We start from the raw sequence: 57,671 nt of genomic DNA, 5'->3' as shown, positions 1-57,671 counted from the left end.
GCCCTCCAACGAACTGCGCATGGCCGGGACCTCGGCGATGAGCAGATCGTCGAATCGGCCGATAATGTTCGCCCGCATGCTCACGCCCAGGACCCGCCGGGCCAGGGACTGCCCGAGCATTTTGGTGAACTGGTAGACATGACTGCTGCCGGCCAGTTCCAGGATGTCCACGGAGTCATCGTCCGAAGCGTTGGAAACGATAGGCGTTTTTTCGCACAGCTCCCGCAGGGTATAAACGATATTGGTATTGATTTTGTCCTCTCCGCTGTTCACCACGATCAACGCGGCCTTGTCGGCTTGAATCTTGCGATACGTCTCAATATCGTCCAGCTCGCCGAGCACGGCTCTGTAGCCCTGCTCATACAATCCCAGGGCGACCTGTTGGTCTTCGACAACAAGATAGCACTTGCGATTGTATTGCTTGAGCTTGCTATCCAGGCTCAATGAAATGGGATCAACGCCCACGACGATGACGTGGTTCTCCGTATCCTCGGGAAGAGTCCGGATCACCCTGGATTTTGACTGGGCCTCCAGCCAGGGAGCATAAAAAAACTGAATAAAGGTGAAAGGCAGCATGACCAGCAGAAAGACAACTCCGGAGAGGAGGACGATCAAGGAAAAAATAAAACCTAAGTCGGTATGAAACGTGATGTCGCCGAAACCCAATGTGGACATGACGACAAATGTCCAGTAGACTCCTGTAATCCATGAAAAATACCGATCCTCATGGTACATCATGATCACATGAAACAGGATACTGTAGGTTGACACCAGCAACACGAGAACCAGCAAAAACTTGAATAAAACGCGCAGGTCTCGTTTAGCGGATTTTTTTTGCAACAAGGCAACTATTTGGGCGGGAAGGTACTTCATAATGTGGAGTTCAGGGGTCTACGAATCAATAATTCCGGACAGCTCAATCCAGGATGAAGAAGCGGATGACGTTAAGCCCGGTCCAAGTCTGAACCAGGGCCAGGAACAGGACGACGGCGTTGTTGAGCCCATGCAGAACAGGCAGCCTTTTATACTTTCCCTTGTGCCTGTCCAGCAGCAATCCACTGACGAGCCCGAATATCATCAGCGGCCCCATGGCCAGGCCGATCCAATAATGATGTTGGGTATAGCCGGTTCCTCCCCAGTAATGCGCCGTGACCCCAGCGCCGCCGATCAAGCCGATCAGGAGAGCCGTCAGCGTGATCAGGCCGAGGGATACATGGCGTTTCCAAAGAAATGCCGCCTTTTTGCCGGAAAAAGCGGCCATGAGCCGCGGCCATCCCAGGTAAAATACGTACACGGCGAGAATGGTCGCCGCGAACTGCCAAAGCGGATGAATGTAGTAGACCATGAGGCACCTCAATGGTTGTTTTCAATGAGTTTTTTTCGACACACACGGACAAGGGCGGAAGGAAAGCCGTGAAGACGAGGGCAATCCGGGGAGACCTGGGAAAATCTCAACTCACTCGGGCCTTGTCAAGGCGGTTGTTTGGCCTTATCCCCAATCCACTCCGCGCATGGGCTGTTTTTGCCTTCCGGAGCAAAATGACCTATATTTTCTTTTTTCATTTTCATTGCCATCAATCTTTGAAGAGGAAACCATGATCGGTATATCAAAACTCTATTGCGGAACCATTGAACCATCCGACGCACTGCGCTACGGACGGCATTCCGGCAAGCTGCCCTCGCATCTGCTCCAATTCTCCCAGGACAAAAAGCCCGTGGTGGTCTGGAACATGACCCGGCGATGCAACCTGAAATGCGTCCACTGTTACGCCCAGGCCGTGGATCCCGACGGCACGGACGAAATCTCCACGGCTCAAGCCAAGACCATGATCGACGATCTGGCCGCTTTCGGCTCCCCGGTGATGCTCTTTTCCGGCGGCGAACCCCTGGTTCGCAAGGATCTGGTGGAACTGGCCCACTACGCCGTGTCCAAGGACATGCGTGCCGTGATCTCCACCAACGGCACCCTGATCACCAAGCAAAAAGCCAAGGAACTCAAGGACGTCGGCCTGTCCTACGTGGGCATCTCCCTGGACGGCGGCGAGGAAGTCCATGACCGTTTCCGCGGCGTGACCGGATCGTACAAGAAAGCCCTGGAAGGCATCGCCAACTGTCAGGCCGAGGGACTGAAGGTCGGCCTGCGGTTCACCATTAATAAGCGCAACGTTCAGGAAGTGCCGGTTCTCTTCGACCTGATCCGGGATCTGGAAGTCCCGCGAATCTGTTTTTATCATCTGGTCTACTCCGGCCGGGGCTCGGATCTGATGAACGAGGATCTGGATCACGGCCAGACCCGTGAAGTGGTCCACCAGATCATCGACTCGACCAAGGCCCTATTCGACGCCGGGATGCCCAAGGAAGTCCTGACCGTGGACAACCACGCCGACGGGCCGCTGATCTATCTGCGCCTGCTCCAGGAAGACCCCAAGCGGGCCGAGGAGGTCCGGGAACTGCTCTCCTTCAACGAGGGCAACAATTCCGGCCGGGGCATCGGCTGCATCTCCTGGGACGGCCAAGTCCACGCCGACCAGTTCTGGCGCAACCACACCTTCGGCAACGTCCTGGAACGCCCGTTCTCGGAAATCTGGATGGACCCGAGCATCGAGCTGCTGGCCAAGCTGAAGGACAAGAAGGCCCACGTCACCGGACGGTGCGCCACCTGCCGCTTCCTGAGCGTCTGCGGAGGCAACTTCCGCGCCCGCTCCGAAGCATACCACGGCGACATCTGGGCCCCGGACCCTGCCTGCTATCTGACGGACGAGGAAATTGCCGGGCTGGCCATTGCGTGACGCAAGGCTTTGACGAGACGCTTTGCATCTTTCTTGATTCCAAAAGAAGACGGGATATTATGATCTTCCACAGAGGACGCCGCTTGCGGCGGACGGCCACATTGCGCGGTTTGGTGCGGGAAACGACCCTTTCCCGCGACGACCTGATCCAGCCCTATTTCGTCGTGGACACGGATGACCCGAATTTCGCCAAGCCCATCGGGGCCATGCCCGGACAGAGTCAGCTCGGCCTGGGCAAGCTGGTGGAACGGGTGGGCCGGGCCGTGGACATGGGACTTGCGGCCTGCATCCTGTTCGGCATCCCCAAGACCAAGGACCCCACTGGCTCTCAAGGCTGGGCGGAAAACGGAATCGTTCAGCGGGCCGTGACGGCCCTGAAGCGCTCCTACCCGGACCTGTGCGTGATCACGGACGTCTGTCTGTGCGAATACACTTCCCACGGCCATTGCGGCCTGGTTTCCGGCGATGAGGTGCTCAACGACCCGACCATGGAGCTGCTGGCCAAGGTTGCCCTGTCCCATGCCCGAGCCGGAGCGGACATGGTCGCGCCATCGGACATGATGGACGGCCGGGTGCTGGCCATCCGCGAAGCCCTGGACCACGGAGGCTTCACCCACCTGCCGATCATGAGCTACGCCGTGAAATACGCCTCAGGCTTCTACGGCCCGTTCCGGGAGGCAGCGGAAAGCCCACCCCAGTTCGGGGACCGTAAGACCTACCAAATGGACCCGGCCAACCGCCGGGAGGCCTTCCGGGAAGCCCTGGCCGACCTGGACGAGGGCGCGGACCTGCTGATGGTCAAACCGGCTCTCCCCTATCTGGACATCCTCCGCGACCTGCGCGAAACCACGGACGTGCCCCTGGCCGCCTATCAGGTCAGCGGCGAATACGCCATGATCAAGGCCGCGGCGGCAAACGGCTGGATCGACGAACAAACCGTGGTCCTGGAAACACTGACCTCCATCAAGCGGGCCGGAGCAGATCTGATCTTGACGTATTTCGCCGAAAATGTGTTGAACTGGCAAAGATGATAACAATCTCTCGGCTTAGGGTGTCGCTCAAAAGCGATATTTTTTTAGGAGTTGCTTATGATGATCGAAGAAGTCACGACAAAAGCATTATGCCTGAAGCCTATAGAAAAAATTCATCTTGTAGAGACCCTTCTGGACAGTCTCAATCCTCCAGACAAGAGTATTGAACAAAAGTGGATTGAAGAGTCAGAAAGGAGATATCTGGCCTATAAGCAGGGATTGCTTAAAGGCATATCCTTAGACCAAATCCGTGCAAAAATGGAACAATGAGCGTTCTTCTCATCCCACCAGCCGATCAAGAGCTCCAAGATGCTGCCATCTATTACAACGGCGAGGTTTCGGGACTTGGCGACCAATTTTACGCATCTTTTCTTGATGCCGTAGATAGTATTGCCGCTAATCCTGAAATGTGGCGAAAGATCGGACAAAATACAAGAAGATGCAATATCAAGCGTTTCCCTTATCTCGTATTATATGTTTTTGACAGTACGGACATATTGATAACGTGTATTGCCCATCAACATAGAAACCCAGAATACTACAGGATACGAATTTCCTGACTGTGCTCCAATCTTTTTAATTCATCTTTCATATCCTGAACACTATGCAGCACTCCCACTCCATGAATAAAAATCAAAGCATCCCTCATGGTGCCCGCTCGCCAGAGCATCCTTCCGAGCATCCTTCCGAGCATCCTTCCGATCATCCGCAAGGCCATCCCGTCGGCCATCCACAAGGCCTCTCGGGCATGCCCAAAACCCTGCCCGACGGCTCGCCGCCCTGTCGCCTGATCGCCTGGGAAGTGACCCGGTCCTGCAACCTGGCCTGCAAGCATTGCCGGGCCGAGGCGCATATGGAGCCGTATCCGGGCGAGTTTTCCACCGAGGATGCCAAGGCGTTGATCGACACCTTCCCGGAGGTCGGGGACCCGATCATTATTTTCACCGGCGGGGAGCCGTTGCTCCGGCCGGACATCTTCGAGCTGGTCCGCTATGCCGACGCCAAGGGCCTGCGCTGCGTGATGGCCCCCAACGGCACCCTGGTCACCGCGGACGTGGCCCGGAAGATGAAAGAGGCCGGAATCCAGCGGGCCAGCATTTCCCTGGACGGGCCGGACGCCGCCAGTCACGACGTCTTTCGGGGGGTGCAGGGAGCGTTTGACGGAGCCTTGCGGGCCATCGAGCACTTCAAGGACGTGGGCCTGCCCTTTCAGATCAACACCACCGTGACCCGGAACAACCTGGGCCAGTTCAAGGAGATCTTCCACCTGGCCGAAAAGCTGGGCGCGGCGGCGTGGCATATTTTCCTGCTGGTGCCCACGGGCCGGGGCGCGAACCTGGGCCGGGAGGTGATTTCCGGCGAGGAATACGAAGAGGTGCTCAACTGGTTCTATGATTTCCGCAAGACCACCAAAATGCAGCTCAAGGCCACCTGCGCGCCCCACTACCATCGCATCCTGCGCCAGCGAGCCAAAGAGGACGGCATTCCGGTGACCATGGACAACTTCGGCCTGGACGCGGTCAGCCGGGGCTGTCTGGGCGGCACGGGGTTCTGCTTCATCTCCCATACCGGCCAGGTTCAGCCCTGCGGCTATCTGGAGTTGGACTGCGGTCAGGTCCGGACCACACCATTTCCGGAAATCTGGAGGAAGTCGAAACAGTTCCTGGAGTTTCGCGACCAGAAGACCTACCATGGCAAGTGCGGGGTCTGCGAATTTCACAAGGTCTGCGCCGGATGCCGGGCCCGGGCCCAGACCATGAGCGGCCATTATCTGGCCGAGGAGCCGTTGTGTACGTATCAGCCGAAGAAGGCCGGGAAGTGATAGCCCGAGGAACAAAACAAGGAACAGACCATGGACGCGATTGACAAGAAAATCCTGGACCTGATCCAGACCGACTTCCCCCTGGACCAGCGGCCCTACGCCCTGATCGGCGAACAATTCGGCCTGACAGAGGCCGAGGCCCTGGCCCGGGTTCGCGCCCTCAAGGGCAAGGGCATCATCCGCCGCATCGGCGCCAATTTCCAATCCCGCAAGCTGGGCTGGACCAGCACCCTCTGCGCGGCCCAGGTTCCGGAAGACAAACTGGACCAGTTCACTTCCGAGGTGAACCGCCACCCCGGCGTGACCCACAACTACCTGCGCCAGCACATGTACAACATCTGGTTCACCCTCATCGCGCCCAGCGTGGACAAAGTCCGCGAAACCCTGGCCGAGATCACGGCCAGGACCGGCATCGAAATCCTGAATCTGCCCGCGGAAAAGACCTACAAGATCAAGGTGGACTTTCCCATGGCCGAAAACGACCAAGACTGAGGCCCGCTCCTCCCTCCCGGCTTTTGCCATTCGTCCAAGCTGTCCACGATGGCGACGACTCCCTCCAGCACATCCTCGGAGCGGCTTTCCCCGCCGAGCTCATCCGTTGCACCCGACTCGCCCCGGATTTCCAGCCCATCGGCGTCATTTTCTGCGACCCGAGTATTCAGCAAGCCGGAACAATACGCGATTTGAGCGTAGTTCGTCTTTAACATGTTCTTTCCTTTTTCGAACAAAGGCGAAAGGAACAACTTCTGATAACCGCAAAGACAAGAAAAATGTCGAACCAGTTGGCCTGCTCACATGCTCAGGCAAAATTTTTCGTGTTCTTCTTCGGCTCAAAAGGGAAAACAAAACCCGCCCCCCCGGAGAATGATCCAGGAAGACGGGCTGTTGCGATATGATTTTGGTGGAGGCGGGGGGAATCGAACCCCCGTCCGAGAACGGTCCGCCAGCGACGTCTACAGGCTTAGGACAGGTTTTAGTTCTCGCCTTGGGGATTGCCCCTGTCCGGGCGGCCCCGCGGCCAGTTCGTCTGTGTCTCGCTTTGACTCCCGACGAACAAAGGAATCAACGCCAGCCTGAAGTGTCGTCGCTTCTATCGGCTTACCAGGCGATGGGCCGGAGAAACGCTGGCTGTCTTAAGCAGCCAGGGCGTATTCGTGATCGTTGGCAGTTGAATGCCTGCTGCGTGTTTTACGAGGCCTCGCAGCACCTCGGCCTGCAGCCGTGGTTTCATCATCCCCGTCGAAACCAGGGCGCCCCCGAAGGGAAGTACTATTATAATGATCGCTATGGATTTAGCAAGGGGAAGGAAGCGAATTTGAAAAACACGCCGTAATGATCCGCCAGGCGCATCCTTGCGCAATCCGCGATTCAGGCCTAATTACACGCCATCCGGTTTTAACGAGTTGTTCAAACCAAAGACCGCTTTCTTCAGCCCAAAGCCCCTTTACGTTCCATCCAATGGCCAAAATATCGCTATTACCAAGGGATATCCTAACAGACCTGGGATCGCCCAAAGCCCTGGCCGGCATCAGCATCGGGCTGGTCATCAGCCTAATGGCGATCGTGATCCAAATTTCCTTGGCCGCGATGATCTTTTCCGGCCCACTGGAATCCCACGCCCAGCGCGGCATGGGGCTCACCCTGGCCGGAGGCGCGGTGCTGCTCGCGGTGACGGCCCTGTTCAGCGGTTTTCGTTCCAACGTCAACCTGCCCCAGGATGCTCCGGTGGCCATTTTTACCGGAGCGGCGGCGGGCATCGCCGCCACCTTGGGCATGGGCCACACGGAAGAGGCTTTCATCACCGTGGTGGCGGCCCTGATGCTTTCCACCCTGGCCACGGCCGCCTTTTTCTTCCTGGTCGCGAAAAAAAAACTGGCCGATTACATCCGTTTCACGCCCTATCCTGTGGTGGCCGGTTTTCTGGCCGGGACCGGATGGCTGCTGACCAAGGGCAGCCTGGAGGTGATGACCGGAATCTCCCTGTCGTGGGACGCCCTGCCATCTTTATTGTCCCGCGAGCTCCTTCCGTTCTGGGCGCCTGGAGTCGTTTACGCGGGGCTGCTGTTTTTTGGCCTGCGCCGCTGGTCCCATTTCCTGATCCTCCCCGGCTCCATGGTCGTCGCCTTGGTTCTGTACCATGCGGCCCTCCCGCTTCTCGGCCTGGACATGGCCCAAGCCCGAGAACTCAGATTGTTTTTTTCGTCCTTCTCCTCGGCCAACATCTGGCCTCCATTTACTCCACTGGACCTGCAACATGTCCAGTGGGCCGCCCTTGTACGAGAAATTCCCACCTTGGCCGTCATCCCGTTCATCGCCTTGCTCGGTCTACTGCTGAACACCGGAGGCATCGAACTGGCCGCCCGTCGTGACCTGGACCTAAACCGGGAGCTGCTGGTCAACAGCGGGGGCAACGCCCTGGCCGCCCTGACCGGATCCCACGCCGGGTACAGCGCGTTGAGCCTGTCCATGCTCGGTTTCAAAACCGGCGCGGACACGCGCATCGTCGGACTGACCGCCGCGCTGGTCCTGGCCGGGACGCTCCTCTTCGGCGGACAGGTTCTTTCCATTTTTCCCAAGGCCCTTTTGGGCGGTTTCCTGCTCCTGATCGGGTTGTTCTTTATATCCGACTGGATCGTGGATACCCGCAAACGCATGCCGCGACCGGACTATATCGTGGTGCTCACCGTCTTCGCTACCATCGGCGTTTTCGGCTACCTCCAAGGCGTCCTGCTGGGCCTTTTGGCCACGGTGGCCCTGTTCACGGCCAAAATCAGCCGTATCCCGGCCATTGAGGCCGTATCCAACATTTCCCGGACCCGCAGTCGCAAGTCCCGTCCGATTCCTCATCAGCATCTGCTGACCGTTCATGGACGCGGCGCGCGTCTTTTCAAGCTCAACGGCTTTCTCTTTTTCGGCTCCGTGAACTCATTGACCACGTCCGTCATGGAGGCGCTGCATGACGACTCCACACGCTACATTCTCGTCGATTTTCAGAATGTTTCCGGGTTCGATGTCTCCGCGGTCAACAACTTCGTCCGACTGGCTCAGCGAATGTCCTCGCGAAACGTCGCTTTTCTTCTGGCCGGGCCACCGGACCTGTTCACGGACCTGCTCAGGCAGATCGGCGGCGAAGACCAGGCCCGATCGTACAACGTGTTCCCCAGCGGCAACACGGCGCTGGAGTGGTGCGAAGACGACATCATCCGCTCCGCTCACGCCGCCCTAGCCGAACAGTCGGAACAGGCCCAACACGACCGGGACGAACTGTTCGACACCGTGGCGGACGAACTGTTGTCCGAATTGAACCGCCAGGAAACAATCGAGAGTTTGCTCAGCGCGATCGAACCCTATCTTGAATCTCAAACCTTCCCCCCGGGCCAGACGCTCCTCGGTCAGGGCGATCTTGGTCCAGGAATAATATTCGTGCGCCAAGGCGCGGTTCTGGAACGATTTACGGACACCTCGGGAGGCAGCAGCACGTTGCGGACCTTGGGACCGGGCTCTTTTTTCAGCGAACCCGCGGCCTACGGCACCTGGCGTTCCTCCCACGGCTACCAAGCCGAGTCCACCGTACAAATCGCTCTACTTACACCGAAGGCTTTTCTGGAGTTGGAGAATATCACCCCCGAAGCGGCCCGAAAAATCCATCGCCTTGTGGTCGCCGCTCTGATCGCCAACTTAGCCACAGACCTCCGGTCCACGGAATGGACTCCCTGACACACAAACCGCAACGCCCCCCGACGCCGACGTCATCGCGCTTTTTCATCCGCTCACTTCAAACCATGACCGCCAACATGCCCATGACGAAACATAAAACCGACCCCACCATGCCGCTTGAATTCCAGCAGATCACATTGCATGATCAGGAGCGCTACTTGGCTCTCCTGGGCTGCTGTCCGCAAAAAACGTCGGACCTCAGTTTCGCCAATATTTTCGGATGGGCCGAGGAGTACGGCCTGGAATGGTGTTTTGACGAAAATCTTGTCTGGCTGCGCCAACAAAACCCGGAGCCTCAACTCTGGGCCCCCGTGGGGCCCTGGAACGACGTGGACTGGGCCGCCCTCTGGCCCTGTCTGGCCAACGCCTCGTTTCATCGCGTTCCCGAGGAACTGACGGAAATATGGCGCAAAACATTCGGTGAACGGATGATTCCGAGCGAAGCCCGAGGGCAATGGGACTACGTCTATTCCGTCTCGGAACTGATTGAGCTCAAGGGCAATCGCTTTCACAAGAAAAAAAACCTGCTCCGCCAGTTTCAACGCAACTACCGAGCCGCCTACCACCCCCTGGACATGGACTGCGTGGAGCGGGTGCTGGAAATGCAGTCCAATTGGTGCACCTGGAAGGAATGCGTCGATTCCGACGCCTTGGAGGCCGAAAACACGGCCATCGAGCGCGTGCTCAAGGAGTGGGACCGTATCCCGGGACTGATGGGCGGGGCTTTGGAGGTAGAAGGCGAGATCGTCGCGTATACCGTGGCCGAAGCGTTAACATCCGACACCGTGGTCATTCACTTCGAGAAAGGCGATACAAGGTTCAAAGGCATCTACCAGGCCATCAACAACCTGTTCCTGGCCGACGCCGCAACCGGATTCGAAAACGTCAACCGTGAGCAGGACCTGGACGACGAAGGGCTTCGCAAAGCCAAGCTCTCCTACAATCCGATCCGCTTTTTGAAGAAATACGGAGTTCGCTTCGTCGATGCGGAACAGTCGAGTACATGATCTATCAAGGGGGAAGCGCCATGCACGACGACACCGCTTTACTGCTCAGCCAAAGCCCTGTTTTTCAAGGGATTCCCGAAAGTCAGATTCAGGCTTTAGCCAGGATTGCCGAGCCCATAACCTATCGTCCCGGTGATCTGATCTTTTCGGAAGGCGATGACGCCGCGGGCTTTTTTCTCGTGGTTTCCGGGCAGGTGAAGATCTATAAAATGTCCTTCGAGGGCAAGGAGCAGGTGCTCCACTTCGTCGGGCCGGGTGAAATTTTTGCCGAGGTGCCGGTCTACTCCGGCGGAGCCTACCCGGCCAACGCGGATGCTTTGCGAGAAACCCGCACGCTTTTTTTTCCCAGGCGAGCCATTCGCCGCCTCCTGGCCAACGACCCGAATCTAGCCATGATCATGCTGGCCGATCTGTCCAGGCGGCTGCGACAGCTGACGAAGCTGGTGGAAAGTTTATCCCTTAAGGAAAGTCCCGCCAGACTGGCCGCCTACCTGCTGCACGCCGGCGAGGAACTGACGCATGCGGACCAGGTGGAGTTGGACGTGACCAAAGGCCAGTTGGCCACCCTGCTGGGCACCACTCCGGAAACCCTTTCCCGGACCCTGAAAAAAATGTCGGAAACCGGATTGATCGAGGTCCAGGGCCGGACCATCAAATTGTTGAATAAAACAGGTCTGGAGCAGATGGCCACAAGTTGATCGCGACCATCTTACGCCAGCCGACGGCCTGAAAGCGAACGCGGAGATCGTGGCCAGAGAAGACGGACGGGTCAGGGTGATCTGGGTGGTCATCGCGGTTGTTTCCTGGGTTGATTCTGGGTTTGACGCAGAAAAATATCCGAACCGCATTCCGGGTGCTCGCAGTACAAGACCACCCGTTGCCCGGGATGCGCCAAGCGCATCGCTTCTCCCCGCTCATTCTCCAGACCGTACTCTCCAGACCGCAGCACCGACCGACGCAAGCCCGGCAGGACCAGTTCCACGGGTCCGGTCGCTTCCCAACGATCCAGAACCTGCGTCGTCCAGCGCCCAGGTCCATCCCGCCGCAGCAAATGTCCGACCATGGTCATGTCGCCGCTACACTCCCAACGATTCGCCGTCACGGCCGGAGCGCCGGGCAGAAAAAAGCCCGAATCCATGGGCCGATGCAACGCGGTCCCGAGTTCACGCAGATAACGGTCCGGCCTAAAACTTCCTCGGCCCAAATCGTCCAAAGCCGAACGGTATACGTCGCAGGTCAGCGCGACATACGCGGCGGAACGCATCCGGCCCTCGATCTTCAAGGCGTCGACGCCGTTGCGCTGGAGCCAGGGCAGATATTTGACCAGGCACAGATCTCGAGGGCTAAAAAAAGCCGTAAAGTCCTCCCCTTCCCATACCTCCCACAAAACGTCTCCGGGCCGGAGCTGCTCCTCCACGGTCAGGGCCAGGGCCCGAGGCTTGTAGGCGAAGCGACAGGGTTGGGTGCAGCCGCCCTTGTTCGCCGAACGGGCGTTGAGGTGGGCGCTCAGGGAGCAACGCCCGGACAGGGCCAGACACATGGCTCCATGCACGAACATTTCCAGTTCCATGCCCGGTGCTCTGCCGGACACGGCCCGCCGGAGGCCGCGAATATCCTTCAATGTCAATTCCCTGGCCAGATTGACGCGCCTGGCTCCCAAGTCCCGCCAGAACTCCACCGCCTCGCTGTTGCCGGTATTGGCCTGGGTGCTGACGTGCAGAGGCATGTCCGGCAAAAACTTCCGAGCCAGGGCGAAAACCCCGGGGTCGGCCACGATCAATCCGTCGACCCGCGAGTCCTGGGTTAATTCGCCAAGCATTGCCAAGACGTTACGGACAGCATCCAGGTCGGTTTCCAGGGGAAAGGCATTCAGACAATAATAGACGCGAACGTCTGCGGAATGGGCCAGCGCCACCGCGTGACGCAAGGCGTCCCGATCAAAACCTCCGGTGCCGGCCCTGAGATTCAGAGCCGATCCACCCAGGTAAACGGCGTCCGCGCCGTAACGCAGCGCGACCTTCAGTTTGGCGAGGTTCCCAGCAGGGGCCAACAGTTCCGGACGGAACGGGGATGACGACATGAAGGCGAGGAGGAAGGGTTGTCAGGAAGCTGAAAGAACAAGGTACCGGAAAAAGTTTCCGCGCCCAAATGCAGGCTGGTGAAGACCGGACGATGGACAGGGACTGAACGACCGCTAAACGGGCAGACCGAGCTTGACTCGGTGTTCCTTCATGGTCGACAGCAAGGACGCGGGGACGAACAACTCGCCAAAACCCGAGCCCAGCCGAACGTTCGGCTTAACCGCGCCGTGGAAGTCGGAACCGCCGGTGACCAGGAAGTCCATGTCCCGAGCAATGTCGAGATAAAGTCGTGTCTGATCCGGCCGGTGCAGCGTATAGATGGCTTCAATACCATCCAGTCCAAATTCCTTGAGCTGCTTCAACACACCGCGCAAATCCGCCCCCTTCAGCCCGAGCAGGAACGGATGGGCCAGCACCACGGTCGCGCCCACGGACTTCAGGAGTTCGATAGCCCGGCGGGGTCCGAGTTTTTCCTTGGGAACGTAGGCTTTGCCCTCGGAGCCGAGGTAGTCCTTGAATGCGTCGCTCAGCTCTCGAACGTAGCCCTTGGCATGCATAACCTGGGCGATATGCGGACGACCCACGGCATCCCCGCCGGACATGGCCAGGACATCGTCGTAGGAAATATCCATGCCCAGGACCTTAAGCTTGGCCATGATCAGATGATTGCGCTCATGTCGGCGATCCCGCAAAAAGCGCAACGTCTCGCTCAGCTTGCTGGGGCCGATGGGTATCCAGTAACCCAGAATATGCATGTTGCCGTTCTGGGAAACCACGCTCAACTCGCACCCGGGAATGAACTCAACTCCCGCTACATCGGCCGCGGCGGCAGCCTCTTTCAGTCCGCCTGTGGTGTCGTGATCCGTCAGGGCAATGGCTTCCAGGTCGGCATCTTTAGCCGCCTGAATCAGTTCCGTGGGCGCCAGGGTGCCGTCCGAGGCCGTTGAGTGGGTATGCAAGTCGATTCCGGGCATGGATGCTTCCTTATCCTATTCCCGATGTCCCCACAAGGAAGATCCTTCCAGCCCGAAAAGTCGAAGCAACACGAAATCGACGTTCGAGCCTTCACCGGCACCAAGTCTCAAATGGAAGCCCTAAAGCGATCTGTCCACGATCAAGCCGGCCATTTCGTCAATGGACTCAGCCAGTCGGATAATCTCATCCGGGGGAAAACGTCGCAGGACTTCCTTGGTTTTCGGATCAAACACCTCAACCTGAAGCCGCTCGCTCTTGTCCGCAACCTTCAATCGAATATTTAGTCCGGTTCCCTTCAGGTGCTCTTCGGCCACATCCATGGCCTCCATCAAGGCGCTTCTTCCTTTCTGACGAGCATCGTCGCCCTTATGCCCATCGCGGTCCCTGTCGTGGCTGAGGGCACCGAGCTTGTCGCTTTCAGGCACGTTCAAAACATAAGCAACACCAAGGTCGCCCGACACATATGACCGAGTCTCAAAATTATTATCCACACGCATGGCTGTATCCTCACTACTTCCTCAAAGGTCGGGGAAAGGCTGCCCAATCAACAGGGACGCCAAAACACTATCTTCGCTTTATCCTTCTTATCGACCATTGCCCGAAAATCTTTAGCGGGGCTCCCGACAAGTCTCAAGAGCGACGTCAAGACCAAATGACTTCATCCCGGCGTGCAATATTTTCAGCCCATTGTCATGACAATGACACGGGAAGCTCACCGGGGAGTGATGACCGCAAAAAGCACAAGGCCACCCTAACAATCTAAAACAAAACAATAAAATTCAACACCCACATCTTCGCCAATATGCACTGGCAAGAAAATCACCTTGTTAGCACATATACGTCTCCAAAATAGCTCTTAGAGCGCCACAGCAAATAATAACAATTTGAAAAAAAACAACTAAACACTGTTGGCACCCTCCTTGCTTAAAGCTAGGCATCACGATGTCACCCTTTTAGGAGGTTCAGCTATGGCTCTGACAATCAACAACAATTTAATGGCACAGAACGCCGCCCGAAACCTGTCCGCCGCCTATGGCAGACTCGGGACGTCCACGGAGCGGCTTTCTTCGGGATTGCGCATCAACAGCGCCGCGGACGACGCCGCCGGGTTGGCTATCCGCGAACTGATGCGAGCGGAGATTTCCTCCATGCGACAAGGCATTCGCAACGCCAACGACGCTATTTCCATGATCCAGACCGCGGACGGCGCCCTGGCCGTCATCGACGAAAAGCTGATCAGGATGAAGGAACTGGCCACCCAGGCGGCCACAGGTACTTACAACTCCGATCAGCGCTTGATCATCGACTCGGAATACCAAGCCATGGCCTCGGAAATCACCCGAATCGCCAATGCCACGAAGTTCAATGGAATTTACCTGCTGAACGGCAATCTTTCCACAGGCTCTGGAAACCCAGCGGATTGGGGTGGAGATCATAACGGTGCCGGCCTTATCTCCAGTGGTCCTTTGAAAATTCACTTCGGGCCATCCAACAACAGCGCCGAGGACTACTACTACATTGCCATCGGTAACTCCACGGCATCCGCTCTCGGGGTCGGCAATGCGGCAAGCCGAGACTTTGCAAGCGCGTCTCACCTTGAAGCAAGAGCAGGCTTTTCCATCTCCACCCAAGAGGGAGCTCAGCTCGCCCTCGACGCCCTGGAAAACGCCATCCTTTCCAAGGACAATATTCGTGCCAGTCTCGGCTCCTTGCAGAATCGCCTGGCCAACACCATCACCAACCTGTCCATCCAGGCCGAAAACCTGCAGGCCGCGGAGTCGCGAATTTCCGACGCGGACGTGGCCCTGGAAATGACCGAGTTCGTCCGCAACCAGATCATCACCCAGGCGGCGGTGGCCATGCTGGCTCAGGCCAACTCCCTGCCTCGGATGGCCATGCAGCTCATCAGCGGCTAAACACGACCAACCGCTTGAGCCGCATCGGCGGTACGATTTGGAGTCCCATCGACATCGGCTGACCTCCTGAAAATCTTCAGCCCCCGAAACGCGGCGTTTCGGGGGCTGAACTGACGAATCAGGGGCCGAGGTCAACCTTGCTTAAGGAATACCATGGCTTGACGGGCGGCATTCTGCTCGGCCTTTTTGACGCTGCTGCCCGAGTCCCGAAACTCCTCGCCACTGGGCAATTTGAGCAGGACATGAAACGTCCGCTCGTGCTCTGGTCCTGAACTTCCCTCCAAAAAATATACCGGCCGGTCTCGGCAATGTTGTTGGGTCAGCTCTTGAAGTTTGGTCTTATGATCCTTTTCCACGGGCAGTTCCATCTGCCTGGGCCACAGTCCAGTGAACCGCTCCAGAACCCACGGTTTGGCCACCGCGTATCCCCCGTCCAGAAAAATCGCCCCAAGAAGCGCCTCGAAAGCGTCGCTGAGCAGCGATTGACGCTGCCGCCCCCCCTGATTCTCTTCGCCACGCCCCAGCAAAAGGACTTGGTCGATCTTCAGCTTCCTGCTCAGCCCTGCTAAAACACCTTCATTCACCAGCAGGGCACGAAACGTGGTCAACTGGCCCTCGTTGGCCTCTGGATAGCGAACATACAATTCCTCGGTTATGCACAACTCCAGAACCGCATCCCCCAGAAACTCCAGACGCTCGTTGCTCTGGCCTCTTCCGGGCGACTCGTTTGCATAAGAACTGTGCGTCAAGGCCTCGTTCAATAATTTGACATCACCAAAAGCATACTGAATGCGCGCCTGTACCTGCTCAATGTCGTCCATTTTCACCTCCCAGGATCGGGCTGGTTCAGATCATCCTGACACTTCCACCTTAATCCGTCCCGCCAGCTATCAAGGAAAAAAATGCCCGGTCAAGCATCAAGCCGCGACGTATCCTTTCAGCTCAAGCCCGTTCATTGAGCCTTTCAGAACCTTTCGTCGAGAAGAACGCGCCTTTTATCTAGGTTGAAGAAGACTTTCCCGAAAAATATTGCGATTGCTCATGGGCAGGCGTAGAGTACGCCTGCGTCGTCGGACGTCCACAAAACGTTTTTCGGCGTTACACGCTAGGCATCATCTTCCTACACGATTACGAACGTACGCAAGGAGGCATCCTATGGTCGGTATTTATGTGGGCTCGACGTCAGGCTACTCAGGCAAAAACCTGATAGCCATGGGGCTTGGTCTCAAATTTCAAAAAGACGGCCTGAACGTCGGCTACATCAAGCCCGTGGGCGCCGTACCCGTTGAAAAGGACGGCAAAATGGGTGATGAAGACGCGTTCTTTGTCCAGGACGTTCTGGGACTCAAGGAAGATCCCGAACTCGTCACCCCGGTGCTGGTCACCGAGGACTTCAAAACCAAGGCCTTCGGCGGCCTGACCCACGACCTGATGGGCGACATCAAGCGCAGCTACGATGCCGTCAGCAAAGGCAAGGACGTGACCATAGTCGCCGGCTCCGGGAGCATGTATTCCGGCAAATACTGCAACGTGGACGCGGTTGAGGTCGTGCGCACCCTGGGCATCAAGTCCATCGTCATCGACCGCTACGGCAAGGAATTGAACTACGACTATCTAGCTGTACTCAAGGACGCCCTGGGCGACCAACTGATCGGGGCGATTCTCAACGACATTCCCCCGGACTACATGGACGAGGTCAAGAACCGCCTGACGCCCTTTCTGGAGCGCAGCGGAGTGAAGGTTCTCGGGGTTCTTCCCCGCGATCCGCTGCTCGGCGCGGTCCAAGTGGGCGAGTTGGCCCAACGGCTCGGCGGACGGGTGGTCACGGCCAAGGACAAGACCGATCGTGTCGTGGAGAACTTCCTGATCGGCAGTATGCAGGTCGAAAACTTCATGACCCACTTCCGCAAGAACAAGAACACCGCCATCATCATGGGCGGCGACCGCTCCGACGTTCAGCTGGTGGCCCTGGAAGGCGAATGCCCCTGCCTGATCCTGACCGGAAACATCTACCCCAACGACATCATCCTGACCCGGGCCGAGGTCAAGGAAGTTCCGATCATCATCGTTCGCGACGACACCTTCACCATGTCCAAGAAGATGGACGCCATCCTCTCCCGCCTGAAACTGCGGGACATGGTCAAGATCCAGCAAGGCGCCCAGGTCGTCAGTAACAACGTGGACATTCCCTACATCAAGGAAAAACTCGGGCTGAAATAGTTCCCCCGACCCAAATCACGCAAAAAAAGGCGTCCCAGAAACGGGACGCCTTTTTTCTCGCGAAACGCCTCAACGCTACCGGATGTATCCGACATCCTCGGGAAGGTCGCTCCCCTGGGCGGCGGTGCTGGCCAGTCTGTCGCAGCACTCGTTTTCCGGGTTCCCCGAATGGCCGCGCACCCAGTGAAAGGTCACGTCGTGGGTCTGGAGCAGGGCGTCAATTCGCAGCCAAAGGTCCTGGTTCTTGACCGCCTTCTTGTCCGCGGTCCGCCAGCCGTTGCGTTTCCACTTGGTCAGCCATCCCTTTTCCACGGCGTCATGTATGTATTTGGAGTCGGTATACAACTCCACCTTGGACCGGTCACCCAGGAGGCTCAAGGCCTCGATCACGGCCAGCATCTCCATTCGGTTGTTGGTGGTCAACCCGTAGCCGCCTGACAACTCCCGGCGTCCCAGACCATCGAGCACCACGCCTCCCCATCCTCCCGGCCCGGGATTTCCCAAGCACGCACCGTCGGTATAGATTCTCGTCACATTGTCCCCGCTCATTTTCCCGGTCCTTCGTCGCGCACGACTCCACGGTAGGAACCGCCCCCCGGTGGACCCTCGTTCTTATCGTGATGATATTCGCCATATTCGTCTTCCGGGCTGCTCAAAGCGTTCCAAAGCAAGCTCAAGGCCTCGCCCAGCCCCCGTTGCCAATTGCCGCTCGCCCAGTACGGGGCAAAATGCTCCTCGCCCAAGTACCTGATAAAACCCTGTCCCAGTGCCCGTTCCACGATGGGCGGCAAAACCACATGAAAAACCTCGGATTCGGGATCAATACCAATGTGGATGGTCTTTGCGTCCACCTGCGGTCGCGTTAACCCGTCCTCGGACACAACCAGCCGCAAATCCAGCCCGAATGACGATTTCAGGGCCCGGGACAAGTCGCGGACGGATTGTTTCTGGGCATCGGTCAGCAACCCGCCACGATCCACGACCACTTGATGCGAATCCAGCATCTCTATGGTGCGCTGGTTGTGTTTCCAAAAGAGCCAAATCACGCCCATGAACACGAAGACCATGCCCAAAGCCCGCAAAAGCCCTTCCCAAGGGGCGGCATCTCGATTCACTCCGAACGGCATTCCACGACCTCTGCGGTTAAAATCTCAGGGGGCAAGAAAGAATCAAAACCATCGGTCCGTATTGCCTCACCCTCTTGCCAATTCGCCAATCCACAGCCCCAAAGGCTCTTCCACCAATGCGCGAACCTCCTTCAGCCGAGCCTCGGACTCTGCTTCGAAGCGTAAAACCAAGATGGGTTGAGTGTTGGAAGCGCGCAACAGCCCCCAGCCATCGGGAAAGACAATGCGGACGCCGTCCACGTCAACCACGTTAAAACGTTCTCGGAAAAAAGCCTGCGCCCGCTCCACGATTTGAAACTTGATTTCCTCGGGGCAGTCCATGCGGATTTCCGGAGTGGAAAAGATGGGCGGCCACTCATCGAGGTAGGTGCTCAGCGGTTTGGCCGGATTTTTGCCAATGATCTCCACCAGGCGCAGCGCGGCGTAGAGCGCGTCGTCGAACCCGTAATACCGGTCCGCGAAAAACATATGTCCACTCATTTCCCCGGCCAAAACCGCCCCGGTCTCCTGCATTCTGGCCTTGATCAGTGAGTGGCCGGTCTGGCCCATGATCGGCTTTCCGCCATGCTCGGCAATGTCCTGAAACATCAAATGCGAGCACTTCACCTCGCCGATCACCGTAGCGCCGGGCCGGTCCTGGAGCACTTGGCGGGAAAAGATGGCCAGAAGCCGATCCCCGTAGATCATCGTCCCCTTTTCGTCCAAAGCGCCGATACGGTCCGCGTCGCCGTCAAGCCCGATGCCCACTTGGGCCTTGACCTCCAGAACCTTGGCCCTGAGATCCGCGTTGTTCTCGTCTCGGGTCGGGTCCGGGTGATGGTTCGGGAAGTTCCCGTCCGGATCGCAGTAAAGCTCCACCACCTCGGCGCCAACCCGGCGCAGCAGTTCGGCGCAAATCGCCCCTCCAGCCCCGTTGCCTCCGTCCACGACGACCCGGACGGGAGCAGGGAGTCGGACCTGGGCTGAAAGTTCCTCCAGATACGCCGGAACCACATCGTGTTGGGAGGCGATCCCCTGCCCGATGTTGAATTCGCCGCTGGCCATGATCTCATAGACCTCCCGAACATCAGCGGAATGAATCGTCCCGGCACCGGACCAGACCTTGAAACCGTTAAATTCCGGTGGATTATGACTGGCTGTAATCATCACCCCAGCTTGGCGGTTGAACTTCTTTACCGCATAGTAGAACAGAGGGGTGGGAACCATGTTGATATACAGCACGTCCACGCCCGTGGAAAGGAGTCCCTTGATCATCGCGGCTTGATAACCTGGAGAGCTATGTCGGCAATCGTGCCCGACAACGGCCTGACGTTGGCCTCGTTTGAGAAAAAATGTCCCACACGCCTTACCCAGTACCTCAACCCACGCTTCGTCAAAATCACGATCCACAACTCCACGAATGTCATAGGCCCGGAATATTTCCCGCTTGATCAGCATCGTCATGCTCCTCGGAAAGGTTCATTGCAGTTAACGGTTCAGAGTAAGACGTCGGAGGAAGACCCTTTAAGCGGATTTCCACTTCAAGCCAAGTCCAGGTAGTCTGCGCATCGGGCCGAGTGATGTTCTGAACTCGACTTGTCTTGACCTCGAATCAGGGTTGCTTTAGGTTGACTTTCATGAACTGGGACTGGGACAAACTCCAAGATAAGCGGAAAAGGCACGGCCCCCCCGGGGCTCCAGATCTCGCGCAACTCAACGAGCAGTTGAACAAGCTGAAAAACATCAAGCTGCCTGGCGGCGGCAAGATCGTAGTTTTAGTACTTTTTCTGCTGTGGCTTGCTTCGGGGATCTACATCGTCAATCCCGACGAATTGGGTGTCGTCCAACGTTTCGGCGCCTATAACCGCATAACCGATCCAGGACCGCACTTCCGTATCCCCTTCCCTTTCGAGTCCGTTCAGACTCCCAAGGTAACGCAGGTTCGCCGTTTTGAAATCGGCTACCGGACCATTGAGCAAACAACGGTCGCGGGCGCTCAGCCCCAGTACCGGGTCGTCCCGGAAGAGTCACACATGCTCACCGGTGATGAAAACATTGTGGACGTTCAATTTATCGTTCAGTACCAGCTCAACGATCCGGTCAAATTCTTATTCAACATCCAGATGCCCGACGCCTCGGTGAAAAGCGCCGTCGAAGCGGCCATGCGCGAGGTCATTGGTTACAACATGCTGGATGCGGCCCTGACAGACGGCAGACCGGCTATTCAGGATGAAACCCGAGCATTGTTGCAAACCATCATGGACCGCTACGAGTCCGGCATTCAAATCCTTGCCGTCCAGTTGCAGGATGTTCAACCGCCGGAGCCGGTCATCGACTCCTTCCGCGACGTGGTCCGCGCCCGAGAGGACGCCGTGCGCATTCAAAATCAAGCCGAGGCCTACCGCAACGACATCGTCCCCCGGGCCCGCGGTGAAGCCGCGGTGATCATCAACCAGGCCGAAGCCCACAAGGATTCCGTAGTTCGACGCGCAGAGGGTGAAGCCCACCGCTTCCTGTCCATGCTCACGGAATACAACCAAGCCCCGGACGTGACCAGGACCAGGCTGTACCTGGAAACCATGGAGGAGGTTTTGAGCAATCCGGAACTGATGAAGACCTTCATCTCGGACAGCGCGTTGAGCCAAGTTTTGCCGTATCTTCCCCTCAGCCACATCACGCCCAAGGCGCAACGCCCCGAGGCTTCGGAAGCCGCGCCATCCTTACGGGGAGGTCGAGCACAATGAAAACTCCTAAGTTGACCCTCCCCGTGGTCCTGGTCGCCCTAGTCATCGGCTTTTTGGTGGTCACGCAGAGTGCCTATACCATTGACGAAAGGGAACGGGGCATCGTTCTCCAGCTCGGAAAACCCATTGGGGACGTCAAGAACCCCGGGTTGCATTTCAAGCTACCTTTCGTCCAGAACGTCCTATTCTTCGACGCCCGCATCCTGGACTACGATTCCCGTCCAGCGGAAATCCTGACCAGGGACAAAAAGAACATGATGGTGGACAATTACACCAAGTGGCGAATCATCGACCCCTTGCGTTTCTACACCACCCTGCGCACCTTGCCCATGGGCCAGGCCCGGCTGGACGACATCGTCTACGCCGAACTTCGTGCCCTGCTTGGCCAGCACACCATGACAGAAGTGATCACCACTAAGCGCTCCCAGATCATGGAAGAGCTGACCACGAAAAGCAACGAACTGGTCCGGGAATTCGGCATCGAGGTCGTCGACGTGCGGATCAAACGCACCGACCTGCCGGCGGAAACCCAGCGGGCCGTCTTCAACCGAATGATCGCCGAACGCGAACGAGAGGCCATGACCTACCGCGCCGAAGGCGAAGAGACCGCGGCCAACATTCGCTCCCTGGCCGACAGGGAACGGGTCATTCTCATCGCCCAGGCCAACCGTTCCTCCCAAGAACTTCGCGGTGAAGGAGATGCCCAGGCCATCAAGCTTTTCGGCGAGGCCCTGAATCAAGCACCCGATTTCTACGAGTACCTGCGCACCCTGGAAGCCTACAAAAAGACCATCGGCGAAAATACCCAGGTCATCCTGACCCCATCCAGCCCGTTTTTGCGCTTGTTGCAGGAGAATTGAAAGCTCGCCACGCACAAAGTACGGGAGCTTGACCCAAAAAAAAGCGGGATGTTGCATCCCGCTTTTTTTTGGGTATTCCGGCAACATATCAACCTACTCTGAACCACCCCGTTGTTATTTATGACAGAGTCGACGCTGGTCACCGTCCGGGCTTGAATGCCCCTCCCAACATCCTCTGCATGTGATTCTCGCAATACAGCCATGAAATGGATCAGCCCGATTTTCCCCACAGATAAAAAGAGGACATCCGCAAATCCCCTTCTCGTCTCGGCTCTGGATGCCGTGCGCGACGGACCGGGGACAAAGCTGAACAAGAGCCCCAAAACCCGGACCATTGCCATTGCCAGCGGCAAGGGCGGAGCCGGAAAGACATCGGTGGCGGTCTGTCTGGCCTGGAGTTTGGCGGAGAGTGGGCGAAACGTCTGTCTGGTGGACGTGGACTTGGGGCTATCCAATGTGGACGTGCTTCTGGGACTGACCCCCCGTTATTCCCTGGAGGACGTGATCATAGGCGAAATTCCCATGGAAAGAGCCCTCACCAGGGTCCGACCAGGGTTGGACGTGATTTCCGGAGGTTCCGGAGCCGCGGCCCTGGCCGATCTCGAACCAGCCCGCCGGGCCATGTTTCTGTCCAAAATCAAATCCCTCGACCACTATGATTTTTTACTCCTGGACAACGCACCGGGCATCCATCGTCAGGTTGTGGCCTTTTGCCTGGCCGCCAGGGAACAGATCATCGTGATCAACCCGGAACCAACGTCCGTGACCGATGGCTATGCCCTGCTCAAGGTGCTCCGGCAAAACGGCATGCGCCAGGCTCCCTACATTCTGGTGAACAGGGTTCATCAAGGCTTTGACCATGCCATGCTCACCCAGCGCTTCGCGGCGGTCTGCAAGAAGCATTTGCAGACCGTGGTTTTGCCATTGGGCGCTGTGCCGGACGACCCCCTGTTCCGGCAGGCGGCGGCCCAAGCCATGCCCCCGATGGCCTTGTCCCCTCGCTCAGTGGGACTGACGGCAGTGGCCCGAATCGCCTCTCTCTTGACCCGCCGCAAAGCAAGCGACGAGTTGTATTCCAACATCGAAGGTTTTTGGACCGTTTCGCTAAACACGCTGTTTCAGGGTCTGGACCTTCCGGGTCAGGTCCGACCGGAGGCGGTAGACGCAGAGCAGACTTCCATTCAGGATGTGCTGAGCCGCCTGGAGAAAGTACTGACGGAGCTGGAAAACCTTGGAAAAACGGCATCCGAGAAGACTTCTTTTTTGCCCGAAGTCGCGAACCGCCTGGCTTTGTCCGGTAATCGGCTACGGCGCGTGGCTGAATCATGGAAGCTCTGCGCAGAAGAAGGATCGCGGACCGGACATGGTGGAGAAGCAAAAGAAGCCAGTGCGCAGCGCCTGCAACGAATCATCGAGTCCGGCAAGGGCTGAATACGATTGGACAATCTCTGACTCCAACCCCGAACATGCCTGTGACGTTCTTTTTTTGAAAACAATTTCGACTACGACAGCCATGGCGTCGTACGGCCACGACCATCCCCCTGGCTCTTTACCTCCTGACTCAGCGACCACAGTCTTGAAATGGCGGCATGCCTTGCTCCCTGATTATACTCCAACATCATGAAAAAACTCTGCATCGTCATGGTCGGTCTTCCGGCCCGGGGCAAGTCCACTATTGCCTGCCGCCTTCGGGAGAGCCTGGAAGAGGAAAACATCAACGTGGCGATCTTCAACAACGGCGAGATTCGCCGGAGCATGCTCCCCGAAAACACGGCGTCCGCGTCTTTTTTCAGCCCAGAGAATCAGGAGGGGGTCCGGCTGCGGGAGTGGATTGCACGGCTGAATCTGGACACCGCCAGACAATTCCTTGAAGAACAAGGAGATATCGCTATTCTCGACGCCACGAATATCAGTCGGGAACGCCGCTCCAGAATCTGCCGGGCCATGGAACGAATCCCGGTGTTGTTCATTGAATGCGTCAACGACGACGAAGAATTGCTGGCCACCAGCATTGCCCACAAAACAAAAATCTCGGAATTCGGGCACATGACCATGTCCGAGGCGATCAGGAATTTTAGGGATCGTATCCAATTCTACGCTGGCCAGTACGAGCCCCTGGACCGGGAAAGCAACCACGTTGTACTCAACTCCCTACAAAACCGAGTCGTCCAGGAAAAAACTTCCGACAATATTCCTCACTATCCGCGGATTCGGGACATCCTGGTCTCGGACATGATCCAGAACCTCTACCTGATCCGGCACGGTGAAACCTATTACAACCAGGAACGGCGCATTGGCGGAGACTCCCCGCTCACTGAAAAAGGCCTGTGTCAAGCCGAGCTGCTGGGCGGACACTTCCAGACGACCCGGATTCCGTTCATTTTCACCAGCTCCAAGCGCCGGACCATTCAAATGGCTCAGCCGATTATCGGGGCCCAGGGAGAATGCAAACACGTCCCTTTGCCGGAGTTCGACGAAATCAAATCCGGAATCTGCGATTCATTGACATATGACGAAATCCGGGAACGCCATCCGGAAATTCATATCGCTCGCAGCATGGATAAATATCATTACATTTACCCCGACGGAGAAGGTTACATCACCCTACAAACCCGAATCCAACTCGGGATCAAGAAAGCACTGTACCTCAGCGGCAGCGCGGAACACATCGTGATTATCGGCCACCAAGCCGTGAACCGCATGATCCTCTCCTACTTCCTGTATCGTCGCCAAGAAGACGTCCCGTACATCTACATCCCCCAGGACAAGTACTTCCACATCGTCTCCACGCAAACCAAGAAGTTGTTCGAGCTGAAACGATTTTAGGTGCTTTTTGGGTTTCCGAAACCCCTAACTGAGTGTTGAAAAAGTCCTTATCCGACAGTCCGTTCAAAAAACCCAGGTGCAAGGAGCAAAATAAGTTCAAGGTCGAAGCGTATTTATTCATACGTGAGAGTTTGAACTTTTTGCAGTGATGCAGCAATTGGGATTTTTTCAACGGACTGCTGATTGCTTTAGTGTCAACTGACGATATAATACCACATCAGGGTAAATAGCGCTCCACCGGGGCCAGAGCGTCGGTGAGAACGGGAAGATCGCGGGGAATGGGATGCGGCCAGCGATGGTCGAGTTTGGCTGTCAGCTCGGGAGGGCCGTGCCCTGAATGAGCTTCGAGCAGCGGGGTGTTTCCGGCGACCAAGACGATGTTTTGAACCCGTTCGGGGTCCTCGGGGTCGGCCACCAGGAACGTCTCCACCTGGATGAACTCGGCGTCCATGGTCGCCAGCAGAGCCCGCAACATCCGCCCTTCCGGGCCGGATACGGCGGAGATCAAGTTGACAACGACCACCCCGCGGTCGGCCAGGTTGGCGGAAATACGTTCCATGGCCTCGCGGGTGGTCAGTTGAAACGGGACGGAATAATGGGAACTGAAAGCATCCAGGATAATCACGTCGTAGGGCGCGTGGGTCTGGTTCAGAAAGCGGCGGGCGTCCTGATGATGGATGACGACCGGTTGCCCCGGCGTCCCGTCCGGATCAAACCCGAAATAATTCCGGGCCAGTTCGGTGAAGACCGGGTCGATCTCCACCACGTCCAGTTCCAGGTCAGTCCGGGTCCGCATCAGATGTTTGGGAAACGAGTACCCGCCCCCGCCGACCATCAGTACCCGCCGATGATCAGGAGCGTACAGCTCGGCGAGCCGGAAGAAGCGCGTGTACGGTAGGGCCAGCTCCACGGGATCGTCCAGGTACATGGCGGACTGAAGCCAGCCCGGCCCGGTGGACATGATCCGCATTCGGCGACCCGAGCTCTCATCTTCAGCCTCGGCCACGATGATCCGGTTGTAAGCCGTGTCCAGATCAAAGTAGCCCTGGGCCGCCAAGGCCTGTCGATATTGGACATGCAGAAATCCGCCCACGATCAGCACAGCCAAAAAACCGCTTTTCACCACCAGGCCTGAACGCGGAGACAAGGCCATGGCCAGTAAAGACATAACCGCCCCCAGGACCAGCAAAATGGGCAGACTGCCAAAAAAAGACAAGAGAACGAATCCGGCCAGAAACGTTCCCACTATACTGCCGATGGTGGACAGGGCGTACATCCGCCCGACCACGGCCCCGGAATGCTCCAGGGAGGCCAGTTTCATCTTCACGGCATAGGGAGCGATCATCCCCAAAAGGATGCTGGACGGGCCGAACAGGCTCACGGTGGCCAGAAGCACCCCGAGGTGCAGCCCGGGAACATGGCCCTGGATCAATCGCAAAACCGGGGCCTGAAGCACCGCCGTCAATGCGATCATCACCCCGGCCCAGAAGACGATCCAAGCCAGACCGGACCTGGTCGCCCCCTGGTCCGCCAGACGACCGCCCCACCAATAGCCGATGCTCAACGCGGCCAAGACCACACCGATCAGCCCGGTCCAGACCACCAGGGAAGTACCCAGAAACGGGGCCATGATCCGCGAACCGGTCAGCTCCAGGATCATCACCACAGCCCCACAGAGAAAAACGGTCAGTTCCAGCATAACGTTTCGATTCCCAAAGCAAAGGCTATTTCCCGAAAGGGCACTTGGGAAAGGAACACGTCCGGCACTGCATGCACAGCGCACCGGCCCCCATCCGAGCCAGTTCGCCCCGGCTGACGCTCCGTGCGGCCAGGAGCCGGGGCAGGAACAGATCCAGGCTGGTGGTCTTGAAAAACAACGCGCAGGCGGGAATACCCAGGACCTGGGCCGAGCCGATGCGCCCGAAAAGGGTCATGGTGCCGGGCAGGATGGGCGCGCCGTAGAGCAGATCTTCGGCTCCCGCTTCCAGCAGGGCCTGGCGGGTCACGTCGTCCGGGTCCACGGACAATCCGGCCGTGGTGATCAGCAGGTCGGCGCCCAAATCCAGCAGTTCCCGAACCGCGTTGACGATGGCCTCTTTGCTGTCCGGGACGATCCGGCTGGCCAAAACCTCGCTCCCCAGGGCCTGCACCTTGGAACCGACAATGGGCACGAATTTGTCCTCCACCAGTCCCTGGAACACTTCCGTGCCCGTGACCAGTATGCCGACTTTGGCCTTGCGCAGCGGCGACACGGAAAACAGCGGCCCCGGCTCCAGGACGCTCATGGCCCGAAAAAATAAATGCCGGGACAGATACAGCGGAATGGCCCTGGTCCCGGCCACAGTCATGCCCTTCTTGACCAGCACAGCGTCGTGCCGGGAGGCGCACATCACCTCCGGAACCAAGTTGAAGGCTTCCAGGCGGTCCCGCTCCACGTTGAGCAGCCCGTCCCGAGCGGCCAGCAAGTCCACTTTGCCTTCCCGGGGCGGCAGACGCAGCGCCACCCCCTCCCCGGCCATGTCACGGGCAAAGGCCTCGGCAGCCTCGTTCTCGTGCACCCAGTCCGCTCCTTCGCCGGATTCCGCCTCGGACTCCTGGACATAGACCCGCATCCGACCCATCTGCTGCAACCGACAGATATCGCCCACGTTGATCTCCTGACCTTTGACGAACACCGCGTCCTTGGTCTTGCCGGGCTCGATCCTGGTCATGTCGTGCAGGACCTTGCGACCCACGGCCTGGTCCACGGACACGGCCCGGAGCGCGGGCGCGACCGGAGCGGCCATGTTCTCCACATAGGGGGCTTCTCCTTGGCAGGCCCGACAGATCCGCCCGTCCAACTGGGGATAGGCTTCCTTGCAAACCGGACAGACCACGATGCCGCCCCGACCTTTACGTTGCATCAGATGGGGAGCCACCTGCACCGTCTCCAGGCTGCACACCTCAGCCCCCGCGGCCTTGATCTCCGCGAAAAGGGCCGTGCTGTCCTGTTCTTTCTTGGGCAGATGCTTCAAGTACCAAGTCCGGATGGCCGGCCAGTCCGCGACCTTTTCAGTATCCAGGTAGATCCGGACGCCGCTACCGGAATATTTGTCGTACAAGGTCAGAGCGTACCGACCCAGGTTGATCACCCGCAGCCAGCCGTTGCCGATGGTGCAGGGAGTGAGCAGTTGCACGGCGTCCGGAAGGCAGTGCGTGGTTTCCGAGATGGCGTCGAAAATTGTACCTTCGGGAAGATGTCGTCGAGCCTCTTCGACCATGAAGCCCCCCAAAACCAGTCCCGGTGCGGCGGAACCGTGAAAATCGCGCACCTGCAGGACGAAATCGTCGAAAGTTCGGGAACCAATGGAGATGCTTTGGCCTTCGGCACGCTTTTCAGTGCTCATTGTAGCTCCTTGTCAACGCAATCGGTTGGAGTTGAAACGGGATCGGACAGAGGGGTCTCGAACGGTGGAGATGCGAATGGGCGGGATTTGGGCGGGTTCAACGAAACGGGGTAGACGCGATACGGAAGAACCGGCCACGGAAAATGCTCCTGGGCCAAGGCCAGGGCGCGACGTTCCACTTCATCATGCCATTTCAAAAAACCGTCGGCCAAATCTTCGCCAAAGTCGGTGAGCACGTACCCCTTGCCTTCCTTGCGCACCAGATCCTTTCCCAGGTACTCCTGGGCCTGACGAATCTTGCCCCAGGCCGCCCGGTAGGAGATCCCCAGGCTTTCAGCGGCCCGGCGCAACGAACCATACTCCCTGATCCTGGCCAAAAGCATGGCCCGTCCCAGGCCGATCAGCGCCCCCCGGTCGTTTTCCAGCCAGAGGTGCAGGCGTATGGATGGGGATATGTTCTTTTTCATGGACAATCTGATATGTTAAAACAAACATAATTACAAGCAGTGGCTTACCTGTGCCCCACAGCCGCCATGTCGCGATAGCTACCCTAATTTTTTCGCATGGTGAAGCTGACCGCGTAGCGTTTTGACTTGCCGAACAAAAGGGCTATCCGGCCGCTCTCGTTTCCATCAAGTTGTAGTCCCAGGTCTTTGGGACGAAAAATAGCCTGGGCCTTGATCAACTTTCGCAAGGACGTCTCCACGCTTCCTTCGCGACGATGGATGTACAACCGCAGGTCAGGACGGACATCGCCTTCTATGGTTCCAGTCTTTTCTCGAATCGAAAAATTGGCCCTAGGACCGAATACTCCTGAAACTTCAAATTTGAACAGTCGTTCCAGAACTCGCATCATGCCAGCCTGAGGATTCTCGTCCACATAAAGATTCCAAAGAAAACGCCCAATTCCGTAAGTATCGCTCCACCAGACGCCCTCACGGTTAAGGACGTGAATCCCGGACGGGACGAGGTGGTGCGCTCCCAGGCCGATATCCTCGGTCAGAATATCGAAGCTGACTTGGCGACAACCAAGATGTCGCTGTTTATCATGAACCAGCAGAGCCGAGTTCCTAGGTGTCAACAGCTTGAGGGCCATCCGGTCCCGAGGCTGCAAGGGCATGCCCCGGGTTCGCTCCACAGTGGCGATGATGTCCAAGGCGCAAGATGTTATCAGCCGCTGGTCGCGGACGATCAGAGGCGAATGCGATTCGTTGCGGTCATCATGAGAAGCGTTCATAGTACGAAAGGAACGGTCAGTCAGTTGTCAATAAAGAGATCGCTTGGCCGATTTCTCGTTTCCCGGGTTTGCTTTTTCCAACGATTGGCTTTAAGTTGGAATTTATTCTGTTTTTTTTTGCATATTCCATGCATCCGCCGACAAATAACAGTCTACACCAAATAAATAGCCTACCTCCGTCTGGTGAACAAGTCTTGGACGAGGCGTGAGCAAAATCAAGGTAGCACGTCATGCCCGCACGAATTCTCGTTGTTGAGGACGACCAACTCAACAGATTCGCGCTCAAAAAACTTCTGGAAAAAAAAGGATATACCGTTCATGAGGCCGAGGACGGACGTCAGGCTCTGGAATTGTTGGAGCGGGAAACCGTGGACTGCATCCTGATGGACATTCAGTTGCCCGTCATGAACGGAGTGGAAGCCACCGAGATCATCCGGGCTCACGACGGCTCCCGCTACAATCCCAAGATGCCCATTATCGCCCTGACCGCCTACGCCATGCACGGGGACAGGGAAAAATTCCTGGACTACGGCATGAACGACTATCTCTCCAAACCCACGACCATCCAGGATGTCGAGCAGGTTTTGCGCAAACACCTGCCAAGGTTGGATGGCGGCTGAACAACCGTTGTTCACGGGATTCGCGAAGACAATCACGATCCGTAACCCGGCATTTCATCTTCCCAAGCATTATGGGGCAAGGACGTATGAAAGTTTTGATCGTCGATGACGACTTGGCGAATCGCGTGGTGTTGCAGTCGTTCCTACGCGACAAGGCATCCCGGATCAACATGGCCGCCAACGGCGAGGAAGCCGTTCAGGCGTTCGTCATGGCTCTGGACGAACAGGCCCCTTACACCTTGATCCTCATGGACATCATAATGCCGGTCATGGACGGCCATGGGGCATTGGAGACCATCCGCGAGGCGGAAAAAGACCGTGGCGTTTCCCCTGGAAGCGAGGTCAAGGTGATCATGGTTTCCTGCCTTGAGGACCAGAAAAACGTCTGCCAAGCTTTTTTTCACGGCATGGCCACCTGCTATCTGACCAAGCCGTTGAGCAAGGAAGGCCTGGAAACGGCCCTGTCCGGAATTTCGCTCTGATGGTTCAGGGTGATTCTGGTCGCCTTGAAATCAAATCGTGGCACCGCTCCTTTCATGCACCGCCGGGGCCGCCTCGGCGGTTGGAGAAAAAGGAACTTCCCGGGATCTCCTTGGCGACTTTCTTAACCTCCGCGCATACGGCGGAGACCTCCAGGTGGTGACTGAAGGCGTTTTTTTCCAGCTCCACCACTCCCAGGCTGATGGTCATCAGCGGAAAGAATCGGAGCTTTCCCGCACGATCCGTCACCCGAATCACGCACTTTTCCAGATCTTCTTCCTTGTAAAACAAGCGGATACCTTCGTCAAAACCCTGGATCAGCCGATCCACCGCGTCCTGGGTACAGTCCTTCGGCGTGATAAACACGAAGTCGTCGCCTCCCACGTGGCCCACCATCCGCCCCTTGCCACAGGCCGTCTCCACGGCGGCGACGATCTGGCTCGCCGTGAAGCGCAGAACCTGATCCCCGGCGGCAAACCCGTATTTATCGTTGAACGCCTTGAAGTTGTCGATGTCCACGTACACCACGCTCAGGGACCGCTCGTCTTTCAAGGCCTCGGAGATGGCCCTGATGATGGAGTTGTTGCCGGGCAACTGCGTCAATGGGTTGGCATCCAGGGCCAGTTGACGCAGCCGCTCCAGTTCCAGCAGCACGTCGTGCAGCCGGATGTGGGTCTGCACCCGGACCAGGATCTCCGCCTCGTTGAATGGTTTGGGGATGTAGTCCACCGCTCCGGCGGCAAAGCCGCGCACGATGTCGTCAGAGGAATTCTTGGCCGTGATGAAAACGATGGGCGTGGCCGTGAAGCGGCTCTTGGCCTTGATCCTACGGCACAGAGCCAGCCCATCCATGCCGGGCATCATGATGTCCAGCAGAAAAATGTCCGGCGTCTCATCTTCGATGATCTCCAGGACTTCCTCTCCGTTTTCCGCCACCAGGACTTCGTAACCGGACTTGGCCAGAATATCGTGCAGCAATTGCAGATTGCTGGGAGAATCATCGGCTATCAAAACCGTCTTCATGGACTTCATTGCTCCTCGATTCGACTCAGCTTCGCGTAGGCGTCGCGCAAGGCGAATATAGCCATATCCTCGGCGTGACCTTGCAGGGAGCGAGGCCAGACAGCGGCCTCCGACAATCCCTTGGCTTCGAGCATTGTCGCCAATTCCTTGCCAAGAGCCGCAATACGCCGAACGTTTCTGGACTTCAAGGCCTTGCGAAGCTCCTTCCAGTGCGTTGCCGCGCCGGGGTCGTCCTGGACGCCTTGGATAAAAGCTCGGACAAGCCGTTCCTGGTCAACGCCTTCATCCGCATCCCCGGAAGTACCGCCAGAAACACCACCGGGAGCACCTTCGTGGACACCTGGCGTACGCACAGCGATAAAGGCCTCCACTCGGGCCTGGATCCCGATGATCAGCGGTTTGGCCAGGGTCCAATCCTCCTGCTCCAGGGCTGTTTCCAGGTCTTCGGCCGCCCCCCGGATATCCTCCAGACACAGATTGGCCGCGCTGCCCTTCAAGGTGTGCGCGCACATCCGAGCATTTTCCGCATCCAGATTCCGCTCCGCCACCAGAAGCTGCTCCAGGATGACCGGGGTATGCCTGAGAAAGAGCGCCATGGCCCGGTCAAGGATATCGGCATGTGCATTGCTTTGGTCGTTGCCCATGCCGAGCACTGGCTCAAGGACGGCCGAACGGGAAACCTTCGGCAGAAATTTCTCAAGAATCCGAATCAGGTCGCCCGTCTTCACCGGCTTGGAAAGATAATCGTCCATCCCCACGGCCAGACACTTCTCCCGGTCCTTTTCCATGGCGTGAGCGGTCATGGCCACGATGGGCGTGCGCCAGCCTCCGGATTCGCTTTCGCGAATACGCCTGGTAGCCTCGAATCCGTCCATGACCGGCATCTGGCAATCCATGAACACCAGATCGTACCTCTTGGTCCTGAAGGCCGCAACGGCCTCGCTTCCGTTGCCGACCACCTCCACGGATGCCCCGATCTCCCGGAGCAATCCCTTGGCGACCTCCTGGTTAACCGGATTGTCTTCCACCAATAGGACTTTGCCCGCCAGGGACCGTCTCCCCGCCTCCCGAGCCTCTTGAGCCGCTCGCGCCTCGGCGATGCGGTGTCGAGTGATCAGCCCGCCTGGGTCACGGCCTTTCCGGCTGGCCAGCAGGATCAGCGTATCGTACAGATGCGATTGTAGCACCGGCTTGATCAGGTACGCGGCAAAGCCCACCCGCTCCATCCGCTTGGCATCGCCCCGTTGCCCCATGGAGCTCAGAAGAACGAGTTTCGTGGATTCCAGCTCCGGATCGACCTTGATCCGCCGGGCCAGTTCCTCCCCGTCCATGCCCGGCATATGAAAATCCAGGATTGCGATATGATAGGGCGCACCCTGGGCGACCCCTTTGCGCAACAGATCCAGGGCACGGGCTCCGGAGTCGGCCAGGCCGGCTTGAATCCTCCAGCCCTGAAGCAGCTCTGCCAGAATTTCCAGGTTGACCGGGTTGTCGTCCGCCACCAGCACGCGCAGTGATTCCATGTCCACGGCCTGGGGAATGTCCACCTCGACCTGCTCGGCCTGATGCAGCTCAAGAACCACCGTAAAAGTCGAGCCCTGTCCGAGCCGACTTTGAACTTGAATTTTGCCGCCCATCAGCTCCACGATCTGACGTGAGATGGACAATCCCAACCCGGTGCCGCCATAGACCCGGGTGGTGGACTGATCCGCCTGGGTAAACGACTCGAAGACCCGTTCGATCATTTCCTGGGAAATCCCGATGCCGGTATCCTCCACCGCGATCCGCAGCTCATGGCGGCCCTGGCCCAGGTCCAGGCAGTCCACGCCCAGATAAACATGCCCCTTTTCGGTGAACTTGATGGCATTGCCCACCATGTTGGTCAGTACCTGACGAATCCGCCCCGGGTCGCCAACGTAGCTGTCCGGACACGACGGGGGATAGCGAACAATCAATTCAAGTCCTTTTTCCTCGGCTCGAGCCGCCAAAAGATGAGCCATTTCCTCGACAATGATCCTCAAGTTGAACGGGATGGATTCAATGCTCAACTTGCCGGCCTCCAGTTTGGAGAAGTCCAGAATGTCGTTGATGATCCCCAGCAATGCCTCAGCGGACCGCCTGATGGTCGTGGTGTAGTGCTGCTGCTGCTTGGTCTGCTCGGTGCGGGCCAAAAGTTCGGTCATACCCACCACCCCGTTCATCGGGGTACGGATCTCGTGGCTCATGTTGGCCACGAACTCACTCTTGGCCCGATTGGCGGCCTCCGCTGCCTCCTTGGCCTGGCGCAGTTCCTCCTCGGCCTTCAGACGCTCCACCACTTCTTCTTGGAGCTGATTCACCGCGGCATGCAGCTCGCTGGTCCGTTCCTTGACCCGACGGTCCAGAACCATATGGGAATGCTTCAAGGCGCGTTGAGCACGTCTAACCGCGGTGACGTTGCGTACCAGTAGGATCACGAACGATTCATTGCCCAGACGCAGGAGCGTGGCCACGATTTCGATGTCCAGCTTCTTGCCGCCCTTGTTCTGCACCAGAACCTGATACAGTCGTTTGCCCTCAGGCCCCGCCGCGATATCCGGGAAGTCCTCGGACCGGTCCGCCAACTGCCGCATGTCCTCGAAAACCTGCTCCGCCACGTCGTCTCCGAACAGATCCCCCATGCTTTTCGCGGCGAATTCCTGCTCCGAGTAGTCCAGCATGATCCGGGCCGAGGGATTGAATTGCAGCAAATTGCCCTGCTTGTCACAGACAACCATGCCGTTGGCCATGGTCATGTAGATGGAGTTGAAAAAAATCAGATTATCTTGCAGCTCCCGCGTGGCGCTCTGAATCCGTCCCCGCAGACCGCTGATCATCTCGTCCAGTTGCCGGGCCATCCGTTGCATGGTTACGGCCAAGTCGCCAATCTCGTCGTTGGAACTGACATTGAGAGGAGCGTCGAATTCATGATCCGTCACGCGCCTGGCGTAGTCCGTAAGCCGGGTCAACGGCCTGGAGATGCGGTTCATCAGGACGAAGGCCACTCCGATACCCACCACGAAGAAAAGGATGAACATCGTGTGCTGGAACAAAATCTCCCGCCAAATAAAGGTATTGATACTGTCCAGGTCCATGCCCACATGCACGGTCCCGGCCAGTCCGCCAAGGATGGGGTGCGAAATGTCCAACACCATGCCCAGAGCCGGAACCCTGATTTTTTGTACATCGATATCGTGCCGCGGCAAGTGTTCTTCGGAGGAGGCCGGCTGGAGGCGCAACAACTCCTCGGGCACTCTGGGCGTCAAGGTATGGGAGATCACTTCGCCAGCGCGGTCCTGCACGAAGACGTAGGCCACGTTCTTGATTTCCAAAAACTGATCGATCACCGCCTGCACCGTAGCCGCATCCCGACTCAAGAGCAGCTCCGTGCTGGAGTTGGCGATGCTCCGGGCGATGGCCACGGCTTTGCTTTCGTTTTCCAGCATCAACTGTCGGTGCAGCGTCCATCCGGAATACAGGGAAGATACCGTGGCCATGCCCCCGAATATCAAGATCATGGCCAGCAGTGCTTTTCGAAACAGCTTGGAGGACTTCATGGCCTGCCCTCCCGTGTCTCCATGTTCCACCGATCCCAATCATGCAAGGGGCCGAAGCGTCCATCCCGGACAGTGGTAAAAAAAACCGTGTCCATCCCCTGACGCTTGTCGGCCCCCCAAAAAGTGGGATCACCGATGCCCAGGTGGATCAGTAACGGATCAGTCGTCAACGCGCCGCTTCCCTGACCGACCAGAACCTCCAAGGAGTTGTAACGGAGCAGTTCCGTGAACACCTTGGCGTTGAGCATGCCCTCGAAGCTGGCGAAGCTATACGCCAAGGGCGAATACGCATCCGGGGTGCGTTGAGCGGGCAGCCCACAGGAGCATTGGTCCATGATCCACCGGTACTCCATCACACCCCACCGTGAATAGTCCTCGTAACTGGGCACAACCTGGGAATTGACCAGGTGATGGGTATAGTTTTGCCCCGTAATCCGCTCCTGTTCCAGCAACAGTTCCAGCATACTTTCGCTGGCTACGAAGGAGACGTTGGCCACGGGCACGTCCCAGCCCCGGTCGCGGGCGTCGCGGATGAAGGCGGCGGCCGCGGCATAAGAAGCGATGCTGATGACCACCTCCGGATTCGCGTCGCGCAAAATCTCCACCTGCTGGGTCATGCTTTGCCGATACTCAAATCCCCGGGCATAGGTGGCCTCTTCGACAATAGCCAAGGAACGGCTTCGCAGGGAGTTGCGCAACCCCTCCCAGCCGCTGCGCCCGTAGGAATCAGCTTGATAAAGGATCGCGAACCGGGTTTTGCCCAGCTTGACGAATTCCCTGACAAGGGCCTCCACTTCCTGAGCGTAGGAAGCCCGGAGGTTGAAGACGAACCCATCATAGGGCGGCTGACGTTGGGGTTCGGCCCCGGTCACCGGAAAGAAAAGGGAGAGCTTGCGATCCTCGTAAACCTTAAGCAACGGAAGAACGCGGGTCACGGTGGGCGTGCCCACGAAGCTGAACAATGCGTCCACCCGATCTTGCTCCAGCAGCCGGATAGTGTTTTCCAAGGCCAAATCCGGATCATAGACATCGTCGTAAGCCAGGAAAGCGACGGGCCGACCGTTGACCCCTCCCCGGCGGTTGACATGTTCGAAATACGCCATGGCCCCGCGGTACACCTCGATGCCCAAGGCACGGATCGGCCCGCTGAACGCCCCGGACATGCCCACCCGGATCGGCTCCGGCCGATCATCGGAGGCCGAGGCCGGAATCCCGAAAAACAGAATCAGAAATAGCGCCAAATAGAGCCACCCAGCCTTTCGGCTTTGCTTGAAAAAACAGCTCGCCTTCATGCGCATCCTCACCGACACCTGAATCAAGTTCCACCTCAAAAAAGATTCCCGGACGATCATCCTTCCTCCCCGTCCTCGCTCAACACCCGAACCAAAACGCTTTGCAACTCGCTCACCGTATAGGGCTTGGCCACCACGGCATCGAAACCGTAATCTCGGTATCGGGCCATGGCCGGAGCCGTGCTGTAACCGCTGGAAACCACGGCCTTGAGCAGCGGATCCACGGCCTTCAGGCGTCCCACCGCCTCCACCCCACCCATGCCGCCGGGAATGGTCAGGTCCATGATGGCAACGTCGAACGCCTGGTTGTTCTCCCGCGCCCGGTGCAGGGCCTCCAACGCCTCTCGTCCGTCCCGGACCAAGGTCACGGTATAGCCGTTGCCTTCAAGAATCTCGCCCATGGACTCACGGATCATATCGTCATCGTCCATGAAGAGAATACGATGGAAGGTGTTCACCTTCCGCTGCGGTTCAAGGGGTTGTTTGTTCGCGGCAACCTGTTCATCCCGGATGGCGGGCAGGCAAAACGTGAACGCAGCGCCCCGGCCCGGGTTGGAGCATACGGACAGCGTCCCCCCGTGCTTGCGGATGATGGAATAGGAGGTGGCCAGTCCGAGCCCGCTGCCCTGGAGCTTGGTGGTGAAATACGGATCGAAAATCCTGGGAAGCACCTCTTCGGAAATTCCCGGGCCACTATCCTGGATGGTCACGCAGAGATGGTCGCCCTGGCTCAAGTGGTCCTCGGGCGTTGACGCCGCAACACCCTCGTCGGCATGCGACATGGTGTTGCGCACGGTCACGCGCACCATGCCGCCCTCAGGCATGGCCTGGACGGCGTTGATCAGCAGATTGTTCAGAACCTGGGCGATCTGCCCCGGATCGATGTCCACAATCCATAAATCATCGGGGATGGTCAGCATGGGTTTAACATTGGTTCCGGCCAGAACCAGCCGCAAGGCGTCACCGATCAGACCCGCCAAGGAAGTAATTCTGCGCACCGGCTCCCCGCCCTTGGCGAAGGTGAGCAGTTGCTGCGTCAACCCTTTGGCCTGGACGCAGGCGTTTTCCGCATAGGTCAACCTTTCCAGGGCATGATCCGCCTGATCCAGATGGAGTTTGGCCAGGGAGATCTGGTTCATGATCGCCGTCAAAAAATTATTAAAGTCATGGGCGATGCCTCCGGCCAGTACCCCCAGGGCCTCCAGGTTTCCGACCCGCTGCAGTTCCTCCTCCATGCGCAACCGTTCGGAGATGTCCCGGGCCACGACCACGGCGTAGGGCTTCAGGTCGAACCGGACGAGCCGCAAGGTGACTTCCACGGAAAAACTTTCCCCGTTGGAGCGGATGAATTCCGTGATGATGGACCGTCCATGCTCGGATTGCTCCAGGGTCGAAAGAAAGGACTCCAACCGACGATGATCCTTGGATGGGAAAAGATCGAAAAAAGAGAGCTCCAGAATTTCCTGACAGGTATAGCCAAGTTGAACGCAGGCCGATTCGTTCACGTCCACCATGTCGACGTCCGGGATATCGGGATCGGATAGTCGCGAATCCGGCAACCGGATCAGAAAGATGCCTTCATTGCTGCCGTCCAGCAGAGTCTTAAAACGATGCAGCTCCCGCAAGCGCTGCTGCAACTGGGGATAATAGCTCTTATGGATGGACTCCTCGCCCAGACCGATGATCCGACGACGCAAGGCGTCGCGGTTTGCCCCGGCTCCCTCCGGACTGAAGTTTGCGTCGACTCCGGAGTCGCGGCATCCCGGCGATGGAGAGTTATTCGTGGTTTCGGGCATATAAACGTTCAATATCCTCTAAACATGGATGAATGGGGTTTGTGACCATGCAGGGGTCACGCACGGCCTGACGGGACAACGCCACGATATCATCCGGGCTGACGCCCAGATCGCCCAGATCCCGCAGTAGGCCGATCCGCTTGCGCAGCGCAACCAGACCATCCACCAGTATCCGCCGTCCTTCGTCGAGCCCCAGATCTCGACAGTCCAATCCCAGAGCCTCGGCCACGTTCAGATAGCGCTCAGGAGCGGCCTCGTAATTATAGTTCACGATACGACTGAGCAAAATGGCGTTGCATTCGCCATGAGGCAGGTCCAGCAGTCCGCCGAGACTGTGGGCCATGGCGTGGGTCGCACCAAGACTGGCATTGGAAAAGGCCAGTCCGGCGTACAGCGAGGCCAGCATCATCTTGGACCTGGCCTCCATGTCCTGGGGGGCCTCCACCGCTTGCGGCAGATGCTTGGCGATCAGGCGGACGGCCTCCAGGGCGTGCAGATCCGTAATGGGCGAGCTGGCATTGGACGCGAAGGCTTCCACCGCGTGGGTCAGCGCGTCATAGCCGGTACAAGCCGTGAGATGCGGCGACATACTTGTGGTGGTTTCCGGATCGATCAGAGCGATGTCCGGCACCATGGCCTTGCTGATGATGGCGATTTTCACCTTGCGCGCCAAATCCGTGATGATCGCGAACTGGGAGACGTCAGCGGAGCTGCCCGCTGTAGTAGGAATGCAGACCAAGGGTGGCCCGGGCACGGGAACGTTGTCCACGCCTTCGAAGTCCAGAATCGGCCGGTTGTTGACACAGACAATGCCGATTCCCTTGGCGCAGTCCAGGACGCTGCCTCCGCCCAAAGCGACGATGGCCTGGCAATCCTCCCGCAAGTAATACCTTGCCCCCCGCATGACCTCGTCCGCCCGAGGGTTGGGAGACAGGTCCGAAAAAATACGATATTCCAGGCTCGCCTGGTCCAGGCTGGTGAGGACGTCCGTGGTCCACGGCAGCCCGCGGACCACTTCATCCACCACCACCAGCACCCGCCGCACCGAGAAATTCCGGGCGAACTGCCCGGCAAGCCGACGCGCCCCCACCCCGAAAACAAACTCCGGGGCCACGAATTTCCGTAAATTCTCCATGGAAGCTTGAGACATGACCGACCTCCCGCGCGGGACCGTCTAGCAGTCCTGGAAAAAGGAAACGTGACGGAAATATGAACCAAGCCTGCCTGAACCGCCTGATAGCTGACAGAAAAGCCGTATCGCAAAAACAATCAACAATCCAGAGACAACTGCGAAGAACTGCATTATCTGGGTTCGACCTGATGGTCTTGGTCCGGTGTCGGGATCATCCAGGAGACCGGGAGGCGGCACCATGGCCTCCAACTGGCCCAACCCACTTCAGATCGCCAGTTCGAGTACCCTGGCCCACCACCTCAACCCTCGCTAGCCCGTGTCAGCGCCAACGAAGAACGAGGAACGAAGCACAAAGAACGCCCCCTGAGGTTTCAGGTTTCATCCCTCAACCCTCTCCCTCGACACTCCCCCCCGACCTATGCAAAAGCTATGCAGTAATTTACAGAAGGTAAGCAGATGGAGGCAGCACGCCATGTCCGTTTTTTTTTCGCAATGGCCGAAACCAGGCCATTCGGATTCCCAGGGAGTTCGAACTTGACGCCGTTGAGGCGATCATCCGCCGGGAGGATGATTGCCCGGTGATCGAGCCGGTGATTAAAAGGGGGTGCTGGCCACGCTCTCCGACATTGACGAGGAGTACCCGGATATCGACACCGGAATGCTCCCCCTTGATGATGTGAAACTATGAAGACGATGTGAAACTATGAAGGTAATGTGAAGCAATGAAGACGAAACGCCGCTTTCTCCTGGACACGAATATCCTCTCGGATCTCGTTCGTCATCCCCAGGGCACCGTTGCGCGGCGCATCCATGAACAGGGCGAGCAGACTGTTTTCACGTCCATAATCGTGGCTTGCGAGTTGCGTTTCGGTGCAGCCAGGCGAGAATCGCCAAGGCTGACAGCCCAGGTCGAGGCCATTCTCGCCGCAATGGACGTACAGCCACTTGAAGCGCCGGTTGATGAGCAATATGCGCGGCTGCGGCTGCACCTGGATCAGACGGGAACCCCCATCGACCCCAAGACCTGCTCCTGGCGGCTCAGGCACTTGCCGAAAACGCCATCCTCGTCACCGTCAACATGAGAGAATTTCGACGTGTTCCCGGCCTCGCACTCGAGAATTGGCTGCAAATCGGCTATTGAACCTCCCGCAGTGGAATCAAAAGCCCCCTCTTCCTTATCCCAACGAAGAGCAATGAACATCGAACGTCCCCTCGGGTCTCGGGTTTCAGCCCTCAGCCCTTACCAGAGCTCCTCAGTTCGTGGGCAACCAACGCCCGGATTCTCCCCTGACGCGTTTTCGGCCCGCACGTCGGTTTTGCGCAGCACCCGTTCGCACATTATTCGGGTGACCAACAGATCCAGCGTACAGAACTCGTCTGCCACTCCGGCTTCCCACAGCATGTCAACCATCAGCCCGCACAGTTTCGGATCGAACTGGCTTCCGGCGTTGCGGCGGAGTTCCTCGATGGAGCCGCCCAGGGTCAGCCGGTTCCGATAGGCCCGGGATTCCATCATCGCGGAAAAGCTGTCCGCGAGACAGAGAATCCGTGCTCCCAGGGGGATGCTCTCGCCACGCAACCGATGCGGATAGCCTCGCCCGTCCCAGCGTTCATGGTGATGCAGGATCATCTTGGCGATGCCGGTGGACCCGTTCATGATATGCACCGGGGCGACGATCTTGGCTCCGGTGACTGGGTGTTGGCGGATCATGGCCCATTCCGCGTCGGTCAAAGGGGTGCGCTTGCTCAGAACCTCGTCGGGAATCCCGATCTTGCCGATATCGTGTAAGTGACCCGCGATATGGATCACCTCGGCTTGGCTGGTTGACATACCCGCCCGTAAGGCCAGACAGCGGGCCAGATCAGCCACTTGTCTGGAATGGGAACTGGTGGAATGGTCCTTGGCATCGATGGCGTTTCCCAGCGAAGCCGCGATCTGATGCAGGGACTCGCAGATTCCGGAGACGCATCCGAGCGGAATTTCGCTCGCCCCTTCACGCAATACTCCGCCGTCCAACGACTCCAGGCGCGAACGAAACACTTCCGACCCCATGAACATGTTTTCCGCTCTCCTTGTGAACATGTACGCGACTTCCACCGCCGCGCTTGGCCTCGTAAGCGGCCTGATCCGCGTAAGACAGCATCCGCACGGCGTCGTCGAGATACCCGTCCGCGGTCCTGATCATTGTCGCGACACCGATGCTCAGGCTGCTTTCACCAATCCGAATCTCGTTGTAGGCCCGCAGTATCCGCCCGGCGATGACCTCGGCCCGCTCTAAATCGATGCCCACCAGCAAGACGCCGAATTCGTCTCCGCCGTAGCGGAAGGGCACGTCGACGCCCTCCCTGACGTTGGCCCGAATGATCGCGCCCAGGTTGCGGAGCAGATCGTCCCCGGCCTGGTGGCCGTAAGTATCGTTGACCGCCTTGAACTTGTCCGCGTCCAGGAAGAGCATGGTCAGCGGGCGTTCCGTAGTTCTGGCCTCATGGGCCGACTCACTCAGCTTTTCCTCCATCCCCCGCCGGTTGTACAATCCGGTGAGCTGGTCCCGCAGGGACATGTCCGCGAACCGAACCCGTTCCTTGTGGGTTTTGGCCAGCTCCGCCTCCAATTGCATCTCCCGGCGGGAAATGACGTGGGCCATCCAGTTCAGGTTGCGCTTGAGCACCAGAACGTCCCGCTCCTCGTCCGTTTGGGGCGGCAAATCAAATTTCACATGATAATTCCCGGCCTTCAGCCTCAGGCAAAACCGTTCCACATCCCTCAGGTCGCGCATGACCAGATAGTCGGCCACGACCTTGGAAAGAGGACCGATAAAAGCCAATGTCCCGACCAGGGCGAAAATGAAGTAGGTTTGTAGGTCCGACGGACTGGATTCCAGCAAGACCAACCCGCCGATGGCCGGCAAGACGATCAGGATGATGAGCAGCAACCGAACCTTGACTGTCACGCTCCACCCAAAGACAAAGTCCACAACCGGGCGGACCAGTGCATCATACCACCTTGTCGCCGCACCAGACTTGCCCTCGGTCATGGATATTTCCAACATAACTTTCCCAATGATTTTAAAAACATACCCATCTCCATCTCCCCACACCATACGCCTCCCCAACCCCGTGCAAACCACCTATCCGCAATCAAACCAACTGTCAATAAATTTGAAAATAGCTTTCAAAATCTTCTAAAAGCATCGCAACTACAACCTCCAACCTTCCTTTCCTCCAATCCATCAAAAACAACGAAGTACGACGAACAAAGAACGCTTTATCCCTCAGGTCTCAGGTGTCAGCCCCTCAGCCCTCTCTTCCAACCTTCCCACGAACCGCCCCAAGATACGGAACCAGGAACGCGCCGCGTCCCGCATAGAAGATCAGAAAGGAAAGCCAGAGCCCGTGGTTGCCCCAGGGACTGACGAAAAGCGCCAGACCGACCAGGAAGGCAACCAGTGCGAAAAACGTGGAATTCCGCACGGGCCGTGTGACGCCGCTGCCGGTGAACACCCCGTAGAAGGTCAGGCCGAAGCCGGCGACCAACGGAAAGACCACGGCCCAGAGATGGATTTCCGTGTAGCCCGCGAGGATTTCCGGAATATCGGTGAACAGCGTTCCCACGGCCTCCCCCCGGAACCAGAGGATCAGGGTCAGGAAAAGAGCGGCGGACACCGTCCATTGGGTCGTGCGCAGCAAGGTGGCTCGAAGCAGGTGCTCGTCCCGCCGGCCGACTGACTTTCCCGAAAACACGCTGGAGGCGTTGGCGATGCCGTCGAAAATGTAGCTGACGATAAAGGTTACCTGGAGCAGCACCGCGTTACCAGCCAGGACGTTGGTTCCCATGGATGCGGCCACCTTGGTCATCAGGAAAAACATGGTCAGCAGGCATACCGTGCGCAGCAGCAGATCGGTGTTTGCAGAGACGATGGTCCGCACGTCCTCCTTGCGCATCCGGACCGCGGCGACGAACCGGGCGATGGGCAGATCCGCTGTTTTCGAAACATAATACAGCCCCAGGGACAGCATCAAGGCCTGGGCCGCCAGGCTGGCCGCGGCCACTCCGGCCACGCCGAAGCCCCAGTAGGTGACCAGGGCGATATCCAGGATGATGTTCACCACGTTCCCGGTGACCTGGGTGATCAGCGTCGCCCTGGTTCGGGCCTGGCCCATCAGCCAGCCGATCACGGTATAGTTCAGCAGAACCAGCGGCGCCCCCCAGATCAGGATGGTGAAGTAGATCCGGGCCTGCTCGGCCACTTCGGGCTCCGGGGCCATGACGGCCCGGGCCGTATGCCAGATGGGGGCCTGAAGGAGGATGAACGCCAGTCCCACTCCGGCGGCGATGCAGAACGGGCGGGCCAGGCTGGCGGCCAGGTCCTCTCCCCGGCCCGTACCCAGGGCGATGGCGCTCTGGCTGGTGGTGCTGACCCGGAAAAACCCGAACAGCCAGTACAAGGTGTTCAGAATCACCGTGCCGATGGCCACGCCGCCGATATAGATGGGAGAGTCCAGATGCCCGACCACCGCGGTGTCCACGGCACCCAGCAAAGGCTGGGTCACCGTGGCCGCGATGAATGGGAGGGCGATTTTCAGGTAGTCGCGATGAGAAAGCGTGGTCTCAGCCATGACTGATCCGGCGGGCAAAGGGTTTCTCCAGAAAATGGGCGGCCCGAAGCAGTTGCCGGGCATAGGGGTTTTCCGTCCTGGGCAGCATGGCCAGGTCGTCGAACTGCTCCACGACCATTCCGTCCTTGAAAAAGATCAACTTGTCGCAGATGAACGTCGCGACGGTGATGTCGTGGGTGATGAACAGAAAAGATATCCGGTAGCGTTCCTTCAGTCCGCGCAGCAGGTCCAGAATCTGGGACTGCACGGACACGTCCAGGGAACTCACGGCCTCGTCGCAGAGGATGAAGGACGGTTTCGGGGCGATGGCCCGGGCGATGCACACGCGCTGCAACTGCCCCCCGCTAAGCTGGTGCGGATAGTGATCCGCGAGATCTTGGGACAGCCCCACTTCCTCCAGCAGCTCCGCGACCCTCTCTTTCCGGGCCAATGCGTTCAAGCCCAGACCGATCAGGGGTTCGGCGACGACACCGGCAATACGCATCCGGGGATTCACGGACGTGCTGTAGTCCTGAAAGACCACGCTGCGCGCCAGGGAGGAACCGGCCTTGTCCTTGGAGAAGTCCACCCGGCCGCGATCCGGTTTTTCAAGGCCCAGAATGATTCTGCCCAGCGTGCTTTTGCCACTGCCCGATTCGCCGACAATGCCGACGCATTCGCCCTGCCCCATGACGAAGGACACTCCCTTAAGCACTTCCTGTCTGGACTTCGTGAACAGCCCGGTTCGGACCGTGAAACTTTTCGTTACCTCCCGCACCTCAAGCAGCATACGACTCCCCCATGACCCGAACAAAGGCTTGGATCACGTTTTGCCGATTTTCGATCAACCCGCGGGTATAGTCGTGGCGCGGATTGAAAAACACGGCGCCCGCGTCCCCTTCTTCAACCACGACCCCCTCGCGCATCACCAGGACGTTGTCCGCCACGTGGGAGACCAGACTCAGATCGTGGCTGACGAAGATCAAGGCGGTTTGATGTTCCGTACGGATGGTCTTTAACTCGTGAATCACGTCCTGCTGGCTGACGTAGTCGATGGCCGTGGTCGGCTCGTCCGCGATGATGATTTCCGGCCGCATGACCAGGGCCAGCGCGGTCATCACCCGCTGCAGCATGCCTCCGCTCAGTTCGTGCGGATATTTTCTGAAAACGCTCCGCGGAGCGCGCAGATTCACCCGTGAAAACGCCTCGGTCATCATCTCCAGCGCGACGGAGGGAACGACCCGTTGATGCGCGGCGATGGTTTCCACGATCTGCGCGCCGATGGTGGACAAGGGATTGAACGCGGTCATCGGGCTTTGCAGAATCATGCAGATCCGGCTGCCGCGCAGTTCCCGCCGTTTCTTCGCCGGCAGGGTCAGCAGATTCACGCCCTTGAACTCCACCCGTCCGGAAACCAGAAGATGCTCGGACAAAAGGCCGGTAATCGCACCGCAGGTCAGACTTTTGCCGCTGCCCGAGCCGCCCACGATGCCCAGGCATTCGCCGGGGTCCAGGGCAAAGGAGACGTCCCGGGTCAGCGGAGTCAGGTTCCGACCGTGGCGATGGGTGATGGAAAGATTCTCAACGCGCAGCAAGGTCATTGGCTCTCCTTTGGATCCAGGATGTCGCGCAGGCTGTCGCCCAGCAGGTTGAAGGCCGCAACCACGATCATGATCGCCAACCCCGGAATGATCATCTGCCCGGGGTTGGTCATCAACACTTCGCGTGCCTCGCTGAGCATGGCCCCCCACTCCGCCGTGGGCAGTTGCACGCCCAGGCCCAGGAAGGACAGGGTCGAGATGGTGATGATGATCCAGCCGATGTCCAGGGTGGCAAGGAGAATGGTCTCCGACGCGACGTTGGGAAACAGGTGCCGGAAGAAGATGTACCGTCGGGACGTCCCGATGGTTTGGGAATAGAGAATATAGTTCTTGCTGGAAAAGCTGATCACGCTGGAGCGGATCATTTTCACGTACCAGGCCAGCTTGGCGATGAAATTGGCGATGACGATGTTCATCAGGCCCGGCCCCAGGATGCCGACGATGCACAGCACCATGATCTCATAGGGAAACGACAGCATCACGTCGCAGACGCGCATGATGAGTTCGTCGAGTTTGCCGCGGACATAGCCGGAGATCACGCCGATGGCCGCCCCGCACAAGGCCGTGACGGCCATGGTGAGCATGGAATAGAACAGGGTGATCCGGATTCCGAACAGCATCCGGGACAGCAGGCAGCGTCCCAGATGATCCGTGCCGAAAGGATACTCCCAGGACGGCGAGGCCAGGGAGTTGATGACGTCGATCTGGTTGGGAGCATGCGGCGCAAGCCACGGCGCGAACACCCCGGCGACGCAGAACAGCCCGATCAGGGCGAGACAGCCGACCGCGACCTTGTTGGCGAGCAGGCTACGCATTGGCCGTCCCCGCTTTCCTTCGCGGATCAAGAGCGCATTGCAGGGCGTCCACCAGGAAGCTGGCCAGGACGAAAAAGGCTCCCATGACCAGGATGTAGGCCTGAATGGTCGGGTAATCCCGGTTGAAGATGCTGGCCACGCACAGCCGACCGAGTCCGGGAATGGCGAATATGTTTTCGATGACCACCGTGCCGGAGAGCAGCCGGACGATGCCCACGCCGATGGCGGTCATGGAGGATTGCAAGGAATTTTTCAGCACGTGCCCGAGAATGACCCGCTTCTCGCTCAGCCCTCGGGCCCGGGCGTACAGAACATGATTTTCCTTCATGTTCTCCAGCATGCTGTTGCGGATCAGCCGCACGTAGGTCGCGATATACAGCGTGCTCAGGGCCATGGCCGGCAGGATGTAGTGGGCCAGGGTGCTCGTCCCGCTGCTGGGCAGGACGTTGAATTTGAGCGCGAAAAGCCAGATCAGCAGATAGGCCAGCCAGTAGTTCGGCATGGACGTGCCCGCGAAGACCGCCAGACGCACGCCCCGGTCGAACAGGCCGTCCTTCCAGACCGCGCAGGCCACGCCCAAGGGCAGGCTCAGGCCGATCACGAAGACCAGGGCCATGCCCGCCAGGGTGGCGGTGTACGGAAAAGCGCGGGCCAGTTCTCCCGAGACGCTACGACTCCTGTTCGTGAAGGAATTGCCGAAATCCAGACGCGCCGCGTTGCCCAGCCATTTGACGTACCGGACCAGAAACGGGTCGTCGAGGCCGAGTTCGGTGCGCATTTCCTCGATGGCCTCGGGCGTGGGAATGATGTCGTTGACCCGCAGGGCCACTTCGGCTGGGTCCGCGGGGGTGAAGTTCACCAATGTATAGGAGAGAAAGGATATCGCGAGCAGGGCGGCAAGCGCGATGAGCGCCCGCCTGACGATATACGCAAGCATGTTGACCAACCGGAATGATGACGTGAAAGACGAGTCGGGACGGGACCTGTTGTCGCGGACGTCGAAAAAGGGCTTTCGAGCCTTCCGGGGAAGGCCTGAAAGCCCTGATGCTTATTGTTATTGCAAGGTCATGAATTGCAGGGGGATTTCAAACTGGGAGGGGTTGAAACCGACGTTGCCCACCCTGGAATTGAAGATGGCCCTGTTGCGCTCGTAGGTCAGGGGCAGATACACGGCCTCCCGGTGCAGGGTCTCCAGAATGTAGGTGTAGTGCGCCTGGCGCTCGTCTTCGTCCACCGCGGCCACGGCCTTGAGGATGGTCTCGTCGATCCGTTGCTTTTCCGCCAGCCCCTGTTGCGCGGCATAGTCTCCGTACACGGGCTTGAGCATGCCGCTCAGGAAGGATTGCGGGTCGTAGGGCGTGCCCCAGGAAATATTGAAGGAAATGTCGAAATTGCCGGCCATCAGGCGATCCCGGTGCGCCTGTTCCTCCTCGCCCACGAGATTCAGCTTGACGCCGGCCTTGCTCCACTCGCTTTGCAGGAACTGGGCAATGGTCCGCTCCATGACCTTGTTGGTGTCATAAGTCAGGGTGATCTCCAGCGGCTTCCCGTCCTTCGAGCGAACCTGGCCGCTCTTCACCCATCCGGCCTCGTCCAGCAGCTTTTCGGCCGCGGACTGATCGTACTGATAGGGCTCAAGGTCGATGTCGGCATAGGGAATGGATCTGGAAAACAGCGCATGGGCCGGTGCTTCCAGGCCCAGCATGATCCGCTCGCTGATCAGCTCCTTGCTGGTCAGGTGCTGAAGAGCCCGGCGAACCCGGACGTCCCGGAGATTCTCGCTGGTGGTGTTCAGCACCAGCATCCGGGTGGAAACCGGCCCGGACAGTGCGCCCGCGAAGCCTTTTTTTTCGGAAAACTGCTTGAACGCCTGGGGACTGATCAATTGCAGGCCGTAAAGCAGGTCGATCCCGCCGTTGTCCAGGGCCATCAGCCGGGCCTGATTATCCGGGATGACCTTGGCGACGATCATTTCAATGCTCGGCGACTCCCCCCAATAGTTCGGATTGCGGACGAATTCCGAATATTCGTCAACCCTGTTCATCTCCAGGACATAGCTCCCGGTGCCGGACAGGCAGGCCACCCCGTTCCTGGTCGTTCCGTCCTTGAAGCAGGCCGGGGACAACATCCGAAACGGCCGGGTGACCCCCAGCTCGATGATGAAGGGATAATAGGGAGCGGAAAACTCGATCTCCAGAGTGAAGTCGTCCTTCACGCGCACGCTCTGTTTCCCGGTTTCCTCGATTGCCGTCATCATCCGCACGGACTCCAGCCAGCCGTGCCGCGCCCCGTTGTCCAACACGGCGTCGAAGTTCTTCTTGACCGCGTGAGCGTCGAACCTGACGCCGTCTGAGAACGTCACGTCCTCACGCAGCTTGAAGGTGTACACCTTGCCGTCAGGGCTGACTTCCCAGCTTTCGGCCAGCCAGGGTTCGGGCTCCCCGTCCTCGCTAAGGAAAATCAGTCCTTCGAACAGCAGATTCTGGGCAAAGAGTTCACCTCCGTACAAATGCGGATTCAGATCCCGCAGGTCGCGAAAATTGGCCATGACCAGCGTATCCTTGTCCGAAGCGGACACGACCATGCTGGAAAGCAGCAATGATGCCGCGACGAACATTCCCAATACGTTCTTCACCTTGATCATCTTGTCTCCTCATGCGTCTGACTGTTGTATGTTGCAAATACCCAGGACACCTCGAAACCAAAATCACCATGGGAATCGGAATCGGAAAACCAACCATGCCTCAAATCAATGCCGATTCTGATTAAAATTTTGATTTTCCAATTCATTTTGTCTGCAATACGACTCCAGACCTTATGTGTCCAATTGGCGCTCCAGAAGGCAAAAAACAAGCCGCTCTTCCTACTCGGCGACACACGATCTGTCAAGAATCTTGAAAACCACACTCACTATCTTGAATGGCTCTCCAAAATTGTAACGACGCTCGAAGAACGGCCGGACACACCTCCCAAATTTCAGGCTTCAGGTCTCAAAAACCTCGTTCCTCAACACGGCCTCGATCTCCTCTTCGCGCATCCCGGCCGTGGTTTCCAGGAGCCGAATTTCGTCCAGAGGGTCGAACAGCGGATAGTCGCTACCGAACAGCAGCCGTTCCCTGGGATGCTTGCGCAGCAGTCCGCGAAGCAGATCCCGGGGCATAAAGGGCAAGGAACTGGAGGTGTCCAGATACACGTCGGTCCCGGCCAGAACGTCCAAAGCCTGGTCCCAATGCAGATAGCCGCCGAAATGCGCAGCAATGATCGTCAATTTCGGGAAATCGCGCCGGATTTTGGCCAGCTTGGCCGGGCTGGACGGATTCAGATCCGGCGGAAGCCGGTCGCCGACGTGAAACATGAGCGCGAACCGGTCGCCGATGACTTCGAAGAGCGGATGCAGGGCCGGATCGTCAAGCCGGAATCCCTGGAAGTCCGGATGAAACTTCAGGCCCCTGATCCCGGCCGCCTCCAGGCGGACAAGTTCCTTTTCCCAGCCCGCAAACCCGGGATGCAGAGTCCCGAAGGCGATCAACCCGGGATGCTTGGTCTGAATGAACATGGACCAGTTATTGGCGGGCACGACCTGGTCCGGGGTGGTGGCCGCTGTATGCACCGCCGCCTTGTCGATCCCGGCCCGTCGCAACCGAAACAGCAAATCCTCGGGCAAGCCCGTGCCCACGGGAAGTATCCCGTAATGGGCGTGCAATTGGGCCAGGACTTTGTGAGCAATCTTGGGGTGGAAGGCGTGAGTGTGCCAGTCGGTGCGCATGGTCGTTGCGTGATGGTCCAAGGGCTTGGTTATTCGTGAAAAAACAGCCCGTTTTGCTTAAAGCAGCGGGCGATTGGAAGATCGCAAAACCGGAAGTCTATCATTCAAAGAAAGATTGATTGTCAACCGGAACCAATTCCTTCTGCCGAGCCCCGGTCCGCCCTGCCCGCCGATGCCGTTCTCACGGTATCCATGCCGCCTCGAAAAAAAATGATCAAAATTGGACATTATCCGGGCTGTACACTGTTTTCACCTGTGATAAAAAAAGCGATCTTTATCATAAGCCTTCAATTAACCTTCGGCCTCAAGCCTAATAAAATGGGGGTTCGGAATGCGGGAAGCGGCGGCTCACAAAGATGTGGGCAACGAATTGCTGCAATTGGTCACGTTTCACATCGGCGACGAGGAATTCGGCGTGGAGATTCTCAAGGTCCAGGAGATCATCCGGATGATGGGCATCACCCGGGTGCCCAAGGCTCCGGATTTCGTGGAGGGCGTGATCAACCTGCGCGGCAAGGTCATCCCGATCATCGATCTGCGCAAGCGCTTCGGAATGATCACCCAGGATCACAACAAACACACCCGGATCATTGTCCTTGAAATCAATGCGGTGATCGTCGGATTCGTGGTGGATTCCGTCTCCGAGGTGCTGCGCATCCCGGCCAACACCGTGGAACCGCCTCCGGCGATCATATCCGGGATCGAATCCGAGTATATCAGCGGCGTGGGCAAGTTAGCGGACAGGCTGTTGATTTTACTGGATATGGACCGTCTATTGAGCAGAGGCGAACAGGGTTTGCTCACGGGATTATAAAACCTGAAACCAACCGTAAAGACGAGGAAAGCAATGAAAAACATTCCCATTGGCATCAAACTGATCAGCGGTTTTCTGGCCTTGCTTTTACTTGTTTGCGGAGGACTGGGTTTTATCGCCTATGACCGCGCCTCTCGTGCCGTAATCGAGCAAGTACAAGAAAATATCCCCTTGATGGCCGCGGACGGCGCACGGCTGGTGAAAAGCAGTCTGGAGTATCATTTATTGGCCATAGAAGGGGTTGCCGCCCGATATGTCATCCAAACCATGGACTGGCCGCAACAACAACCGGCGTTGGAGTTCGAAATCGCCAGATTGGGCTATCAGGATATGGTTGTCGTGACGCCCGACGGAAATACCCGCTCTCCAACAGGTTCCACGACCAACGTCAGTGACAGAGACTATTTCAAGGAAGCCATGAATGGGAAAAGCGTATTTTCAAGCGTGATCATTCATCGCGTGCTGAATAAACCGATTATTATTGCTGCCACGCCGATCAGAGGAGGACAGGGACGGATTTCAGGCGTTCTTTTCGCTGTCCTGGACGCGACCCTGCTCAGTGAGATCTCGGACGATATCGGATACGGAACCGCGGGGTACTCCTACATCATCGACGATAAGGGCACACTGATCGCTCACGGCAACAGACAGTTCGTGCTGGATCAGCGCAACTTCATCGAAGAGGCGAGGACGGATGCCCAATTCGCCGCGTTGGCGGCCATGTTCCAACGCATGGTCCGGGGCGAGTCCGGGTTTGACGCGTATCCTTTCATGGGGATGGATCGCTATTTCGGGTTCGCGCCCATTCCTGGCACGGGCTGGTCCATTGCCGTGGGGGCCATGCAGGACGACGTGCTGGCTCCGGTGTATCAGTTGCGCTGGACCATCGCCATCGCCTCCCTGGTTTTCTTCTGCTTGGGCATCGCCATCGCGATATTGATCAGCCGGAGCATCACCAATCCGGTAAACCGTCTGATGTGCTTCGCCGAGGCCGTGGCCAAGGGCGACCTACAGTCCCAGTCCGGCATTGACCAAAAGGATGAGATCGGGAAACTGAACCAGAGCATTCAAACCATGGTCCAGTCCCTGATTGAAAAGATGAAGGAGGCAGAGCACCAGTCCGAGTTGGCCCGCCAGGAGACGGAGAAGGCCCAGGTCGCAACCCGTGAGGCCGAGGATGCCAGGGCTCAAGCCGAGACGGCCAAGCGAGACGGCATGCTCCAGGCCGCAACAAGTATCGAGGGCGTGGTGGAACGCATGACTTCGGCTTCGGAAGAACTGGCGGCCCAGGTGGAGCAGGCCAGCCGGGGCGCTGAGGAACAGAAGAGCCGCACCGGAGAGACGGCCACGGCCATGGAGGAAATGAACGCCACGGTGCTGGAGGTGGCCAAGAACGCCTCTAACGCGGCGGAAGGCTCGGACAAGGCTCGAACCAAGGCCCAGGAGGGCGCGGAGGTGGTCACCCGTGCCGTGGCGGCCATCAACCAAGTGGAAAATCAGACCCAAGCCATGAAGGAGAATCTGGGCAAACTGGGCAGGCAAGCCGAACAGATCGGACGGATCATGACCGTGATCGAGGACATCGCGGATCAGACCAACCTCCTGGCCCTGAACGCGGCCATCGAGGCGGCACGGGCCGGGGACGCGGGACGCGGGTTCGCCGTTGTGGCGGACGAGGTACGCAAGCTGGCCGAAAAAACCATGAATGCCACCAAGGAGGTGGGCGAGGCTATTTCAGCCATCCAGGAAGGCACTCAAAGCAACATCCAGGGTGTGGAGCAGGCGGTGCGCTCCGTGGCCGAGGCCACCAAGCTGGCCGATACTTCCGGCGGCGCCCTGCGGGAAATCGTGACCATGGTCGAGGAAGCCGCCGACCAAGTCCGATCCATCGCCACCGCCGCGGAAGAACAATCCTCGGCCAGCGAGGAGATCAACCGTAGCGTGGACGATATCAACCGCATCTCTTCGGAAACCAGCGAAGTCATGAACCAGTCTGCCCAGGCCATCTCCGAACTGGCCCAGCAGGCCGTGGAGTTGCAGGAGTTGGTGCAACGGATGAAGAACGGCTGATCAATCTCGATTGTTTACGGAGCCGTCTCGGCGTGAAACGTCGAGACGGCTTCCGGACAACCGGTCGACATCCCTTACGGTGACGGACTTCCTTCACCCTGCGGAGGACTCTCATGAGTGAAGACTTGTCGGTAGCCAGACGTTTCGGCAAGCGGCTCCGATATTATCGCTCTCTGAAATGTTTTACCCAATCCGGATTGGCGGAAAGAGTCGGCTTGAGCCTGAAACAAATCAGCCGTATCGAGCGCGGCCTCTCTACGCCTTCCTTCGCTCTCCTGGAAAAACTTTGCCGGGTTCTGGATACCGCCCCGGTGACCCTTTTTCTCTTTCATGACCCCTCCCCGTCACCAAACCATTCCGAACTACCTCCCCCATCCGGCCGGGAACGAACAGCATCCATCTTCAACGACGAGATCATTTCCACCAGGACCGGAGCATGGCTCCTTCCCGCTTCTTCCCGGCACGGAACATGGTCCGCTTCCTTGTATGCCTTGCTGGGTTATCGTCCCTTTTCCATCAAGCCCACCCTGAAGCGTTTTCTCAAGCATGTACGTTCCGAGGACAGGGCGACGGTCGAATCCTTTATTCACTCTTCCGCTCTGGAGCCGAACGAAAAGGACATTCTGGTTGCCTTGACCGGGAAAGCTTCGGCACGGCGCATGATCATGATCCAGGCCGAGCCTTTGGGTTCCGGGACGGGAAGCGAAAACGGCCTCCTGTTGACAGTCCGGGAAGTGACGGACTGCATTTCCCTGCATCGCTCCTTTGTACACAACCAGAGACAACTGGAATCGTACATCCTGGAGCGGAACAAAGAACTGGCTCTGACCGTGGAAAGGTTGCAACAGGAGATTCTTGAACGGGAAAAGGCCGAACAAGGTTTGCGAATATCCGATCTAATGATCGCCAGCTCTCTGGACGCTCAGATATTCGTGGACAGGTCCGGCTTGGTTAAAAAGGTCAATCCCGCGTATGCCCGACTTGCTGGCATCTCCGTGCGGGAGCTTGAGGGGCGGATGTACAGCGAAGTACTGATCGAACGCTGGGGACGCGATTTTTTTGATCGAGCTCTTCAACCTGACATGGAAAATGCACAACTCCACGGGCAAGCGACGGTCAAGGAAGAATGGCTCAGTTATGGAGGCCATGGGCGACGATATATGCGGGTATTTCTTACTCCCTGCTTAAAAAGAAAAGAAATACTCGGTGTTATCGTCACGCTCTACGACCTGACGGCGGTCATGGCGGCTCAGGAACGGCTACGGGAAAGCGAGGAGTTGCACCGCCTGATCCTGGAACGGACCAGCGAGGGAGTGTTGCGCTTGGACCGACACCTGCGGATTACGTTCGCGAACGCACGGATTCAAGAGTTGGGAGGATATTCGGCGGAGGAACTGGTGGGGGGCTCGGCTCTGGACTTTCTCCCCCCAGAAGAATTGAAACGAATTCAGTTCTTTGTCAAACAGAGCCGAATCGGACATAATGTGCGTTTTCCAGCCAGCATCATGCACAAAAACGGCCAAACCATTTGGGTGATGATTTCCGCAGCGCCGCTGTTCACGGACAAAGGCGAGTACGACGGCGCCCTAGTCATGCTCATGGACGTGACGGAATTGAAGCAGACCCAGACCAAGTTGGAATAAGGGCAACCGATGCTCAACAAACTTCTGAACCTGTCCATCCCCGCCAAGACCTTCGGGCTGATTCTGGCGCTCGTCCTGTTTTTTTGGGGGACCATTATGTTCTATTTCGTGCCCTTGATTCAGGAGCGGCTGCTGTACGGCAGGAGGGAGGCGCTGATGCATGTCGCGCACTCGGTCCACTCCCTGCTCGACGAGTACGTGCAGCGGGTGCGGGACGGGGAATTGACCCTTGAGGACGCCCAGGAACGAGCCAAGCAACGGATCAGGCACATTCGCTATGGACGGGACGGTTATTTTTGGATCAGAAGCGACGACGCGCTTGACCTTCGACTTGTCATGCATCCCTTCATTACGGAACTGGAAGATGCTTTGCCCGACGACCCTTTGTACTATTGCGTCACGCGCATCCAGTACGGCATCAACGGCCCGATACAGAACTTTGCCCGTGAAAAGAACATCACCTGGGCGATTGTCGAGGTTGTCACGAAAACCGGAGACGGCTTCGTGAGCTACAACTGGCCCAGGCCGCACTCCGAGGGCATGACCGAGGAGGCCTGGCACCTCAAGGAATCTTATGCTCTGCTCTTCGAACCCTGGGGCTGGATTTTGGGTACCGGCCTGTACATCGATGACATTCAGGCCGAAATGCGCGTCTTGCGCGCAGAGGTGGTCACGTTTTCGCTGATCATCCTGCTTCTCGTCCTGCCAGCGACCCTGCTCGCCTCCGTCGTGTTCACAAGGTCCCTGAGCATTCTGGCCGATTACGCGGACAAGGTCTCAGCCGGAGACCTCAACGCCGGAGTTGCCGGGCGATTTTACGGAGAAGCGAGACGGTTGATGCAAGCCATCACCGAGATGGTCGCCAATCTGAAGGGCGCCCTGTCCCAGGCCGAAAACAGCAAACAGGAGGCGCAGCGGCTGGCGGAGGCGGCGGAACTTGTTTCAGAGCGATTGGCCGTGATTCTGCGATCCATCGGCGACGGAGTGATCGCCGCGGACACCGAAGGGAAGGTGCTGTTTCTGAACAAGGCCGCCGAGGAGTTGACCGGCTGGTTCCAAGACGAGGCCCAAGGCCGGTCCTTGTCCGAAGTGCTCCGAATGCGGGATGATCGTTTCGGGCAGGCCGAAGACTTGATCCGACAGGTTTTGACGGACGGGGTCGTTCGCCAGTCGGGGGGTAGTGCTCACCTTGTTTCCAGGGATGGAACGCAACGGATCATCGCGTCCAACGCGGCCCCGATCCGGGACAAGGACAGTCGGGTGATCGGCGTGGTGCTGGCCTTCCGAGACGAAACCGAGAAGCAACGCCTTCTGGATGAAGCCCTCAAGGCCGAAAAGCTGGAGTCCCTGGGAGTTCTGGCCGGAGGCATAGCCCACGACTTCAACAACACCCTGACCGCGATCCTGGGAAACATCACCTTGGCCCGGCTGTCCCTAGCCGACCAGGACAAGGCCGAACGCAAGCTCCGCGAGGCTGAAAACGCCACCTACCGGGGCAAGGGCCTGACCCAACAGATGTTGACCTTTGCCAAGGGCGGAACCCCCATCCGGGAAATCCTCCCCCTGGGCGAACTGACGCGAGAATCGGCTGAATTCGCCCTGCGCGGGACCAGCGCCAAATGCGTCTTCGAACTCCCCGAAGACCTCTGGTCCGTCCACGCCGATCCGGACCAAATCAGCCGGGTTATCCACAACCTGGCTCTCAATGCCCACCATGCCATGCCCCAAGGCGGACTGGTCACCCTGACCGGAGCGAATATCGACGCCCCAAAACTCCCGGAAGCCATCAGCGATTCCAGGCCGTTTACGCGATTATCCGTGACCGACCAGGGACACGGCATCTCCCCGGAACATCTGACCAAGATATTCGATCCGTATTTCACCACCAAAACCCACGGCTCGGGACTCGGCTTGGCTTCAAGCTATTCCATCATCAAGCGGCACGGCGGAGTCATCACGGTGGAATCCGTGCCCGGACAAGGCACGACGTTCCATGTTTTTCTGCCCGCCGTGCCCACAGCCTCGCCGACGCCCCGCGCCACCGAAGAGGACGATCCGGACCGTCCGGGAGGACGCATCTTGATAATGGATGACGATGTGATGATCCTGGACGTCAGCTTGGACCTGATGAAACACTTGGGCCATACGGTCGTTCCGGTTCAAAACGGCGAAGAGGCCGTGGCTAGGTACCAACAGGCCTTAGCCGAAGGTCTGCCCTTCGACGTGGTGATCATGGACCTGACCATCCCCGGCGGCATGGGCGGCAAGGAGGCGGTCCGGAAAATCCTGAAGCTCGATCCCACGGCCAAGGTCGTGGCCTCCAGTGGCTACTCCAGCGACCCGGTGATGACGAATTTTAAAAAATTCGGCTTTATCGACGCGATAGCCAAGCCGTACACTATCCAACAAATCAGGAAACTGCTCAACAAACTCCTGGCCCAGGCCGGGAGCTGAGCTCATCCCCCGGCCTCCCCTCCGCCATCCCTTTCAGCCCTATCCCGAAGATACTCCGAGTATTCCCGCATCTCTTCAATCCACCGCTCCCGCATCCGAACCAATTCCTGTTGCCGTTCGGCGTACTCCTGACGTGCTTCATCCAAGTCAACCATGGCGTTCTCCGTTTGTTCGTTGTTCGTCGTTCGTCGTTCGTTGCTGTTCGACCGTTCCTCCGTGCTGCCCCGCCATTTGCTCTCAAGCAAAATAGAGGCATAATGCCCCCCTTCCCCGCGTC

The 57,671-nt window shown here is 58.1% G+C and carries 50 protein-coding genes and 1 other RNA gene (1 of these 51 running past the window's edge); 22 read left to right on the top strand and 29 right to left on the bottom strand.

Going from position 1 to position 57,671, the window contains the following annotated elements; all coding sequences use genetic code 11:
- Both C6366_RS01625 and C6366_RS01620 read right to left on the bottom strand, forming a co-directional pair.
- Positions 1 to 873, bottom strand: partial view of a TrkA family potassium uptake protein gene (locus C6366_RS01625; protein ID WP_107735606.1) — the 5' portion only. It extends 831 nt beyond the left edge of the window; 873 of the gene's 1,704 nt are visible here — the first part of the coding sequence; the start codon lies at positions 871 to 873; its stop codon lies beyond the left edge, outside the window.
- Between the two features lie 43 nt (positions 874 to 916).
- Complete coding sequence (locus C6366_RS01620; protein ID WP_107735605.1) at positions 917 to 1,345, bottom strand: DUF4079 family protein; 429 nt, start codon at positions 1,343 to 1,345, stop codon at positions 917 to 919.
- A gap of 250 nt (positions 1,346 to 1,595) precedes the next feature.
- On the opposite strand from C6366_RS01620, the gene ahbC reads away from it, so the two are divergent.
- From ahbC to ahbA, 6 genes are all read left to right on the top strand, one after another.
- Complete coding sequence (gene ahbC / locus C6366_RS01615; protein ID WP_107735732.1) at positions 1,596 to 2,789, top strand: 12,18-didecarboxysiroheme deacetylase; 1,194 nt, start codon at positions 1,596 to 1,598, stop codon at positions 2,787 to 2,789.
- Between the two features lie 59 nt (positions 2,790 to 2,848).
- Positions 2,849 to 3,820: a porphobilinogen synthase gene (gene hemB / locus C6366_RS01610; protein WP_107735731.1), complete on the top strand. Its 972-nt coding sequence runs from the start codon at positions 2,849 to 2,851 to the stop codon at positions 3,818 to 3,820.
- A gap of 57 nt (positions 3,821 to 3,877) precedes the next feature.
- Positions 3,878 to 4,090 (top strand): addiction module protein, encoded by a 213-nt coding sequence (locus C6366_RS01605; protein WP_107735604.1) that lies wholly within the window; start codon positions 3,878 to 3,880, stop codon positions 4,088 to 4,090.
- Positions 4,087 to 4,380 (top strand): type II toxin-antitoxin system RelE/ParE family toxin, encoded by a 294-nt coding sequence (locus C6366_RS20610; protein ID WP_107735603.1) that lies wholly within the window; start codon positions 4,087 to 4,089, stop codon positions 4,378 to 4,380. The genes C6366_RS01605 and C6366_RS20610 overlap by 4 nt, the downstream gene beginning before the upstream one ends.
- 62 nt (positions 4,381 to 4,442) lie before the next feature.
- Positions 4,443 to 5,642 carry a heme b synthase gene (gene ahbD / locus C6366_RS01595; protein WP_107735730.1) on the top strand — a complete coding sequence of 400 codons (1,200 nt, stop codon included), beginning with the start codon at positions 4,443 to 4,445 and terminating at the stop codon, positions 5,640 to 5,642.
- 30 nt (positions 5,643 to 5,672) lie between these two features.
- Entirely contained in the window at positions 5,673 to 6,134 is a 462-nt protein-coding gene (gene ahbA, locus C6366_RS01590; protein WP_107735602.1) for a siroheme decarboxylase subunit alpha, read from the top strand.
- Between the two features lie 407 nt (positions 6,135 to 6,541).
- On the opposite strand, the gene ssrA is transcribed toward ahbA, so the two are convergent.
- Positions 6,542 to 6,900, bottom strand: a transfer-messenger RNA (tmRNA) gene (gene ssrA / locus C6366_RS01580).
- 200 nt (positions 6,901 to 7,100) lie between these two features.
- On the opposite strand from ssrA, the gene C6366_RS01575 reads away from it, so the two are divergent.
- The 3 genes from C6366_RS01575 (at position 7,101) to C6366_RS01565 (ending at position 11,064) form a co-directional block, all read left to right on the top strand.
- The gene (locus C6366_RS01575) at positions 7,101 to 9,359 is read left to right on the top strand and encodes an SLC26A/SulP transporter family protein (protein ID WP_158269593.1); all 2,259 of its coding nucleotides are present in this window, start codon (positions 7,101 to 7,103) and stop codon (positions 9,357 to 9,359) included.
- A gap of 110 nt (positions 9,360 to 9,469) precedes the next feature.
- Entirely contained in the window at positions 9,470 to 10,366 is an 897-nt protein-coding gene (locus C6366_RS01570) for a DUF2156 domain-containing protein (RefSeq protein WP_107735729.1), read from the top strand.
- 20 nt (positions 10,367 to 10,386) lie between these two features.
- On the top strand, positions 10,387 to 11,064 hold the full coding sequence (locus tag C6366_RS01565) for a Crp/Fnr family transcriptional regulator (RefSeq protein ID WP_107735728.1): 678 nt from the start codon (positions 10,387 to 10,389) through the stop codon (positions 11,062 to 11,064).
- A gap of 89 nt (positions 11,065 to 11,153) precedes the next feature.
- On the opposite strand, the gene C6366_RS01560 is transcribed toward C6366_RS01565, so the two are convergent.
- The 3 genes from C6366_RS01560 to C6366_RS01550 form a co-directional block, all read right to left on the bottom strand.
- Positions 11,154 to 12,446 (bottom strand): peptidase U32 family protein, encoded by a 1,293-nt coding sequence (locus C6366_RS01560; protein WP_107735599.1) that lies wholly within the window; start codon positions 12,444 to 12,446, stop codon positions 11,154 to 11,156.
- 114 nt (positions 12,447 to 12,560) lie between these two features.
- Positions 12,561 to 13,421, bottom strand: coding sequence for a PHP domain-containing protein (locus C6366_RS01555; protein ID WP_107735598.1), 861 nt, complete (start codon positions 13,419 to 13,421; stop codon positions 12,561 to 12,563).
- A 120-nt stretch (positions 13,422 to 13,541) separates the two neighbouring features.
- On the bottom strand, positions 13,542 to 13,919 hold the full coding sequence (locus C6366_RS01550) for a flagellar protein FlaG (protein WP_107735597.1): 378 nt from the start codon (positions 13,917 to 13,919) through the stop codon (positions 13,542 to 13,544).
- A 471-nt stretch (positions 13,920 to 14,390) separates the two neighbouring features.
- Here C6366_RS01550 and C6366_RS01545 point away from each other — a divergent pair, with 471 nt between their 5' ends.
- The gene (locus tag C6366_RS01545) at positions 14,391 to 15,338 is read left to right on the top strand and encodes a flagellin (protein ID WP_107735596.1); all 948 of its coding nucleotides are present in this window, start codon (positions 14,391 to 14,393) and stop codon (positions 15,336 to 15,338) included.
- Between the two features lie 131 nt (positions 15,339 to 15,469).
- Here the strand turns inward: C6366_RS01545 and rnc are convergent, their stop codons facing one another.
- On the bottom strand, positions 15,470 to 16,159 hold the full coding sequence (rnc, locus tag C6366_RS01540) for a ribonuclease III (RefSeq protein WP_107735595.1): 690 nt from the start codon (positions 16,157 to 16,159) through the stop codon (positions 15,470 to 15,472).
- Between the two features lie 334 nt (positions 16,160 to 16,493).
- On the opposite strand from rnc, the gene C6366_RS01535 reads away from it, so the two are divergent.
- Positions 16,494 to 17,558 carry a phosphotransacetylase family protein gene (locus C6366_RS01535; RefSeq protein WP_107735594.1) on the top strand — a complete coding sequence of 355 codons (1,065 nt, stop codon included), beginning with the start codon at positions 16,494 to 16,496 and terminating at the stop codon, positions 17,556 to 17,558.
- Between the two features lie 75 nt (positions 17,559 to 17,633).
- On the opposite strand, the gene rnhA is transcribed toward C6366_RS01535, so the two are convergent.
- The 3 genes from rnhA to C6366_RS01520 all read right to left on the bottom strand — a co-directional run bounded on the left by rnhA (position 17,634) and on the right by C6366_RS01520 (position 20,122).
- Positions 17,634 to 18,107, bottom strand: coding sequence for a ribonuclease HI (rnhA, locus tag C6366_RS01530; RefSeq protein ID WP_107735593.1), 474 nt, complete (start codon positions 18,105 to 18,107; stop codon positions 17,634 to 17,636).
- Positions 18,104 to 18,685: a hypothetical protein gene (locus tag C6366_RS01525; protein WP_107735592.1), complete on the bottom strand. Its 582-nt coding sequence runs from the start codon at positions 18,683 to 18,685 to the stop codon at positions 18,104 to 18,106. Before C6366_RS01525 ends, rnhA begins: the two co-directional genes overlap by 4 nt.
- A 66-nt stretch (positions 18,686 to 18,751) precedes the next feature.
- A complete protein-coding gene (locus C6366_RS01520; protein WP_107735591.1) occupies positions 18,752 to 20,122 on the bottom strand; it encodes a phosphomannomutase/phosphoglucomutase in 1,371 nt (456 codons plus the stop codon).
- Positions 20,123 to 20,301: 179 nt separating this feature from the next.
- On the opposite strand from C6366_RS01520, the gene hflK reads away from it, so the two are divergent.
- From hflK to C6366_RS01500, 4 genes are all read left to right on the top strand, one after another.
- Positions 20,302 to 21,408, top strand: coding sequence for an FtsH protease activity modulator HflK (gene hflK, locus C6366_RS01515; protein WP_107735590.1), 1,107 nt, complete (start codon positions 20,302 to 20,304; stop codon positions 21,406 to 21,408).
- On the top strand, positions 21,405 to 22,268 hold the full coding sequence (hflC, locus tag C6366_RS01510; protein ID WP_107735589.1) for a protease modulator HflC: 864 nt from the start codon (positions 21,405 to 21,407) through the stop codon (positions 22,266 to 22,268). The genes hflK and hflC overlap by 4 nt, the downstream gene beginning before the upstream one ends.
- A gap of 282 nt (positions 22,269 to 22,550) precedes the next feature.
- On the top strand, positions 22,551 to 23,699 hold the full coding sequence (locus C6366_RS01505; protein WP_158269592.1) for an AAA family ATPase: 1,149 nt from the start codon (positions 22,551 to 22,553) through the stop codon (positions 23,697 to 23,699).
- A gap of 189 nt (positions 23,700 to 23,888) precedes the next feature.
- Positions 23,889 to 25,094, top strand: a complete 1,206-nt coding sequence (locus C6366_RS01500; protein WP_107735587.1) for a 6-phosphofructo-2-kinase/fructose-2,6-bisphosphatase — start codon at positions 23,889 to 23,891, stop codon at positions 25,092 to 25,094.
- A 217-nt stretch (positions 25,095 to 25,311) separates the two neighbouring features.
- Here C6366_RS01500 and C6366_RS01495 read toward each other — a convergent pair whose 3' ends face one another.
- The 4 genes from C6366_RS01495 to C6366_RS01480 form a co-directional block, all read right to left on the bottom strand.
- Positions 25,312 to 26,793, bottom strand: coding sequence for a fused MFS/spermidine synthase (locus C6366_RS01495; protein WP_107735586.1), 1,482 nt, complete (start codon positions 26,791 to 26,793; stop codon positions 25,312 to 25,314).
- Positions 26,794 to 26,818: 25 nt separating this feature from the next.
- The gene (locus C6366_RS01490) at positions 26,819 to 28,480 is read right to left on the bottom strand and encodes an FmdE family protein (protein ID WP_233248357.1); all 1,662 of its coding nucleotides are present in this window, start codon (positions 28,478 to 28,480) and stop codon (positions 26,819 to 26,821) included.
- On the bottom strand, positions 28,477 to 28,947 hold the full coding sequence (locus C6366_RS01485; RefSeq protein WP_107735585.1) for a winged helix-turn-helix domain-containing protein: 471 nt from the start codon (positions 28,945 to 28,947) through the stop codon (positions 28,477 to 28,479). Before C6366_RS01485 ends, C6366_RS01490 begins: the two co-directional genes overlap by 4 nt.
- 83 nt (positions 28,948 to 29,030) lie before the next feature.
- On the bottom strand, positions 29,031 to 29,576 hold the full coding sequence (locus C6366_RS01480; protein ID WP_199221392.1) for a hypothetical protein: 546 nt from the start codon (positions 29,574 to 29,576) through the stop codon (positions 29,031 to 29,033).
- Between the two features lie 371 nt (positions 29,577 to 29,947).
- Here C6366_RS01480 and C6366_RS01475 point away from each other — a divergent pair, with 371 nt between their 5' ends.
- Both C6366_RS01475 and C6366_RS01470 read left to right on the top strand, forming a co-directional pair.
- Positions 29,948 to 30,337, top strand: a complete 390-nt coding sequence (locus C6366_RS01475) for a response regulator (RefSeq protein WP_107735583.1) — start codon at positions 29,948 to 29,950, stop codon at positions 30,335 to 30,337.
- An 86-nt stretch (positions 30,338 to 30,423) separates the two neighbouring features.
- Complete coding sequence (locus C6366_RS01470) at positions 30,424 to 30,819, top strand: response regulator (protein ID WP_107735582.1); 396 nt, start codon at positions 30,424 to 30,426, stop codon at positions 30,817 to 30,819.
- A gap of 52 nt (positions 30,820 to 30,871) precedes the next feature.
- On the opposite strand, the gene C6366_RS01465 is transcribed toward C6366_RS01470, so the two are convergent.
- From C6366_RS01465 to ercA, 5 genes are read right to left on the bottom strand one after another with little or no spacing between them, the layout of a single operon-like run.
- Entirely contained in the window at positions 30,872 to 31,840 is a 969-nt protein-coding gene (locus C6366_RS01465; RefSeq protein WP_158269591.1) for a response regulator, read from the bottom strand.
- 5 nt (positions 31,841 to 31,845) lie between these two features.
- A complete protein-coding gene (locus C6366_RS01460) occupies positions 31,846 to 35,415 on the bottom strand; it encodes a response regulator (RefSeq protein WP_107735580.1) in 3,570 nt (1,189 codons plus the stop codon).
- On the bottom strand, positions 35,412 to 36,707 hold the full coding sequence (locus tag C6366_RS01455; RefSeq protein ID WP_107735726.1) for an ABC transporter substrate-binding protein: 1,296 nt from the start codon (positions 36,705 to 36,707) through the stop codon (positions 35,412 to 35,414). The genes C6366_RS01460 and C6366_RS01455 overlap by 4 nt, the downstream gene beginning before the upstream one ends.
- 56 nt (positions 36,708 to 36,763) lie before the next feature.
- Positions 36,764 to 38,503, bottom strand: coding sequence for an ATP-binding protein (locus tag C6366_RS01450; RefSeq protein WP_107735579.1), 1,740 nt, complete (start codon positions 38,501 to 38,503; stop codon positions 36,764 to 36,766).
- The gene (gene ercA, locus C6366_RS01445) at positions 38,484 to 39,653 is read right to left on the bottom strand and encodes an alcohol dehydrogenase-like regulatory protein ErcA (RefSeq protein WP_107735578.1); all 1,170 of its coding nucleotides are present in this window, start codon (positions 39,651 to 39,653) and stop codon (positions 38,484 to 38,486) included. Before ercA ends, C6366_RS01450 begins: the two co-directional genes overlap by 20 nt.
- 704 nt (positions 39,654 to 40,357) lie before the next feature.
- Between ercA and C6366_RS01435 the strand changes: the two genes are divergently transcribed.
- Positions 40,358 to 40,717, top strand: a complete 360-nt coding sequence (locus C6366_RS01435) for a PIN domain-containing protein (RefSeq protein ID WP_199221391.1) — start codon at positions 40,358 to 40,360, stop codon at positions 40,715 to 40,717.
- 158 nt (positions 40,718 to 40,875) lie between these two features.
- Here C6366_RS01435 and C6366_RS01430 read toward each other — a convergent pair whose 3' ends face one another.
- From C6366_RS01430 to C6366_RS01385, 9 genes are all read right to left on the bottom strand, one after another.
- Positions 40,876 to 41,694, bottom strand: a complete 819-nt coding sequence (locus C6366_RS01430; RefSeq protein WP_233248356.1) for an HD-GYP domain-containing protein — start codon at positions 41,692 to 41,694, stop codon at positions 40,876 to 40,878.
- Positions 41,630 to 42,670, bottom strand: a complete 1,041-nt coding sequence (locus C6366_RS01425) for a GGDEF domain-containing protein (protein ID WP_158269590.1) — start codon at positions 42,668 to 42,670, stop codon at positions 41,630 to 41,632. Before C6366_RS01425 ends, C6366_RS01430 begins: the two co-directional genes overlap by 65 nt.
- Before the next feature lie 259 nt (positions 42,671 to 42,929).
- The gene (locus C6366_RS01420; protein WP_107735576.1) at positions 42,930 to 44,252 is read right to left on the bottom strand and encodes an MATE family efflux transporter; all 1,323 of its coding nucleotides are present in this window, start codon (positions 44,250 to 44,252) and stop codon (positions 42,930 to 42,932) included.
- Complete coding sequence (locus C6366_RS01415; protein ID WP_107735575.1) at positions 44,245 to 45,021, bottom strand: ABC transporter ATP-binding protein; 777 nt, start codon at positions 45,019 to 45,021, stop codon at positions 44,245 to 44,247. The genes C6366_RS01420 and C6366_RS01415 overlap by 8 nt, the downstream gene beginning before the upstream one ends.
- Positions 45,011 to 45,832 (bottom strand): ABC transporter ATP-binding protein, encoded by an 822-nt coding sequence (locus C6366_RS01410; RefSeq protein WP_107735574.1) that lies wholly within the window; start codon positions 45,830 to 45,832, stop codon positions 45,011 to 45,013. The genes C6366_RS01415 and C6366_RS01410 overlap by 11 nt, the downstream gene beginning before the upstream one ends.
- Positions 45,829 to 46,647, bottom strand: a complete 819-nt coding sequence (gene opp1C / locus C6366_RS01405) for a nickel/cobalt ABC transporter permease (RefSeq protein WP_107735573.1) — start codon at positions 46,645 to 46,647, stop codon at positions 45,829 to 45,831. Before opp1C ends, C6366_RS01410 begins: the two co-directional genes overlap by 4 nt.
- The gene (gene opp1B, locus C6366_RS01400; protein ID WP_107735572.1) at positions 46,640 to 47,584 is read right to left on the bottom strand and encodes a nickel/cobalt ABC transporter permease; all 945 of its coding nucleotides are present in this window, start codon (positions 47,582 to 47,584) and stop codon (positions 46,640 to 46,642) included. Before opp1B ends, opp1C begins: the two co-directional genes overlap by 8 nt.
- Before the next feature lie 117 nt (positions 47,585 to 47,701).
- Positions 47,702 to 49,291 (bottom strand): nickel ABC transporter substrate-binding protein, encoded by a 1,590-nt coding sequence (nikA, locus tag C6366_RS01395; RefSeq protein WP_107735571.1) that lies wholly within the window; start codon positions 49,289 to 49,291, stop codon positions 47,702 to 47,704.
- A 339-nt stretch (positions 49,292 to 49,630) separates the two neighbouring features.
- A complete protein-coding gene (locus C6366_RS01385) occupies positions 49,631 to 50,413 on the bottom strand; it encodes an amidohydrolase family protein (protein ID WP_107735569.1) in 783 nt (260 codons plus the stop codon).
- Positions 50,414 to 50,744: 331 nt separating this feature from the next.
- Here C6366_RS01385 and C6366_RS01380 point away from each other — a divergent pair, with 331 nt between their 5' ends.
- The 4 genes from C6366_RS01380 to C6366_RS01365 all read left to right on the top strand — a co-directional run bounded on the left by C6366_RS01380 (position 50,745) and on the right by C6366_RS01365 (position 57,394).
- Entirely contained in the window at positions 50,745 to 51,227 is a 483-nt protein-coding gene (locus tag C6366_RS01380; RefSeq protein ID WP_107735568.1) for a chemotaxis protein CheW, read from the top strand.
- 33 nt (positions 51,228 to 51,260) lie between these two features.
- Entirely contained in the window at positions 51,261 to 53,297 is a 2,037-nt protein-coding gene (locus C6366_RS01375) for a methyl-accepting chemotaxis protein (protein ID WP_107735567.1), read from the top strand.
- A 113-nt stretch (positions 53,298 to 53,410) separates the two neighbouring features.
- Positions 53,411 to 54,940, top strand: coding sequence for a PAS domain S-box protein (locus C6366_RS01370; protein WP_107735566.1), 1,530 nt, complete (start codon positions 53,411 to 53,413; stop codon positions 54,938 to 54,940).
- 9 nt (positions 54,941 to 54,949) lie between these two features.
- Entirely contained in the window at positions 54,950 to 57,394 is a 2,445-nt protein-coding gene (locus C6366_RS01365; RefSeq protein WP_107735565.1) for a cache domain-containing protein, read from the top strand.
- Positions 57,395 to 57,396: 2 nt separating this feature from the next.
- Here C6366_RS01365 and C6366_RS20180 read toward each other — a convergent pair.
- Positions 57,397 to 57,671, bottom strand: a 275-nt coding sequence (locus C6366_RS20180; protein WP_233248355.1) for a hypothetical protein, incomplete at its 5' end; no start/stop codon positions are given.

This window comes from Desulfonatronum sp. SC1 (genome assembly GCF_003046795.1).
GTDB lineage: Bacteria > Desulfobacterota > Desulfovibrionia > Desulfovibrionales > Desulfonatronaceae > Desulfonatronum.
The sequence above is the reverse complement of the archived record's forward strand: the minus strand, read 5'-3'. Positions and strand labels throughout refer to the sequence as shown.

What these genes read in the sequence shown, in the direction of transcription:
- opp1B (WP_107735572.1), bottom strand. Translation starts at nt 47,584, where the DNA reads ATGCTTGCGTATATCGTCAGGCGGGCGCTCATCGCGCTTGCCGCCCTG.
- C6366_RS01375 (WP_107735567.1), top strand. Translation starts at nt 51,261, where the DNA reads ATGAAAAACATTCCCATTGGCATCAAACTGATCAGCGGTTTTCTGGCC.
- C6366_RS01470 (WP_107735582.1), top strand. Translation starts at nt 30,424, where the DNA reads ATGAAAGTTTTGATCGTCGATGACGACTTGGCGAATCGCGTGGTGTTG.
- C6366_RS01465 (WP_158269591.1), bottom strand. Translation starts at nt 31,840, where the DNA reads ATGAAGACGGTTTTGATAGCCGATGATTCTCCCAGCAATCTGCAATTG.
- C6366_RS01525 (WP_107735592.1), bottom strand. Translation starts at nt 18,685, where the DNA reads ATGCCGTTCGGAGTGAATCGAGATGCCGCCCCTTGGGAAGGGCTTTTG.
- C6366_RS01565 (WP_107735728.1), top strand. Translation starts at nt 10,387, where the DNA reads ATGCACGACGACACCGCTTTACTGCTCAGCCAAAGCCCTGTTTTTCAA.
- C6366_RS01605 (WP_107735604.1), top strand. Translation starts at nt 3,878, where the DNA reads ATGATGATCGAAGAAGTCACGACAAAAGCATTATGCCTGAAGCCTATA.
- C6366_RS01365 (WP_107735565.1), top strand. Translation starts at nt 54,950, where the DNA reads ATGCTCAACAAACTTCTGAACCTGTCCATCCCCGCCAAGACCTTCGGG.
- C6366_RS01490 (WP_233248357.1), bottom strand. Translation starts at nt 28,480, where the DNA reads ATGAGCACTGAAAAGCGTGCCGAAGGCCAAAGCATCTCCATTGGTTCC.
- C6366_RS01620 (WP_107735605.1), bottom strand. Translation starts at nt 1,345, where the DNA reads ATGGTCTACTACATTCATCCGCTTTGGCAGTTCGCGGCGACCATTCTC.
- C6366_RS01485 (WP_107735585.1), bottom strand. Translation starts at nt 28,947, where the DNA reads ATGAAAAAGAACATATCCCCATCCATACGCCTGCACCTCTGGCTGGAA.
- C6366_RS01520 (WP_107735591.1), bottom strand. Translation starts at nt 20,122, where the DNA reads ATGCTGATCAAGCGGGAAATATTCCGGGCCTATGACATTCGTGGAGTT.
- C6366_RS01560 (WP_107735599.1), bottom strand. Translation starts at nt 12,446, where the DNA reads ATGTCGTCATCCCCGTTCCGTCCGGAACTGTTGGCCCCTGCTGGGAAC.
- C6366_RS01475 (WP_107735583.1), top strand. Translation starts at nt 29,948, where the DNA reads ATGCCCGCACGAATTCTCGTTGTTGAGGACGACCAACTCAACAGATTC.
- nikA (WP_107735571.1), bottom strand. Translation starts at nt 49,291, where the DNA reads ATGATCAAGGTGAAGAACGTATTGGGAATGTTCGTCGCGGCATCATTG.
- C6366_RS01455 (WP_107735726.1), bottom strand. Translation starts at nt 36,707, where the DNA reads ATGAAGGCGAGCTGTTTTTTCAAGCAAAGCCGAAAGGCTGGGTGGCTC.
- ercA (WP_107735578.1), bottom strand. Translation starts at nt 39,653, where the DNA reads ATGTCTCAAGCTTCCATGGAGAATTTACGGAAATTCGTGGCCCCGGAG.
- hemB (WP_107735731.1), top strand. Translation starts at nt 2,849, where the DNA reads ATGATCTTCCACAGAGGACGCCGCTTGCGGCGGACGGCCACATTGCGC.
- C6366_RS01570 (WP_107735729.1), top strand. Translation starts at nt 9,470, where the DNA reads ATGCCGCTTGAATTCCAGCAGATCACATTGCATGATCAGGAGCGCTAC.
- C6366_RS01430 (WP_233248356.1), bottom strand. Translation starts at nt 41,694, where the DNA reads ATGTTCATGGGGTCGGAAGTGTTTCGTTCGCGCCTGGAGTCGTTGGAC.
- hflC (WP_107735589.1), top strand. Translation starts at nt 21,405, where the DNA reads ATGAAAACTCCTAAGTTGACCCTCCCCGTGGTCCTGGTCGCCCTAGTC.
- C6366_RS01385 (WP_107735569.1), bottom strand. Translation starts at nt 50,413, where the DNA reads ATGCGCACCGACTGGCACACTCACGCCTTCCACCCCAAGATTGCTCAC.
- ahbC (WP_107735732.1), top strand. Translation starts at nt 1,596, where the DNA reads ATGATCGGTATATCAAAACTCTATTGCGGAACCATTGAACCATCCGAC.
- C6366_RS01415 (WP_107735575.1), bottom strand. Translation starts at nt 45,021, where the DNA reads ATGCTGCTTGAGGTGCGGGAGGTAACGAAAAGTTTCACGGTCCGAACC.
- C6366_RS01555 (WP_107735598.1), bottom strand. Translation starts at nt 13,421, where the DNA reads ATGCCCGGAATCGACTTGCATACCCACTCAACGGCCTCGGACGGCACC.
- hflK (WP_107735590.1), top strand. Translation starts at nt 20,302, where the DNA reads ATGAACTGGGACTGGGACAAACTCCAAGATAAGCGGAAAAGGCACGGC.
- opp1C (WP_107735573.1), bottom strand. Translation starts at nt 46,647, where the DNA reads ATGCGTAGCCTGCTCGCCAACAAGGTCGCGGTCGGCTGTCTCGCCCTG.
- rnhA (WP_107735593.1), bottom strand. Translation starts at nt 18,107, where the DNA reads ATGAGCGGGGACAATGTGACGAGAATCTATACCGACGGTGCGTGCTTG.
- C6366_RS01480 (WP_199221392.1), bottom strand. Translation starts at nt 29,576, where the DNA reads ATGGCCCTCAAGCTGTTGACACCTAGGAACTCGGCTCTGCTGGTTCAT.
- C6366_RS01550 (WP_107735597.1), bottom strand. Translation starts at nt 13,919, where the DNA reads ATGCGTGTGGATAATAATTTTGAGACTCGGTCATATGTGTCGGGCGAC.
- C6366_RS01380 (WP_107735568.1), top strand. Translation starts at nt 50,745, where the DNA reads ATGCGGGAAGCGGCGGCTCACAAAGATGTGGGCAACGAATTGCTGCAA.
- C6366_RS01450 (WP_107735579.1), bottom strand. Translation starts at nt 38,503, where the DNA reads ATGCCCGAAACCACGAATAACTCTCCATCGCCGGGATGCCGCGACTCC.
- C6366_RS20610 (WP_107735603.1), top strand. Translation starts at nt 4,087, where the DNA reads ATGAGCGTTCTTCTCATCCCACCAGCCGATCAAGAGCTCCAAGATGCT.
- ahbD (WP_107735730.1), top strand. Translation starts at nt 4,443, where the DNA reads ATGAATAAAAATCAAAGCATCCCTCATGGTGCCCGCTCGCCAGAGCAT.
- C6366_RS01410 (WP_107735574.1), bottom strand. Translation starts at nt 45,832, where the DNA reads ATGACCTTGCTGCGCGTTGAGAATCTTTCCATCACCCATCGCCACGGT.
- C6366_RS01460 (WP_107735580.1), bottom strand. Translation starts at nt 35,415, where the DNA reads ATGAAGTCCTCCAAGCTGTTTCGAAAAGCACTGCTGGCCATGATCTTG.
- ahbA (WP_107735602.1), top strand. Translation starts at nt 5,673, where the DNA reads ATGGACGCGATTGACAAGAAAATCCTGGACCTGATCCAGACCGACTTC.
- C6366_RS01500 (WP_107735587.1), top strand. Translation starts at nt 23,889, where the DNA reads ATGAAAAAACTCTGCATCGTCATGGTCGGTCTTCCGGCCCGGGGCAAG.
- C6366_RS01435 (WP_199221391.1), top strand. Translation starts at nt 40,358, where the DNA reads ATGAAGACGAAACGCCGCTTTCTCCTGGACACGAATATCCTCTCGGAT.
- C6366_RS01575 (WP_158269593.1), top strand. Translation starts at nt 7,101, where the DNA reads ATGGCCAAAATATCGCTATTACCAAGGGATATCCTAACAGACCTGGGA.
- C6366_RS01420 (WP_107735576.1), bottom strand. Translation starts at nt 44,252, where the DNA reads ATGGCTGAGACCACGCTTTCTCATCGCGACTACCTGAAAATCGCCCTC.
- C6366_RS01425 (WP_158269590.1), bottom strand. Translation starts at nt 42,670, where the DNA reads ATGACCGAGGGCAAGTCTGGTGCGGCGACAAGGTGGTATGATGCACTG.
- C6366_RS01495 (WP_107735586.1), bottom strand. Translation starts at nt 26,793, where the DNA reads ATGCTGGAACTGACCGTTTTTCTCTGTGGGGCTGTGGTGATGATCCTG.
- C6366_RS01545 (WP_107735596.1), top strand. Translation starts at nt 14,391, where the DNA reads ATGGCTCTGACAATCAACAACAATTTAATGGCACAGAACGCCGCCCGA.
- C6366_RS01370 (WP_107735566.1), top strand. Translation starts at nt 53,411, where the DNA reads ATGAGTGAAGACTTGTCGGTAGCCAGACGTTTCGGCAAGCGGCTCCGA.
- rnc (WP_107735595.1), bottom strand. Translation starts at nt 16,159, where the DNA reads ATGGACGACATTGAGCAGGTACAGGCGCGCATTCAGTATGCTTTTGGT.
- C6366_RS01535 (WP_107735594.1), top strand. Translation starts at nt 16,494, where the DNA reads ATGGTCGGTATTTATGTGGGCTCGACGTCAGGCTACTCAGGCAAAAAC.